This window comes from Egicoccus sp. AB-alg2 (genome assembly GCF_041821065.1).
GTDB lineage: Bacteria > Actinomycetota > Nitriliruptoria > Nitriliruptorales > Nitriliruptoraceae > Egicoccus.
The window spans coordinates 283120-340790 of the sequence record NZ_JBGUAX010000002.1; the positions used below are offsets into that span (position 1 = coordinate 283120).

The 57671-nt window shown below is 72.5% G+C and carries 50 protein-coding genes (2 of these 50 only partly in view); 28 read left to right on the forward strand and 22 right to left on the reverse strand.

The features are described 5' to 3' along the window. Positions 1-78: the end of a zf-HC2 domain-containing protein gene (locus tag ACERM0_RS03995; protein ID WP_373677219.1), read on the forward strand. Its footprint begins 183 nt before the window's first position; only the last 78 of its 261 coding nucleotides appear in the window; its start codon lies beyond the left edge, outside the window; it ends in the stop codon at positions 76-78. Continuing rightward, positions 75-878, forward strand: coding sequence for a methyltransferase domain-containing protein (locus ACERM0_RS04000; RefSeq protein ID WP_373677220.1), 804 nt, complete (start codon positions 75-77; stop codon positions 876-878). Before ACERM0_RS03995 ends, ACERM0_RS04000 begins: the two co-directional genes overlap by 4 nt. Positions 879-898: 20 nt before the next feature. On the opposite strand, the gene ACERM0_RS04005 is transcribed toward ACERM0_RS04000, so the two are convergent. The 4 genes from ACERM0_RS04005 to ACERM0_RS04020 form a co-directional block, all read right to left on the reverse strand. Beyond that, on the reverse strand, positions 899-3931 hold the full coding sequence (locus tag ACERM0_RS04005; RefSeq protein WP_373677221.1) for a bifunctional [glutamine synthetase] adenylyltransferase/[glutamine synthetase]-adenylyl-L-tyrosine phosphorylase: 3033 nt from the start codon (positions 3929-3931) through the stop codon (positions 899-901). 2 nt (positions 3932-3933) lie between these two features. Then, complete coding sequence (glnA, locus tag ACERM0_RS04010) at positions 3934-5280, reverse strand: type I glutamate--ammonia ligase (RefSeq protein WP_373677222.1); 1347 nt, start codon at positions 5278-5280, stop codon at positions 3934-3936. A gap of 105 nt (positions 5281-5385) precedes the next feature. Further along, complete coding sequence (locus ACERM0_RS04015) at positions 5386-6333, reverse strand: ribose-phosphate diphosphokinase (RefSeq protein WP_373677223.1); 948 nt, start codon at positions 6331-6333, stop codon at positions 5386-5388. A 131-nt stretch (positions 6334-6464) separates the two neighbouring features. Further along, the gene (locus tag ACERM0_RS04020) at positions 6465-7865 is read right to left on the reverse strand and encodes an ammonium transporter (RefSeq protein WP_373677224.1); all 1401 of its coding nucleotides are present in this window, start codon (positions 7863-7865) and stop codon (positions 6465-6467) included. 286 nt (positions 7866-8151) lie between these two features. Between ACERM0_RS04020 and ACERM0_RS04025 the strand changes: the two genes are divergently transcribed. Beyond that, positions 8152-9927 (forward strand): NAD+ synthase, encoded by a 1776-nt coding sequence (locus ACERM0_RS04025; RefSeq protein WP_373677225.1) that lies wholly within the window; start codon positions 8152-8154, stop codon positions 9925-9927. Between the two features lie 38 nt (positions 9928-9965). Here the strand turns inward: ACERM0_RS04025 and ACERM0_RS04030 are convergent, their stop codons facing one another. Continuing rightward, positions 9966-10523, reverse strand: a complete 558-nt coding sequence (locus ACERM0_RS04030) for a hypothetical protein (protein WP_373677226.1) — start codon at positions 10521-10523, stop codon at positions 9966-9968. Positions 10524-10682: 159 nt separating this feature from the next. On the opposite strand from ACERM0_RS04030, the gene panB reads away from it, so the two are divergent. After that, positions 10683-11528, forward strand: coding sequence for a 3-methyl-2-oxobutanoate hydroxymethyltransferase (gene panB, locus ACERM0_RS04035; protein ID WP_373677227.1), 846 nt, complete (start codon positions 10683-10685; stop codon positions 11526-11528). Positions 11529-11696: 168 nt separating this feature from the next. Here panB and ACERM0_RS04040 read toward each other — a convergent pair whose 3' ends face one another. Next, positions 11697-12545: a helical backbone metal receptor gene (locus tag ACERM0_RS04040; RefSeq protein WP_373677228.1), complete on the reverse strand. Its 849-nt coding sequence runs from the start codon at positions 12543-12545 to the stop codon at positions 11697-11699. Then, positions 12542-13087: a cob(I)yrinic acid a,c-diamide adenosyltransferase gene (locus tag ACERM0_RS04045; protein ID WP_373677229.1), complete on the reverse strand. Its 546-nt coding sequence runs from the start codon at positions 13085-13087 to the stop codon at positions 12542-12544. Before ACERM0_RS04045 ends, ACERM0_RS04040 begins: the two co-directional genes overlap by 4 nt. A gap of 141 nt (positions 13088-13228) precedes the next feature. Here ACERM0_RS04045 and ACERM0_RS04050 point away from each other — a divergent pair, with 141 nt between their 5' ends. The 4 genes from ACERM0_RS04050 to ACERM0_RS04065 all read left to right on the forward strand — a co-directional run bounded on the left by ACERM0_RS04050 (position 13229) and on the right by ACERM0_RS04065 (position 17863). Beyond that, entirely contained in the window at positions 13229-13471 is a 243-nt protein-coding gene (locus ACERM0_RS04050; protein WP_373677230.1) for a hypothetical protein, read from the forward strand. Then, positions 13468-14988, forward strand: coding sequence for an aminodeoxychorismate synthase component I (gene pabB, locus ACERM0_RS04055; RefSeq protein WP_373677231.1), 1521 nt, complete (start codon positions 13468-13470; stop codon positions 14986-14988). Before ACERM0_RS04050 ends, pabB begins: the two co-directional genes overlap by 4 nt. Beyond that, complete coding sequence (locus ACERM0_RS04060) at positions 14985-15863, forward strand: aminotransferase class IV (protein WP_373677232.1); 879 nt, start codon at positions 14985-14987, stop codon at positions 15861-15863. Before pabB ends, ACERM0_RS04060 begins: the two co-directional genes overlap by 4 nt. A 185-nt stretch (positions 15864-16048) precedes the next feature. Beyond that, a complete protein-coding gene (locus tag ACERM0_RS04065; RefSeq protein WP_373677233.1) occupies positions 16049-17863 on the forward strand; it encodes a bifunctional UDP-sugar hydrolase/5'-nucleotidase in 1815 nt (604 codons plus the stop codon). Positions 17864-18247: 384 nt separating this feature from the next. Here the strand turns inward: ACERM0_RS04065 and ACERM0_RS04070 are convergent, their stop codons facing one another. Then, complete coding sequence (locus ACERM0_RS04070; protein WP_373677234.1) at positions 18248-19732, reverse strand: LVIVD repeat-containing protein; 1485 nt, start codon at positions 19730-19732, stop codon at positions 18248-18250. A 163-nt stretch (positions 19733-19895) separates the two neighbouring features. Continuing rightward, positions 19896-20555, reverse strand: coding sequence for an NADPH-dependent F420 reductase (gene npdG / locus ACERM0_RS04075; RefSeq protein WP_373677235.1), 660 nt, complete (start codon positions 20553-20555; stop codon positions 19896-19898). A 224-nt stretch (positions 20556-20779) separates the two neighbouring features. Here npdG and ACERM0_RS04080 point away from each other — a divergent pair, with 224 nt between their 5' ends. Together ACERM0_RS04080 and ACERM0_RS04085 are read left to right on the forward strand one after the other, a co-directional pair. Beyond that, on the forward strand, positions 20780-21625 hold the full coding sequence (locus ACERM0_RS04080) for an alpha/beta fold hydrolase (RefSeq protein ID WP_373677236.1): 846 nt from the start codon (positions 20780-20782) through the stop codon (positions 21623-21625). Next, entirely contained in the window at positions 21622-23205 is a 1584-nt protein-coding gene (locus ACERM0_RS04085; protein WP_373677238.1) for an L-aspartate oxidase, read from the forward strand. The genes ACERM0_RS04080 and ACERM0_RS04085 overlap by 4 nt, the downstream gene beginning before the upstream one ends. Positions 23206-23213: 8 nt before the next feature. Here the strand turns inward: ACERM0_RS04085 and ACERM0_RS04090 are convergent, their stop codons facing one another. The 4 genes from ACERM0_RS04090 to ACERM0_RS04105 all read right to left on the reverse strand — a co-directional run bounded on the left by ACERM0_RS04090 (position 23214) and on the right by ACERM0_RS04105 (position 27358). Then, on the reverse strand, positions 23214-24344 hold the full coding sequence (locus ACERM0_RS04090; protein WP_373677239.1) for a MalY/PatB family protein: 1131 nt from the start codon (positions 24342-24344) through the stop codon (positions 23214-23216). 92 nt (positions 24345-24436) lie between these two features. Further along, on the reverse strand, positions 24437-25114 hold the full coding sequence (locus ACERM0_RS04095) for a ferritin-like fold-containing protein (protein ID WP_373677240.1): 678 nt from the start codon (positions 25112-25114) through the stop codon (positions 24437-24439). Positions 25115-25223: 109 nt separating this feature from the next. Continuing rightward, positions 25224-26435 (reverse strand): homogentisate 1,2-dioxygenase, encoded by a 1212-nt coding sequence (locus ACERM0_RS04100; RefSeq protein WP_373677241.1) that lies wholly within the window; start codon positions 26433-26435, stop codon positions 25224-25226. Positions 26436-26620: 185 nt separating this feature from the next. Further along, positions 26621-27358: an IclR family transcriptional regulator gene (locus ACERM0_RS04105; protein ID WP_373677242.1), complete on the reverse strand. Its 738-nt coding sequence runs from the start codon at positions 27356-27358 to the stop codon at positions 26621-26623. 226 nt (positions 27359-27584) lie between these two features. On the opposite strand from ACERM0_RS04105, the gene ACERM0_RS04110 reads away from it, so the two are divergent. The 15 genes from ACERM0_RS04110 (at position 27585) to ACERM0_RS04180 (ending at position 42902) form a co-directional block, all read left to right on the forward strand. Continuing rightward, complete coding sequence (locus ACERM0_RS04110) at positions 27585-28349, forward strand: MlaE family ABC transporter permease (RefSeq protein WP_373677243.1); 765 nt, start codon at positions 27585-27587, stop codon at positions 28347-28349. Between the two features lie 3 nt (positions 28350-28352). Next, the gene (locus ACERM0_RS04115) at positions 28353-29246 is read left to right on the forward strand and encodes an ABC transporter permease (RefSeq protein ID WP_373677244.1); all 894 of its coding nucleotides are present in this window, start codon (positions 28353-28355) and stop codon (positions 29244-29246) included. Then, positions 29243-30334, forward strand: coding sequence for an MlaD family protein (locus tag ACERM0_RS04120; protein WP_373677245.1), 1092 nt, complete (start codon positions 29243-29245; stop codon positions 30332-30334). Before ACERM0_RS04115 ends, ACERM0_RS04120 begins: the two co-directional genes overlap by 4 nt. After that, positions 30331-31383 carry an MCE family protein gene (locus tag ACERM0_RS04125; RefSeq protein WP_373677246.1) on the forward strand — a complete coding sequence of 351 codons (1053 nt, stop codon included), beginning with the start codon at positions 30331-30333 and terminating at the stop codon, positions 31381-31383. The genes ACERM0_RS04120 and ACERM0_RS04125 overlap by 4 nt, the downstream gene beginning before the upstream one ends. Continuing rightward, on the forward strand, positions 31383-32624 hold the full coding sequence (locus ACERM0_RS04130) for an MCE family protein (protein ID WP_373677247.1): 1242 nt from the start codon (positions 31383-31385) through the stop codon (positions 32622-32624). Before ACERM0_RS04125 ends, ACERM0_RS04130 begins: the two co-directional genes overlap by 1 nt. Then, entirely contained in the window at positions 32621-33964 is a 1344-nt protein-coding gene (locus ACERM0_RS04135) for an MCE family protein (RefSeq protein WP_373677248.1), read from the forward strand. Before ACERM0_RS04130 ends, ACERM0_RS04135 begins: the two co-directional genes overlap by 4 nt. Beyond that, positions 33961-35046: an MCE family protein gene (locus ACERM0_RS04140; protein ID WP_373677249.1), complete on the forward strand. Its 1086-nt coding sequence runs from the start codon at positions 33961-33963 to the stop codon at positions 35044-35046. The genes ACERM0_RS04135 and ACERM0_RS04140 overlap by 4 nt, the downstream gene beginning before the upstream one ends. Beyond that, on the forward strand, positions 35043-36518 hold the full coding sequence (locus ACERM0_RS04145; protein WP_373677250.1) for an MlaD family protein: 1476 nt from the start codon (positions 35043-35045) through the stop codon (positions 36516-36518). The genes ACERM0_RS04140 and ACERM0_RS04145 overlap by 4 nt, the downstream gene beginning before the upstream one ends. Beyond that, the gene (locus ACERM0_RS04150; RefSeq protein ID WP_373677251.1) at positions 36508-37125 is read left to right on the forward strand and encodes a hypothetical protein; all 618 of its coding nucleotides are present in this window, start codon (positions 36508-36510) and stop codon (positions 37123-37125) included. Before ACERM0_RS04145 ends, ACERM0_RS04150 begins: the two co-directional genes overlap by 11 nt. After that, positions 37122-37958: a universal stress protein gene (locus tag ACERM0_RS04155; protein WP_373677252.1), complete on the forward strand. Its 837-nt coding sequence runs from the start codon at positions 37122-37124 to the stop codon at positions 37956-37958. Before ACERM0_RS04150 ends, ACERM0_RS04155 begins: the two co-directional genes overlap by 4 nt. Positions 37959-38000: 42 nt before the next feature. Continuing rightward, a complete protein-coding gene (locus tag ACERM0_RS04160; protein WP_373677253.1) occupies positions 38001-38921 on the forward strand; it encodes an ABC transporter ATP-binding protein in 921 nt (306 codons plus the stop codon). 120 nt (positions 38922-39041) lie between these two features. Next, entirely contained in the window at positions 39042-40403 is a 1362-nt protein-coding gene (locus ACERM0_RS04165) for a cytochrome P450 (RefSeq protein WP_373677254.1), read from the forward strand. A gap of 136 nt (positions 40404-40539) precedes the next feature. Next, the gene (locus tag ACERM0_RS04170; protein WP_373677256.1) at positions 40540-41121 is read left to right on the forward strand and encodes a ClpP family protease; all 582 of its coding nucleotides are present in this window, start codon (positions 40540-40542) and stop codon (positions 41119-41121) included. An 81-nt stretch (positions 41122-41202) separates the two neighbouring features. Next, positions 41203-41916 (forward strand): gamma-glutamyl-gamma-aminobutyrate hydrolase family protein, encoded by a 714-nt coding sequence (locus ACERM0_RS04175; RefSeq protein ID WP_373677257.1) that lies wholly within the window; start codon positions 41203-41205, stop codon positions 41914-41916. A 155-nt stretch (positions 41917-42071) separates the two neighbouring features. Next, entirely contained in the window at positions 42072-42902 is an 831-nt protein-coding gene (locus tag ACERM0_RS04180; protein WP_373677258.1) for a hypothetical protein, read from the forward strand. 12 nt (positions 42903-42914) lie between these two features. Here the strand turns inward: ACERM0_RS04180 and ACERM0_RS04185 are convergent, their stop codons facing one another. Further along, positions 42915-44204 (reverse strand): polysaccharide deacetylase family protein, encoded by a 1290-nt coding sequence (locus ACERM0_RS04185; protein WP_373677259.1) that lies wholly within the window; start codon positions 44202-44204, stop codon positions 42915-42917. A 288-nt stretch (positions 44205-44492) separates the two neighbouring features. Between ACERM0_RS04185 and ACERM0_RS04190 the strand changes: the two genes are divergently transcribed. Beyond that, entirely contained in the window at positions 44493-44786 is a 294-nt protein-coding gene (locus ACERM0_RS04190) for a hypothetical protein (protein WP_373677260.1), read from the forward strand. Between the two features lie 128 nt (positions 44787-44914). Here the strand turns inward: ACERM0_RS04190 and ACERM0_RS04195 are convergent, their stop codons facing one another. From ACERM0_RS04195 to ACERM0_RS04205, 3 genes are all read right to left on the reverse strand, one after another. After that, positions 44915-46084, reverse strand: coding sequence for an NYN domain-containing protein (locus ACERM0_RS04195; protein WP_373677261.1), 1170 nt, complete (start codon positions 46082-46084; stop codon positions 44915-44917). Between the two features lie 204 nt (positions 46085-46288). Next, entirely contained in the window at positions 46289-46930 is a 642-nt protein-coding gene (locus ACERM0_RS04200) for an HAD-IA family hydrolase (protein WP_373677262.1), read from the reverse strand. Next, entirely contained in the window at positions 46927-47961 is a 1035-nt protein-coding gene (locus tag ACERM0_RS04205) for a phosphotransferase family protein (RefSeq protein ID WP_373677263.1), read from the reverse strand. Before ACERM0_RS04205 ends, ACERM0_RS04200 begins: the two co-directional genes overlap by 4 nt. 127 nt (positions 47962-48088) lie before the next feature. Between ACERM0_RS04205 and ACERM0_RS04210 the strand changes: the two genes are divergently transcribed. Further along, positions 48089-48892, forward strand: a complete 804-nt coding sequence (locus ACERM0_RS04210) for a class I SAM-dependent methyltransferase (protein WP_373677264.1) — start codon at positions 48089-48091, stop codon at positions 48890-48892. 4 nt (positions 48893-48896) lie between these two features. On the opposite strand, the gene ACERM0_RS04215 is transcribed toward ACERM0_RS04210, so the two are convergent. From ACERM0_RS04215 to ACERM0_RS04230, 4 genes are all read right to left on the reverse strand, one after another. Continuing rightward, complete coding sequence (locus tag ACERM0_RS04215; RefSeq protein WP_373677265.1) at positions 48897-51422, reverse strand: RND family transporter; 2526 nt, start codon at positions 51420-51422, stop codon at positions 48897-48899. A gap of 182 nt (positions 51423-51604) precedes the next feature. Continuing rightward, a complete protein-coding gene (locus tag ACERM0_RS04220) occupies positions 51605-52627 on the reverse strand; it encodes a 2-oxoacid:ferredoxin oxidoreductase subunit beta (protein WP_373677266.1) in 1023 nt (340 codons plus the stop codon). Beyond that, on the reverse strand, positions 52624-54543 hold the full coding sequence (locus ACERM0_RS04225) for a 2-oxoacid:acceptor oxidoreductase subunit alpha (RefSeq protein ID WP_373677267.1): 1920 nt from the start codon (positions 54541-54543) through the stop codon (positions 52624-52626). Before ACERM0_RS04225 ends, ACERM0_RS04220 begins: the two co-directional genes overlap by 4 nt. Before the next feature lie 170 nt (positions 54544-54713). After that, the gene (locus ACERM0_RS04230) at positions 54714-55925 is read right to left on the reverse strand and encodes a murein hydrolase activator EnvC (RefSeq protein ID WP_373677268.1); all 1212 of its coding nucleotides are present in this window, start codon (positions 55923-55925) and stop codon (positions 54714-54716) included. A gap of 569 nt (positions 55926-56494) precedes the next feature. On the opposite strand from ACERM0_RS04230, the gene ACERM0_RS04235 reads away from it, so the two are divergent. Beyond that, positions 56495-56689: a hypothetical protein gene (locus tag ACERM0_RS04235; RefSeq protein ID WP_373677269.1), complete on the forward strand. Its 195-nt coding sequence runs from the start codon at positions 56495-56497 to the stop codon at positions 56687-56689. A gap of 105 nt (positions 56690-56794) precedes the next feature. On the opposite strand, the gene ACERM0_RS04240 is transcribed toward ACERM0_RS04235, so the two are convergent. Further along, on the reverse strand, positions 56795-57671 hold the end of the coding sequence (locus tag ACERM0_RS04240; RefSeq protein ID WP_373677270.1) for a glutamate synthase-related protein. 3824 nt of this gene lie beyond the right edge of the window; 877 of the gene's 4701 nt are visible here — the last part of the coding sequence; the start codon falls outside the window, past its right edge; its stop codon occupies positions 56795-56797.

Sequence of the window (57671 nt, forward strand, 5' to 3'; positions counted from 1 at the left end):
GTGCCGGTCGACGTCCTCGACCGGCTGGAGACGTTCGTGGCGGGACTGCACGACGACGACGGGAAGGTGCACGGATGACCGACCAGGCCGCTCGGGACCTGCTGTTCCAGGACGACGTCCGCGCCGCGGTGCGCAGCGCCTACGGCGGCATCCCGACGGGTGCCGGACGGGCCATGGCGGCGCGGCTCTACGCGCCCGAGGAGCTCGCGCTCGTTCCCGACGCGGCCATCGACTGGGCATTGGGTGTCGGCAACCCGACCAGGTACGCCGCCATCGCCCGCGGTGAGGTGGTCCTGGACGTCGGCTGCGGCGGGGGCATCGACAGCGTGCTCGCGGCGCGACGGGTCGGCGACGAAGGGCGGGTCGTCGGTCTCGACCTGCTGCCCGAGATGCGCGATCGCGCTCGACGCGCCGCCGGGGATGCCGGCGTGGCGGACCGGTGCGAGTTCCGGGTCGGCGAGATGGAGGCCATCCCCCTGGCCGACGACTCGGTGGACGTCGTCGTGTCCAACGGCGTGCTCAACCTCTCGCCACGAAAGAGTCGCGCCCTCGCCGAGGCCGCCCGGGTGCTGCGCCCGGGCGGTCGGCTGTGCATCGTCGACCTCGCCGTCGACGACGACCTGCCAGACGAGGTGCTGTCGAGCCCCGCCGCGTGGGCCGGCTGCATCGCCGGCGCCGTCTCGCAAGGCGTCCTGGCCAAGAAGCTCGCGAACGCCGGCTTCGACGCGATCCGGATCGAGCGCCTGGAGGCCTTCGGCATCGACGACGTGGCGCTCTACCCGCTGTTCACCGACGACGTGCTGACGATGATGCGCCGACTGCTGGCGGCAGACGCCCAGGTCGCGCTCAGCGTGCTCGTGCAGGCCCGCATGCCCTGATCCGCCCGCGGGAGGCGGCCCTACCAGCCGTTGGTGTGCTGGCCCGGGTCCAGCCCGTAGAAGAGCCGGTCGAAGACCTGCCGCACGTGACGCTGGTGGCGTCGGCGGTCCTCCTCGAGGTCCTGCCAGCGACCGCGCGGGTAGCCCATCGAGCGGGCCAGCAGCTCCAGCGTCTGCGGGTTGGCCGGCACCACGTCCACGTCACGCTGACGCAGCAGGTACAGCCGGTTGCGCACGAGCGACAGGAACCGGTAGCCCTCCCGCAGGCACTTGGCGTCGGCGTGGTCGAGCAGGCTCGCGTCCTGGGCGCCGTCCAACGCCGCCATCGTCGCGGTGCTGCGCACGGCGGTCTCCGTGGACCCGTGCTGCAGTTGCAGCATCTGCACGATCCATTCGACGTCCGAGAGCCCGCCGGGTCCGAGCTTGAGGTGCCGTTCCGGATCGACCCGACGCGGGATCCGCTCCTTCTCGATGCGCGCCTTCATGCGACGGATCCGCTGCGCGTCACGCTCGCCGAACTCGGCCGGGTACGCCAGGTCGCGGGCGGCGTCGACCATCCGCTGGCCGAGGTCGCGGTCGCCGGCCACGACCCGCGCTTTCAGCAGCGCCTGCGCCTCCCACGGTTCGGACCAGCGGCTCCAGTACGTCAGGTACGACCCGAGGGACCGTGACAACGGCCCGTTGCGGCCTTCCGGTCGCAGGTCCGCATCGACCTCGAAGGCGGTGCCCTCGGCGGTGATGTCCGACAGCGACCGCATGACGTTGCCGGCGACCGTCAGCGCGAGCTTGTTGGCGTCCGACTCGTCGGCGCCCTCGGCCACGTCGTGCACGAACAGCACGTCGAGGTCCGAGACGTAGTTGAGCTCGCGGCCCCCGAGCTTGCCCATCCCGACGATCGCGACGGAGACCGGCAGGTCGTCGGGCGATTCCAGCCCCCGTTCGCGGGCCTGACGCCGCAACTCGGCACGCAGCGCCCCCGTCAGGCAGGCCTCGCCGAGGGCCGTCAGCTCCTCCCCGACCCCCGAGACGGTCGTCGCGTCGGCCAGGTCGCGCAGCACGATGCGCAGCAGTTCCAGCCGCTTGAAGCGCCGCAGCGCCGCGGTCGTGTCCTGCCAGTGCAGGCGTCCCATCGCCATGCGCACGAGGTCGTCGCGGGTGCGTGGCCGGTCCCGGAGGTGGTCGTCACGCAGCCAGTCGATGCCCTGCGGCTGGCTGACCAGCAACTCGCCGGCGACCCGGCTGGTGCCGAGGACGCGGGCCAGCAGCTCGGACGCGGGCGGATGGTCGCGCAGGTGCTCGAGCAGCTTGGCGGTGTCGCCTTGCGCGTCGACCAGCTCGCGGAAGCTCTTGAGTCCCGTGTCGGGGTCGGGGGTGTCCTGCAGCAGGCTCAGGATCGCGGGCAACACGGCCCGCATCGTGCGCGCACGCCGGCTGACGCCGGCCGTCATGGCCCGCACGTGACGCAGCGCGGCGCGCCCGTCGCGGAAGCCCAGGGCCACCAGGCGTTCCTCGGCGGCGGTGTCGCCCATCCGCTTGGCCTCGACCGGCACCGACAACCCGGCGGCCTCGGCCGGGATGGTGGCGTAGGTTTCCAGCAGCGGGCGGTAGAACAGCTTGGCGTGCAGCTCCCGGACGCGGGTCTGCACCCGGTTGAGCTCGCGCAGGAATGGCGTGCGGGCCGGTTCCTCGCCGTCGCTGCGGTAGCCCAGCGACCGGGCCAGCCACTCCTGGCGGTCGGCGTCGTCGGGGATGGTGTGGGTGCGCCGCTCGTGGGCGAGCTGCAGACGGTGCTCGACGGTGCGCAGCATCCGGTAGGCGTCGGCGAACGCCTCCGCGTCCTCCTCGGCCACGTACCCGTTGCGCTGCAGGGCCCGCAGGGTCGGCAGCGTGCCGGTCAGCCGCAGCGAGCGGTCGCCGCGCCCGTGGACCAGTTGCAGCAGCTGGACCGCGAACTCGATGTCGCGCAGCCCACCGGGTCCGAGCTTGAGCTGGCGCTCGCCGTGGCGGACCACCTCCGGCTTGGCCTCGATGCGCGACTTCATCTCGCGGACCTCGGCGACCACGTCGGCGTCGAGGCGGTCGGGCCACACGAACGGCTCCGCCTTGGCCAGCAGCTCGGCACCGAGCGCCCGGTCGCCGGCGACCGGGCGCGCCTTCAGCAGTGCCTGGAATTCCCACGTCTTGGCCCACCGCTCCCAGTAGGCCACGAACGAGGCCACCGGCCGCGACAGCGGGCCGGACCGACCCTCGGGCCGAAGGGTCGGGTCGACCTCGTACGCGCGCCCCATCGTGGTGGACGCGTTGAGCAGCTCCAGGCAGCGGGTGAACACCTGCTTGGCCTCACGCGTGGCCTGCTCGGCCGCACCCTCGGCGTCCGGTGACACCGGCTCGTGCACGAACACGACGTCCACGTCGGAGACGTAGTTGAGCTCCTCACCGCCGAGCTTGCCCATGCCGATGACGCTCAGCCGGGCGCAGGGCGACCCCTGCGCGACCTCCTCGTGCACCGCACGGACCGTGCCCTCGAGCACGGCCTCGGCCAGGCGCGCGAGCTCCGCCCCCACCTCTTCGACGTCGGCGATGCCGGTCAGGTCCCGGGCCGCGATGTCGGCGGTCGCGCCGCGCCGGATGCTGGCGACCGCCGCCGCCTGCCGGGGCGGGTCGTCCTCCGCGCGGATCGCGTCGGCGACCTGGTCGGCGACCCGGTCGACGTCGACCGGCTCCAGGGTCCGCAGCGCGTGGACGGCGTCGGGGTGCAGCGAGAGCAGGTCGCCGAGCGGCCGCGACACGCCGCCGACCGCGATCACGCGGGCGAGCCAGTCCTCCTCGTCGCGGACCTCGCCGTACAGCGAGGGATGGCGGGAGGCCAGCTCGGTGAGGCAGTTGAGCGCGTCCGACGGGTCGGCCGCCCGCGAGAGTGCGGAGAGCAGCTCGTCGTCGAGCTGCTCGTTGCGCAGCAGGCCGGCCTCGTCCAGGCGCTGCCGTGCGCGGTCGGGGTCGAGCCCGGCCGCCGCGAGGCGGGCCCGCACGGAACGTCGGCGCGGGGTGGCCATCGCTATAGCAGCGGCAGGTAGCGATCGAGCTCGAACGTGGTCACGTGGGCCTGGTACTCGTCCCACTCACGCCGCTTGTTGGCCAGGAAGAACGCGAACAGGTGCTCGCCGAGCGTCTCCGCGACCAGCTCGGAGTTCTCCATGACCGCCAGCGCCTCGCCCAGGCTGGCCGGCAGACGCTCGATGCCCGAGGCGGCACGCTCCGCCGGGGTCAGCTCGAAGGCGTTCTCCTCCGACTCCTCGGGCAGCTCGTAGCCCTCCTCGATGCCCTTCAGCCCGGCCGACAGGATCAGCGCGAACGCCAGGTAGGGGTTGGTGGCCGGGTCCGGCGCGCGGTACTCGATGCGGGTCGAGGCACCCTTGCGCGGCTTGTACATCGGCACCCGCACGAGCGCGCTGCGGTTGGAGTGGCCCCAGGTGACGAAGATCGGCGCCTCGCCGGACGGCTGGGGTCCGTGCAGCCGCGCGGTCAGCCGCTTGTAGGAGTTCACCCACTGGTTGGTGACGGCAGTGATCTCGCGGGCGTGCCGCAACAGTCCGGCCGTGAAGGCACGGGCGGTCGGCGAGAGGTGGTACGAGTCACCGGCGTCGTGGAACGCGTTGTTGTCGCCCTCGAACAGCGACAGGTGCAGGTGCATCGCACTGCCCCACTCCCCCTCCATGGGCTTGGGCATGAAGGTCGCGTAGATGCCCCGCTGCAGCGCCGTCTCCTTCACGACGAGGCGGAACGTCATGATGTTGTCCGCCATCGTCAGGGCGTCGGCGTAGCGCAGGTCGATCTCGTGCTGCGACGGCGCCACCTCGTGGTGCGAGAACTCGACGGAGATCCCCATGCGCTCCAGCGTGTTGATCGTCTGCCGCCGGAAGTCCTGCTGCACGTCGAGGGGCGTCATGTCGAAGTACGAGCCGTTGTCCAGCGGCTTGGTCGACTCCGCACTCTCGAACAGGAAGAACTCCATCTCCGGGTGCACGTAGAACGTGAACCCCATGTCCGCGGCCCGCTCGAGCGTGCGCTTGAGCACGTAGCGCGGATCCGCGCCGAACGGCTGGCCGTCCGGGGTCAGGATGTCGCAGAACATCCGCGCGACGCCCTGCGACTCCGGCCGCCACGGCAGGATCTGGAACGTCGAGGCATCCGGGACGACCAGCATGTCGGCTTCCTGGACGCGCGCGAACCCCTCGATGGAGGAGCCGTCGAAGCCGATGCCCTCCGTGAAGGCGTTTTCCAGTTCGGCCGCCGTGATCGCGACGCTCTTCAGGAAGCCCTGCACGTCGGTGAACCACAGCCGGATGAAGCGGACGTCGCGCTCCTCGACGGTGCGGAGCACGTACTCCTGCTGCTTGTCCATGTGGCGAGACCCCGGGTCGGCCCGCGGCCGGCAGGCCGCGATCACACCGGCAGCGTAGTGAGTCGGTCGACGGCCACCGACGTGGCCGGCGGGTCACTCGCCGGCTCACTCGAACAGGACGCTGACGCTCTCGCGCATGGCGATGCGGCGGATGGCCTCGCCGAAGAGGGCGGCGACCGACACGACCGTGATCTTCGGCAGGTCGTCGTCGGCGCCGCGGTCGATCGTGTCGGTCACGAACAACTCACCGATGTGGCTGTCCCCCAGCCGCCGCAGCGCGGCGCCGCGCAGCAGGCTGTGGGTCACGGCGGCCGACACCGACGCCGCCCCACGCTCGTGCAGCAGGCGGGCCGCCTCGATGAGCGTGCCGCCGGAGACGGTGAAGTCGTCCACGATCAGCGCGTGCCGACCGGCCACGTCACCGATGAGGTCGAGCACCTCGGCGGTCTCCGTGTGGTCGATGCGCTGCTTGTCCGCGATGGCCAATGGCGCCCCCAGCCGGGTCGCGTACAGCCGTGCCTTCTTCGCGAAGCCGGCGTCCGGGGAGACGACCACGAGGCCACCGGTCCTCCGGGCCGCCACGCGATCGCAGAGCACGGGCATCGCGTAGAGGTCGTCGACCGGGATGCGGAAGAAGCCCTGCACCTGCGGGGCGTGCAGGTCCATCGTCACGACCCGGTCCGCGCCGGCCGCCTCGATCGCATCCGCGCACACCCGGGCCCGGATCGACACGCGCGGCTCGTCCTTCTTGTCGCCCTTCGCGTAGCTGAAGTAGGGCATCACGACGGTGACGGTGCGGGCGCTGGCGCGCTTGAGCGCATCGATCCAGAACAACAACTCCATGAAGTTGTCGTTGGCCGGCGGGCCGGTGCCCTGGACGAGGACCACGTCGCGTTCGCGGACGCTCACGGGCACCCGCACGAAGGTGTTGCCCTCGGAGAAGCGCAGCGCCTCGCCCTCCTCGAGCGGGTGGTCGAGGTAGTCCGCGATGGCGCCGGCCAGCCGACGGTTCGCCGAACCGGCCAGCAACACGATGTCGAGCGGCTCCGCCATGCCGTCGACCCTAGCCGAGCCGGTCCGGCGGCCCCGGACCACCGTTCGTCCGGCTGCCGGACCCAGCCGACGACCGGAAACGGCCGCGCCCTCCCTCGAGGCGCGGCCGCGTCCGACTCCCTCCCGGGTCGTCACTCCTCGACGGGTTCGGCCACCGGCGCACTCGCCGTCCGTGGCGAGAACCCGTACTCGCCGCCCGTGCTGAGCCCCGGGCCGTGGACCAGCTCCGGGTAGCCCGGCACGCCGTGCTCGTGGACGTCGAGGCCCTCGATCTCCTCCTGCTCGGACACGCGCAGGAAGTCGGCAGCCTTCAGCGCGAGGAACAGGGTCCCGACCGTCACGCCGACGAAGCCGACCACGGCCACGACGCCGAGCGCCTGCACCGCCAGCAGCCCCGCGCCGCCGCCGTAGAACAGGCCGTCCTCGACGTGGGCGAGCCCGACCCAGAGGGTGCCGAGGATGCCGCACACGCCGTGCACGGAGCTCGCGCCGACCGGGTCGTCGATGCGTAGCGCGTCGATCGAGGCGACCGCCACGCTGACCAGTCCACCGGCCAGCAGGCCGACGGCCAGGGCCATGAGGTGCGACACGGAATCGGCGCCGGCCGTGATCCCGACCAGGCCAGCCAGGATGCCGTTGGCCGTCATCGCGACGTCGAACTTTCCGCTTCGGAAGCGGGTGAACAGGGCCGCGGACAGGCCGCCGGCGCACCCGGCCATGGCGGTGGTGACGATCACGTGTCCGAGGACCGGACCGTCCAGAGCCAGCACCGAGCCACCGTTGAACCCGAACCAGCCGAAGAACAGCAACAGGGTGCCCAGCGCCGCCAGCGGCATGGAGTGGCCGGGGATCGCGCGTGGACGGCCGGTCCTCGCGTCGAACTTGCCGATCCGGGGACCGATGATCGCGGCGGCCACGAGGGCGGCGGCGCCACCGGTCAGGTGCACGATCGTGGAGCCGGCGAAGTCGGTGAAGCCGAGCTCCGACAGCCAGCCGCCACCCCAGGTCCAGGCGCCGACGATCGGGTAGATCAACCCGGTCAGCACCATCACGACCACGAGGTAGGCGCCGAACTTGATCCGCTCGGCGACCGCGCCCGACACGATCGTCGCCGCCGTCGCTGCGAACATGGCCTGGAACGCGAAGTCGATCTCCGTGGTGATGAGCTGCCCGCCACCGCCGGTGGCGTCCGACAGCAGGAACCCGCTGGTGCCGATGAAGCCGCCGGCGCTGTCGCCGTACATGAACGCCCAGCCGACCACGTAGTACGTGACCGTCCCGAGCGCGATGGTCAACAGGTTCTTGCCGATGATGTTCGCGGCGTTCTTCTGCCGCGTCATGCCGGCCTCGAGCATCGAGAAGCCGGCGTGCATCAGGAAGACCAGGCCGGTCGCGAAGGTCAGGTACAGGGTCATGGCGAAGACGTTGAGCGCTTCAAGGTCCACCGTGTCCTCGACCTGCGCGAAGGCGGGGACCGCCGCCAGCACCAGCAACGTGGCCGTGACCACACCCAACTTCAGCAGTCGTCTCACGTGGTTGTCTCCAAGAGGTCGTCGTCCGGGACCGCACATCTGCTGCGTGGCGGACACTCTCGTGAGCGGCTGTTGCCCCGGGTTGTGGTCCGTGTTTCGAACGTGTGTCGAACCAGCCGCACGGTGTGAAGAGTCCGTTTCGTCGACGCCCACGGTGGACGGCAGCGATGGACGGCGGCGTGGACGGCGGCGTGGACGGCGGCGGTGGACGGCGGTGCACGCCCCGGCCGGGGGCATGGCCGGTGGCGACCGCTAGCGTCGGCGACCCACTGCCTCGGAGGCTTCCGTGCCGCTGCGTCTCGCCCTCGCCCAGATCCGCGCCCAGGTCGGCGACATCGACGGCAACGTCCGGCGCGTCCTCGCGGCCTGGAACGAGGCCGCCGAGCAGGGCGCCGACCTGGTCGTCTTCACGGAGCTGACCACGACCGGCTACCCGCCCGAGGACCTGCTGCTCAAGCCCGAGTTCGTGCAGGCCAACCTCGACGCGGTCCGGCGCCTCGCACACGAGGGCCCGGCGGGGACGGTGGCGGTCGTCGGCTACGTCGGCACGGAGGAGGGCGACCTCGTCCGCGACGACCCGGGCCACCCGGCGGGCTGGGAGGTGGCCTCCGCGGCCGGCGACGCACTGACCAACTCCGCCGCCGTCCTGGCCGAGGGTCGGGTCGTGGCGACCTACGACAAGTTCCGCCTCCCCAACTACGGCGTCTTCGACGAGGCGCGCTACTTCACCCCGCGCGACGAGCCGCTGGTCGTGCGCGTCGCCGGCGTGCCGGTCGGCATCACCGTGTGCGAGGACCTGTGGGTGGAGCAAGGCCCGGTCGGTCACGCCGCCGAGCACGGCGCCCGCGTGGTGGTGAACCTCAACGCCTCCCCCTACCACCGCGGCAAGCGCGAGGAGCGCGAGCACTGGGCCGACACCCACGTCCGGCGCGACGGCACCTGGTTGGCCTACGTCAACGTCGTCGGCGGCCAGGACGACGTGGTGTTCGACGGCGACTCGTTCCTCATGGCACCCGACGGCGAGGTGGTGGCCCGCGGCGCACAGTTCGTCGAGGACCTGGTCGTCGTTGACGTCGAGGTGGAGCCGACCGAGCTCGCGGACGTCCCGGACCTGCCGGGCGGGCCCTCGTCGCGGCCGACGCTCGCGTCCCACCGCACGGCCGAGCGCCTGGACCCCGTCGGCGAGGTCTGGCACGCCCTGGTCACCGCCACCCGCGACTACTGCCATCGCAACGGCTTCACGGAGGCCGTGATCGGGCTGTCGGGCGGGATCGACTCGGCCGTCGTGGCGGCCGTCGCCGCCGATGCCCTGGGCGGGCAGAACGTGCTGGGTGTGGCGATGCCCTCGCCCTACTCCAGCGAACACTCGCTCGCCGACGCCCGGCGACTGGCGGACAATCTCGGCTGCCCCTACCACGAGCTGCGGATCGACACGCCGTTGCGGTCGGTGGGCGAGGTGCTCGGTGACCTGGTCGTGACCGGCTTCGGCGAGCAGCGCGACGACGGCCGCGAGCCCGGCGTCGCCTACGAGAACCTCCAGGCGCGCCTGCGCGGGCTGTTGGTGATGGCGCTGTCGAACGAACGCGGCTCCATCGTGCTGACGACGGGCAACAAGTCCGAGTACGCGGTCGGCTACGCCACCCTGTACGGGGACATGGCCGGCGGGTTCGCGCCGCTGAAGGACGTCCCGAAGCTGCTCGTGTACGAGTTGGCCCGCTGGCGCAACTCCAAGCTCGCGGCCGACGGCGACCCGGGCGAGGTGATCCCCACCTCCACGATCGAGAAGGCCCCGTCGGCGGAGCTGCGCCCCGACCAGCGCGACGAGGACAGCCTGCCGCCCTACGCGGTCCTCGACGACATCATCGAGGGCTACGTCGAGCAGGACCTCGGCATCGCCGGGCTGGTCGAACGCGGCCACGACGAGGACACGGTGCGCCGGGTGCTGCAGCTGGTGGACCGCGCCGAGTTCAAGCGCCGCCAGGCCGCACCGGGTCCGAAGATCACGCGCCGGGCATTCGGCCGGGACCGGCGCGTGCCGATGACGAACGGCTGGCGCGGCTGACACGCCCGCCCCCGTCGAGCGGCTGCCGGGGTGCCGCGTCAGTCGTCGAAGGCCAGCGGGCCGTCCTCGAGGTCGTCGAGGTCGTCGACCTCGTGGACGCGCAGCACCTCGCCCCGTTCCAGGATGCGGCGCACCCGACGCTGCTGGCGTTCCGAGCCGATGCGGACGCCGACACCGACGCCGCCCGGGACCATCGGCGCGAACGTCCGCTCCCACGAACTCGCCATCGTCGGCGTGGACAGCAGGCCCGTCAGCACGCCGATGCTGGCGCCGAAGGCGGCCCCGCCGCCGGCGCCGGCGGTGATCGCGAACAGCGTCGGTTCGGTGGTCAGGGCCAGCAGCACCGCGCCGAACACCGCACCGGGCGGCGCGCCGTACAGCAGCCCCCGGGCCGCCCGGCCGCCCAGCGCCAGCGAGCTGCCGAGGTCGGTCTGACGGTCCCCGTAGCGGCCGGCGGTCGTCACCTCGACCCGCCCCAGCAGCCGGATCGAGCCGCCGTCCACGCCGGCGCGGGACAACCGCTCGATGGTCTGGCGGGCGTCGGAGCCGTTGCGGTGCACGGCCACGACGTCGGGCACGCCGGCGCTGCGGGTCATGGGCTCGACGACCTCCTCCGGCGGCAGCCTACGACGACCACGGCGCGACCCCGGACGGTGTGCCGGCCGCGCGATGGTGGCGGACCGGCGTCGACAGGGCACACTGGCGGGCGTCCACCGACAGACGACCGCTGGACCCGCCTCGGCGGGCCGGCAGGGATGGAGTCCCCGGTGTCCGTTCACGTGTCCGAGAACACGGCCGCCCGGCGGCGGCCCGTCAGCATCCACGACCTGCGCGCCGCGAAGGAACGTGGCGAGAAGTTCGCGATGCTGACCTCCTACGACTACAGCTCCGCGGCCCTGCTCGACGAGTTGGGTGTCCCGGTCCTGCTGGTCGGCGACAGCCTGGGCATGGTGGTGCTCGGCTATGACTCGACGGTGCCCGTCACCCTCGACGAGATGCTCCACCACACCCGGGCGGTGGCCCGCGGCGCGCCCAACGCCATCGTGGTCGGTGACCTGCCCTTCGGCACCTACCAGGACGGCCCGTCCCAGGCGCTGGCGTCCGCGACCCGCATGCTGAAGGAGGGCGGGGCGAACGCCGTCAAGCTCGAGGGCGGCGGCGCGATGGTCGAGGTGACCGCCCGCCTGGTCGCCGCCGGCATCCCGGTCATGGGCCACCTGGGACTCACGCCCCAGTCCGTCAACCAGTTCGGCGGCTTCAAGGTGCAGGGCCGCGACGACGACGCCGCGCGGCAACTGCTGGAGGACGCCGGGGCGCTGGCCGAGGCGGGGGCGTTCGCCATCGTGCTCGAGTGCGTCCCCAGCGAACTCGGGGCACGGGTCACCGCGGCGATCGACGTGCCGACCATCGGCATCGGCGCCGGTCCGGACACGGACGGCCAGGTGCTGGTCTGGCACGACCTGCTCGGGCTGACGACCGGGCGTCTACCCCGCTTCGTCAAGCAGTACGCCGACCTGCGCTCGGAGATCTCCGGGGCGATCAAGGCGTTCGTGAGCGAGGTGGCCGACGGCGAGTACCCCGCGCCCGAGCACACGTACTGATTGGCGGCCGGTTCCTTCGAACCGGGTGACGCTGCCGCGCCGGTGGCGGGCCCCAACCGTCACCGGCCGCACGCTGCAATGGCTCAGATCGTTGCCGTCCGGCTCGTTCGAACCGGGTGACGCTGCCGCGCCGGTGGCGGCCCCAACCGTCACCGGCCGCACGCTTCGTCACCGGTTGCGGCGGGAGGTGAGCTGACGGGCGAGCCGGGCCAGGTCGCCGAGCGCGTGTGGCGTGCGCGGCCCCCACCACGACAGGGCGGTGCCGTCGACCAGCCGCGTGCGCGCGGACCAGTCGTCGAACACGGCACGGTCGTCCTGTCCGAAGGCGTAGGGCTCGTCCGGCAGCAGCACCACCTCGGGGTCCAGCGCGGCGACCTCCGACAGCCGGTGGCGGGGGTAGCGGCCGTCCGGTGCAGAGGGCACCACGTCGAAGCCGCACCGGGTCAGGAGGTCGCCACCGAACGTGTCGCGCCCGAGCGCCCACCACCGCTCGTCCCCGGCCCGGCCGTCCGCCGGGACGCCGTCGCGCCAGACCGGGCAGAAAGCCGTCAGCCGGCATCGCGGGGCGGGCAGCTGGTCCAGCGCGCGCCGGATCGTCTGGGCGCTGCCGGCGCCGGCGCGCCCGACCCCCAGTACGGCGCCAAGCCGGGCCAGGGCGTCGGCGGCGTCGTCCACGGTGCGCACCCGGGTCACGTAGACCGCGATACCGGCCTCACGCAGGCGCCGCACGTCGAGCTCGCGGTTCTCCTCCTCGTTGGCGACCACGAGGTCGGGTGCGGCCGCGACGATGGCGCGAACGTCGGGGTTCTTCGTGCCGCGGACCCGCTGCGCCGTGGGAAAGGCCGATGGTGGTGCCACGCACCAGTCGGTGACGGCCACGAGCCGGTCGGCGAGCTGCCACCACCACAGCACCTCCGACAGGCTCGGCACCAGGCTGACCAGCCGCTCGGGGGCGTCCGGGACGCCGACGGTGGCGCCCAGGTCGTCGACGACCTCGCGCAGGATCGTCGTGCTCATCGGTCGGCCCGTGACGAGGTGTGCGTGCCCTCGACCTCCCTGGCCAGCACGTACAGGTAGTCGGCGCACCGGTTGAGGTAGCGCAGCGGTGCGTCGTCGGGCAGCTGCCCGGCACGCCGCATGGCCACCACGTGCCGTTCGGCCCGGCGGCACACCGTCCGGGCGAGGTCGAGTGCCGCGGCGGCACGCGATCCGCCCGGCACCACGAACTCCTGTGGCAGCGGATGCCGTTCCACACACGCGTCGATCCGGCCGTCCAGGGCGTCGACCATCGCGTCGTCCACGCGGCTCAGGCCGGGCTGCAGGCGCTCCCAGTGCTCCACCAGCGTCGCCAGCTGCGCCCCGACGACGAACAGTTCGCGCTGGACCTCCAGCACGAGGTCGTGGAGGTGGCCCGTCAGCTCGGCCCGGGCCAGCCCCAGCGCACTGCAGGTCTCGTCGACGGTGCCGTAGGCGGTCGTGCGCAGGTCGTCCTTGTCGACCCGACCGCCGTAGAGCAGCCCGGTCGTGCCGTCGTCGCCGCGCTTGGTGTAGACCTTCAAGCTTCGTCTCGTTCGCTCGTCGCCCGGCCGCCGAGCGTAGCCACGCGGGACCGGCGGCCCCTGCCGACGGCCGGCCGCTCGGCGCGTTGTGGGCCGCCTGACCAAGCCGGTAGGTTCCGCTCCCCCATCGCTGGAGACGCCGTGGCCACGGATCGTTCGCCCCGCCGGGACTTCCGTGTCCTGACCCGGCGGCGCGGTGGCTACGACGGCGCGGAGATGTACGACGTGCAGCTCCAGGTCGCCGGCACCGGCGCGCTCGTGTGGGCCCAGACGTTCTCCGACCACGCGCAGGCGGACGCGTTCGAGCGCCAGCTCGAGGAGGACCTCGACACGCTCGACGACGCGTCGTTCCGGCGCAAGTACGGCGTGCCGTCCACGACGTGAGCGACACGGCCGTGGGCAGGGAGGACGAGCTGCGGTACGCCGAGGTGCCGCGTCCGCCGCGACTCGCCGACGGCACCGTGGACCTCGACACGCTGGTCGAGCGGTGTCAGGCCGCCGCCCTGCTGGAGTCGGGCGACGGTGACGGCTGGTCCTACGTGGTGCCGCCGTCCACCGCCCGGCTGGTCGACGACGGCAGCCGTACGTGGTTCGTCGACGGCGAAGGTGGCGTGCACGACGCGGGAGCGGATCCCTTCACGGCGGTGGACGCGTGGTGCGAGCGCCTGGGGATTCGACCCACCGACCCACGTCCGACGACGCCGGGCCTGCCCGCCTTCACCGGCGGTTTCGTCGGTGCGCTGTCCTACGACCTGGGCCACCGGATCGAGGACCTGCCCCGGCGACTGGCGGACGACCGCGGCAGCCCGGCCCTGTGGCTGCAGTTGACCGAAGTCGTGGTCGCCGTCCCGCCCGCCCGTGACCGCGTGGTGGTGGTCGGCCGCGACCTGCTCCGCCGCGGCCGCGCCGAGGCCGAGGTCCGCGAGGTGTGCCGCCGGCTGGACACCCGCTCCCGCCCCACGACCACGCCGCCCGGGACCTCGCCGCCCTCCCCCGCGACCGCGGTGTCCCCCACGACCGACGTCGCGTTGACCACCAGCCTCCACCGCGACGCCCATCTCGCCGCCGTGCGTGCCGTGTTGGAACACATCGCCGCTGGCGACGTGTTCCAGGTCAACCTGACCCAGCGCCTCACCAGCCGCTGGCCGCACGACCTGTGGCGCCTGTACCGCGCGCTGCGGCATGAGTCGCCCGCGCCGTTCGCGGCCGCCATTCCTGCGATCGGCGTGGCCTCCATCTCCCCGGAGACGTTCCTCGCCGTCGACGGTTCCCGGGTCATGACCAGGCCGATCAAGGGCACGCGGCCGCGCGCGCCCGACCCCGACCTCGACGCCGCGCTCGCCGACGACCTGGCCACCTCCGACAAGGACCGGGCGGAGAACGTCATGGTCGTCGACCTCGAGCGCAACGACCTCGGGCGCGTGTGCCGTGACGGCAGCGTGCAGGTGCCCGAGCTGGCCGTCGTCGAGGCACATCCCACCGTCTGGCACCTGGTTTCCACGGTGGTCGGCGACCTACGCGCCGACGTCGGTTACGGCGACCTGCTCCGTGCCACGTTCCCGTGCGGCTCGATCACCGGCGCGCCGAAGATCGCGGCGATGCGCATCATCGAACGGCTGGAGCAGGCCCGCCGCGGCTGGTACTGCGGCGCGGTCGGCTTCCTCTCACCGGGGGCGGCGCGCCTGTCCGTCGCGATCCGGACCGCCACCCTGCACCCGGGCGGGCAGGTCGACTACGGCGCGGGCGGCGGGATCGTGGCGGACTCCGACCCGGACGACGAGCGTCGGGAGAGCTTCGACAAGGCCGCCGCGTTCCTGCGGGCCGTCGGGGCCCGGCGGCCGGACGGCGGCGGGCCCGGCTCGCCGGCCGTCGCCGGCCACGGACGCACGGAGCCGCGATGAGCGCTTCCCTGCAGGTGTGGATCGGCGGTCGTCTGATGCCGGCCGAGCAGGCGACCGTGTCCGTCTTCGACCGCGGCTTCCGGAACGGCGAGGGGGTCTTCGAGACCTTCCGGGCCTACGGCGACCACGTCTTCCGCCTCGCCGGTCACGTGGACCGGGCCATCGCCGGTGCCGCCGAGCTCGGCTTCTCGCCCGGCCCTCGCGACGTGCTGTGTGCGGCGGTCGCCGACACGGCGCGCGCCAACCTCGACGCCCTCGACGGTCAGGACAGCGCGCTCCGTCTGACGGTCTCGGCCGGCAGCATCGAACCGGACTCGCCGTTCCCCGGCCGAGCCGTCGGCGAGCCGACGATCGTGGTCACCTCGCACCGGCTGCAGCTGGACCCGCGACGCACCGAGGTGGGCCTGCGGGCGATCACGGTCCCGATGGCGCGGGAGCTGCCGCACGTGAAGGCGGTCTCCTACCTGGTGGCCGTGACGGCCAAGCGCCGCGCCCGCGAGGAAGGCGCCGACGAGGCCCTTTTGACCAGCCCGTCCGGCGAGGTCCTCGAAGGGGCCAGCTCGAACCTGTTCGCCGTGGTCGACGGGGTCCTCGTCACCCCGCCGACGGACGCGGGCCTGCTCGCCGGCGTGACCCGGCAGGTCGTCCTGGAGGTCGCCGAACGGTTCGGCATCCCGGTGGAGGCCCGGACGCTGACGGCCGACGGGCTGGCTGCTGCCGACGAGGCGTTCCTGACGGCGACGACCCGCGAGGTGGTGCCCCTGGTCGCGGTGGACGGGCGGCCGCTGGGCGACGGACGCCCGGGGCCGCTGACCGCCCGGCTGGTCGCCGGCTACCGGCAGGCCGTGGCCGACGAGCGCGCCGCCGCCCGCTGAGTTCCCGCGGGTCGACCCGCGCGCGGTCCGGCGTTCGTCGGCCGTGGACGCGCGACGAGTGGACGCCTGTCTACACTCCGCGCGCTTCCGGTCCGGAAGCACGGGGGCGAGCAGTGCCCGGCGACGCCGGTCGGAGAGGCGGCGCCGTCCGCCCCCGTCACGAATCTCGACGAAGAGGGCATCCCTTGTCGACGCACACCTCCACCGGGCTGTGCCCGGAGCCGGGGGCGGGCGGCATCCGGCGCGGTTCCCGTGCCACCCTGCTGCTCGTCCTGCTGTTGTCATTGACCCTGGCCACCAGCGGGCTCGCCCAGGCCAAGCCCGCTGGCACCCCCGGTCACGACGCCAAGACCTTCGAACTGACCATCATGGGCACGACCGACATCCACGGTCATGTCTGGGACTGGGACTACTTCGCGGACGCGCCGTTCTCCAGCGCCCGCGGTCTCGCGCACCTCTCGACGCTCGTCAACGAGGTCCGTGCCGAGCGCGGCGCCGAGCGCACCCTGCTGCTGGACAACGGTGACTTCCTGCAGGGCAACCAGCTCGCGTACTACTACGCCGAGGTCGAGCGCGACACCGGCATGACCGACAACCCGATCGCGGCCGCCATGAACCACATGGGCTTCGACGCGACGTCGGTCGGCAACCACGAGTTCAACTACGGGCTGGACTTCCTCGACGGCTTCATCGAGCAGGCCGACTTCCCGCTGCTGTCGGCCAACACCTACCACCACGGCACGCAGGACCCGGCCTACGAGCCCTACACCATCCGCCGCGTCAACGTGCCGGGCCACAAGCCCGTCGACGTCGGCATCATCGGGTTCACCCCGCCGGGCGTCGCCATCTGGGACCAGCGCCACGTCGAGGGTGTGCTCGAGTTCGGTGACATCGTCGAGTCGGCCAAGCGCTTCGTACCCGAACTGGCGCGCAAGACCGACCTGGTCGTCGCCGTTGCCCACTCCGGGCTGACCAGCCGTTCCAGCTACGGCCCGGAGCTGCCGCTGGAGAACGCCGCCACCGAGCTGGCCCAGGAGGTCGCCGGCCTCGACGCGATCCTGGTCGGGCACACGCACGTGTCGATCCCCGAGCGCTTCATTGCGAACGACGTCACCGGCGAGCAGGTGCTGGTCACCCAGCCCCAGCAGCACGGCCGCCAGCTGTCCGTGATGGACTTCACGCTGCGCCTCGAGCGCGGTCAGTGGACCGTCGCGCACAAGGGCTCGCACGTGCGCAACGCGACCAGCGTCGCCCCGGACCCGGCGATCCTCGACCTCACCCGCGAGGCGCACGAGACGACGGTCGCCTACGTCAACACGCCGATCGGGACCTCGACCGGCGAGTGGTCGAGTCGCGAGTCGGTCTACCGCGACACCCCGATCATGGACCTCATCCACACCGCGCAGATCGGTGAGGTCGAGGCCCGGCTCGAGGCGCTCGGCGGCCCGGACCTGCCGGTGCTGTCGATCGCGGCGCCGTTCACCCGCGACGCCTTCATCCCGGCCGGCCAGGTGACGATCCGCAACGTCGCCAGCGCCTACATCTACGACAACACGCTGCTGGCGGTCGAACTCACCGGCGCCCAGATCGCCGACTTCCTGGAGTACTCCGCGAAGTACTTCCAGACGCCGTCGAGCTGGCCGGTCGACCCGGAGACCATCCTCCAGGCCAACAACGAGCCGCACTACAACTACGACATCATCGGTGGGCTGACCTACGACGTCGACGTCGCCAAGCCGGTCGGCGAGCGCATCCAGAACCTGCAGTTCGAGGGTGCGCCGCTCGACCCGGAGCAGCGCTTCGCGGTCGCCATCAACAACTACCGCCAGTCGGGCGGCGGCGGGTTCCCGCACGTCACGACCGCGCCGGTGCTCCTCGACGAGCAGCGCGAGGTCCGGCAGCTGATCATCGACTACGTGTCCGACGTCGGTGTCATCGACCCCGAGGAGATCTTCGAGGACTCCTGGCGTCTGGTCCACGACGGCACGCCGCTCGACTGAGCCGAAGCACGTGACGGTCGGCGGGGTGGCCTTCGGTGGCCACCCCGCCACCGTTTCTCGACGGTTTCACGTCCCCCGCCGGTGTCCGCGTCTGGCGTCGCGCGTCGCTACCGAACCGGGGAAGCCGAGTGGGCCGTTTCGTTCTCCACGTCTCCACGGTGCTGCACCTCGTCGCCCAGGAGAGCGAGATAGCACCCACCCATCACCTGCTCGCGCCGACCCTGCTGCATTCCGCAGACACTGTCGATGCTGCACGCGGCGGTGCACCGCGTCCAAGGGCGAGTTGCCCGCCGAACGCGCCCTTGAACGCGCTGCAGGCCGATTCGGGAGACGACCTCGGATGACGGGAGGGGCGACGGGCGCCGTCGCCCCTCCCGCGGCGGTCTAGCGTTGCAGGCGCAACACGTAGAGCCCGGAGTTCCGGTCCGAGGCGAGGACCAGGTCACCGTCGAGCGCCACGCCCCAGACGCTGGTGTCGTTGCCCGGTCGCTCGCCTGGCCCGATCGGGTTCGGGTTCGGCGTCGGCGTCTTCCACTGGGCGACGAAGGTCGGCTCCCCGCCGTTGCGGATCCCGGCGATGTCCACGGCGACGATGCCCTCGGCGTACCACGAGAAGAACACCGTGTTGCCGCGCACCTTCGGGTCGTGGACCGTGTAGTCGTTCGGCCCGGGCGGCGGGAGCTGGCGCGTCGTCGGCAGCTCGAAGTCGGCCAGATGCACCGGCTCGGTCGGGTTCGAGATGTCGTAGAAGCGCGGATAGCCCCACGCCTGCTCGCGGACGAGTTCGCCATCGGCGTCGTACTGGGGCGCGACGGAGAAGTCCTCCTCGGTCTGGATGAGGACGTTGCCGCCCTGCGCCAACCAGGCGGAATGGGCGTTGCCCTCGTCCTCGGGGCGGTACAGGTCGCCGGTGTTGCCCTCGTACACGGGGTTGGCGGGGTCACGGAGATCGAGGATCACGGTCCCCATGTCCCAGTACGACAGGTAGGCGCGACGCCCGTCGCCGATGACGGAGTGCACGAAGTTCAGGCCCTTGCCGTCGAAGATGTCGATGCCGAGTTCCTCGGTGATCCCCCACTCGGAGATCCGCACCGGCTCGCCCGGCTCGGAGACGTCGAAGACCATGAAGTCCTTCTCGGCTCCCCGTGTGGCGTACTCCGCGTAGATGGCGGCGGTGTAGACGTAGGCGGCGTTCGGGCGCGCCTCCAGCCAGAGCTCGTGAACGCCGTACGGGCTGTCCGTCGGCACGAGCGCCAGCTCCACCGGGTCGGTGGGGTCGGAGACGTCATAGACGCCGAACCCACGGAAGGCGTCCGAGCTGAGCGAACAGGGCTGGAACGAGACGGCCGCGAGGTCACCGCGGAAATGGCGGGTGTTGACGCGCTGGACGATCACCTTCTCGGTCCAGGTGCCGGCCAGCTCCGGGTTGCTCTCGGCGTCGGCGAATCGGGACAGCGGCGTCGGGTTCGCCGGGTCGCGCAGACTGACGGCTTCGACGCCGCTGGACCGGCAGCCCGCGCGCCAGCTCGCGAGGTACGCGACCCGCTTGTGCGCCCACACGTCGGCGATCGAGTTCTGGGGGTCGTAGTTACCGAGCGTCACGAACTCCCCGGCGTCGGCTGCCATCGCGGGCATGGGCCCTGGTTCACCGGGCTCTGCGTCGGGGTCGAAGTCGGCGGCGGCGTCACCCTTGTCCATGGTGTCGCCGGGGCCGAGGTGGGCGGCGGCCGGGTTGCAGGCGAAGAAACTGGTGTCGTGTGCACACGCCAGCTCGTGGGCGTGCAGCAGCGGCGTGACCGTGAGGGTGAAGGCCACCGCTGCCACCAACAGCAGGTAGCGGTGGACGCGGCCAATGGATCTGGACGGCATGGGTGCCTCGTTCGCCGATGACAGTGACCGGCCGAGTCAAGCCGCCCGAGCGACAGGATCAGTCCGAAAGGCGCATACCGCACGTGGCCATTCCGGGCCCGCTCTTTCGTGCCACGCCCGCAGGGCCATGGTGACGGAGACCCGAGGCGCGCGGTGAGCCGGTTCAGCGGGGGGTGAGGCGGCTGAGGCGCAGGCCGACGTGAGCCTTGTGGCGCTTGTTCACGGCGATGATCACCGCTGTCAGCCCCTCGAGCGGCGCGGCGAGCCGCAGCGCGCCGGCCGGATACGACCGCACCCCGTCGATCCGGTTCGCCAACGTCGCCACGGCGTCGACGGCCTCGGTGTCGTCGCCGAACACCGGGACATCGTCCTCGAGCGGCGTGTCGAGGCGCTTGAGTGCGGTCGACGAGACGCTGTGGAACGCGGCGGTCATCCGGGCGCCCGGCAGCCTGGCGGCGCAGGCCTGCGCGACACTGCCTTCGGCGACGGGTTCGTTGTAGGGACCGTGTGCGTCGAAGGCCAGGGGGTTGACGGCGCTCACGACGATCCGGCCCTCGACGGCCGGGGCCAGCGGCTCCAGCACCGCATCCAGCCCCTCGTACGGGACGGCCAGCACGACCACCGGCGCTTCGCAGGCGCCCAGGTTGTCGACGCCGACGACCTGTCCGGCGGCGTCCGGCAGCTCTGCGCGCAGCTCGTCGGCCGCCGCCTGCCCGCGCGACGCGTCCCGCGATCCGAGCCGCACGTCGACGCCCGCCACCAGCCAGCGGCGCGCCAGACCGCGGCCGAGGGCCCCGGTGCCACCGACGATCCCGACCTCCACGCTGACCTCCTCGAGTTCCGACGCGCCGGCGCAGGCTGCCACACCAGCCGCCCGCATGCCGCACCCGGGCCCCACGTGCCGCAGCCCGGCCCCGCAAACCCGCACCCGGGCCTCGCATGCGGCGCCGCTAGACTCCGTCGCGGTCCGCGGTGGTTCCTCGCCGGGACCGTCACGGGGCGGCCGGTGACCGCCCCGTCGTCTCGTCCAGCGGCAACGGAGGGCAGGTGACGAGCTCCCCCGACGCTCAGTTGCGCTGGCACCGAACGACGTTGGAGGGCCGCGTCGCCGTCTACGGCGAGGCCGGTGACGGCCCGCCGCTGGTCTTCCTGCACGGCTGGGGCCTGTCGGCCCGTTCCTACGCCCGCGCCCTGCCAGGCATCGCCGCCAGCGGCTGGCGGGTGCTCGCGCCGGCCCTGCCCGGCTTCGGCCGCAGCGACGCCCTGCCGGGCGAGTACACCTTCGAGAAGCTGGCCAACTGGGTCGACGACCTGCTCGACCACGCGGGCGTCGAGGAACCGGCCGCGCTGGTCGGGCACTCGTTCGGCGGTGGCGTGGCGACCGCGACGGCCTGGTACCACCCCGAGCGCGCCCGGTCGCTGACGCTCGTGAACTCCATCGGCGGCTCGGTGTGGAAGACCGGCGGACGCGCCGACCGGCTGCTGGCCGAGCGACCGCTGTGGGACTGGGGGCTCCGCCTGCCCCGCGAGTTCGGGCGGCGCGACTACCGGCGGGTGCTGCCGGTGGTGCTGCGCGATCTCGTCGGCAACGCCGTCACCAACCCCGCGGCGGTGTGGCGGGCCGGCGAACTGGCCCGCAACGCCGACCTGCGCGAGGAACTCGCCACCCTGGCCGCGCGCGGCCTGCCGGTGACGATCCTGTGGGGCTCGGCCGACAAGGTGGTCCCGGAGGCGACCTTCCTGGCGATGTGCGACGCGGCGGGCGCACCGGGCGACATCGTGACCGACGCCGGCCACTCCTGGCTGCTCGCCGACCCGGACGGGTTCGGGGAGTTGCTGACGAACTCCCTCACGGTCCGGCGCACCCTCTCCGAACGCACGCGAGCCTCATGACGATCTCCGCACCCCCTCCCCCGCCCAACATCGTGGACGACCGGGTCCGCGCCGACGTCGTGATCGTCGGTGCGGGCGTCGCCGGTCTCTACGCCGCCAGCCGGCTGCCCGACCACCTCGACGTGGTCGTGGTGGACAAGGGCGTGCCGGGCGGCGACTCCGGCTCGTCGCCCTGGGCGCAGGGTGGCCTGGCGGTCGCGATCGGCGCCGACGACAGCCCCGAGCTGCACGCACAGGACACGCTGCTCGCCGGCGACGGCCTGTGCGATCCGGTCGCCGTCGCCGTGCTGGCCCGTGAGGCGCCCGGTCACGTGCGCGAACTGCTGCACCTCGGCGCGGCCTTCGACCGGGTCCCGGGCGAGGTCACCTCCGACGACCCGGCGCACCTCGACCTCGCGCGCGAGGGCGGACAGCGGGTGCCCCGCTCGGTGCACCGCGCCGACGCGACCGGCGCCGAGCTGGTGCGGGTCCTGCGGGCCGCGGCCGCCCCGAAGGTCTCGCGCCTTCCGGGCATCGTCGTGGCGCTGGCCCAGGACGAGGCCCGGCGCGTCACCGGGTTGTGGGTCCTCGCCGACGGCCGGCTGCTGGCCGTCGAGGCGCGGGCGGTGCTGCTGGCCACCGGCGGCTGTGGCGGCCTGTTCGCCGCCACCACCAACCCCGCCCATGCGACCGCGGACGGCGTCTCGCTGGCGATGGCGGCCGGCGCCGCCGTGCGTGACCTGGAGTTCGTGCAGTTCCACCCCACCGGGCTGGCCGTCGCCGGGACGTGGCGGTTCCTGCTGACCGAGGCCCTCCGCGGCGCGGGTGCCACCCTGCACGGCTCCGACGGCGAACGGTTCCTCGTCGACCGCCATCCCGACGCGGAGCTCGCACCGCGCCACGTCGTCGCCAAGGCGATCCTCGACCAGCCCGACGGCACCGCCTGGCTCGATGCCACGCACCTGTCGGAGCAGGCGTTCGCGCACGAGTTCCCGACCGTGCTCGCCGGCGCCCGCCGGTACGGCTTCGACCTGGTGACCGAACGGGTGCCGGTCACGCCGGCCGCCCACTACCAGGTCGGCGGCGTCCGCACGGACCTCGACGGACGCACCTCGCTGCACGGCCTCTATGCCGCCGGCGAGGTGGCCTCGACCGGCGTCCACGGTGCCAACCGGATGGCGGGCAACTCCCTGACCGAGGCGCTGGTGTTCGGCGCGCGTGCGGCCACGGCCCTCGCGGCCGAACTGCCCGGCCGCCACGGGGAACTGGGCGAACCTCCCCGACTCGCGGACCATGCGCCCGTCCCCGCGCAGGCGCTGCGCGAGCGGCTGCGGACCGCCATGCTCGAGGGCGCGGGGCCCGTGCGCACCGAGGCGGGGCTGGCCACCGTCGCGACCGAACTCGAGGCCCTGTCGGCCGACCTGCACCGTCCCGGCGCGGCCGACGACGAAGTCGAGTTGTGGCACGCCCTGCGGGTGTCGCGGGTGCTGGTGCGCGCCGCACGGCTGCGCACGGAGTCACGCGGCGGCCACTGGCGCGACGACTTCCCGGCGCCCGACCCGGCCTGGGCCGACGTCCACCTCGAGCACGTGACCGGCTGACCCGGCCGTCAGAGGCTGGCCGCCATCCGGTGCACGGCTTCCTCGAGGATCGACGTCGAGGTGGCGAAGTTGAGCCGGACGTGGCCCTCGCCGCCCGTGCCGAAGTCCCGGCCGTCGACGACCGCCACCCCGGCCGCCAGGAAGTGGTCGGCCGGGTCACGGTCGAGCCCGAGTCCACGGCAGTCGAGCCAGGCGAGGTAGGTCGCCTCGCCGGGGCGCCACCGCACGTCCGGCAGATGCCGTGCCAGCAGGTCGCCGAGCCGTGCCCGCCGCTCGGTCACTGAGGCCACCACGGCGTCGAGCCAGTCCTCGCCGTCACGCAGCGCCGCGGTGTGGGACAGCACCCCGAAGTGCGTCGCGCCGTGCGCCACCTCGACCGGCAGGCTGGCGAGCTGTGCCGCCGCGGCCGGCCCGGCGACCGCGACGGCCGCCTTGAGCCCGGGCAGGTTCCAGCCCTTGGAGGCCGACAGCAGCGAGAAGGCGTCCTCGCTGCCGGGCACGGTCAGGTAGGGCACGAAGTCGGCCCCGGACAGCACCAGCGGCGCGTGGATCTCGTCGACGACGACCCGCACCCCGTGGCGCGACGCGGAAGCCGCGACGGCGGCCAGCTCCTCACGCCGGTGGACGGTGCCCGTCGGGTTCTGCGGGTTGCACAGCAGGTAGGCCGCCGACCGCCCGGCGAGTTCCGCCATCGCGTCGTCGACGGCGCGGAGGTCGAGACGACCGTCGACGTCCAGCGGCACCTCGACGACCGTGCGTTCGGCGTGGCGCAGGTAGGCGTAGAACGGCGGGTACACGGGCGGGTTCACGATCACCGGCGCGCCGGGCGCGGTCACGAGCCGCACGAGCTCCATGGCGCCGCGCATGACGTCCGGCATCAGCGCCATCCGTGTGACGGGCACGTCCCAGCCCCAGCGCCGTCGCGCGAAGTCGGCCATCGCGTGCTGGTAGCCGTCGCCCGCCGGATAGCCGGTGTCGCTGCGCGCGACGGCGTCGGACAGCACACGGGCGACGGGCTCGGCCAGGGCCGCGTCCATCTCCGCGACCCACAGGGGCAGCACGTCGGGCGGGTACGTCCGCCACTTCACGCTGCGGCGCTGGCGCAACTCCTCGAGGGTGAACGACTCGAGCGGGTCCACGCGGGCTCCTCGACGGGCGGGCGGCGGCAGGCGACGGGCGGTTTCGGGGGGGCCGGGCCGGGCGCGGACGCCGCGGTCCACGCCAATGGCCGTCAGGTGATCTCCTCGAGGTCCTCGAGGCCCAGCTCGATCATGCGACGGTGGTGGCCCTGCATGACGCCGATCGCCAGCCGCTTGACCCGCGTCTCGCCGGTCTCGCCGTCGTCGGCACCGCTGGCGAGGATCACCTTCAGCGCGTCCGTGTCCGACACGATGCCCTGGAAGCCCTGCAGCGCGCGTCCGAGGACGTTGGCGACCAGCTGGCGGGCGCGTTCGCAGGCCGTGTCGTCGACCAGTTGTTCGCGGAGGTGAGCGGTCGCGAAACGCTCGAACGGGCCGCGGTCGGCCAGGGAGGCGACCAGCACCATCCCCGTCTCGCGGTCGAGCGACGGTGCCAGTTCACGGCTGAAGTCCGCCGCGATCGGCAGGCCCAGGGCGAAGAAGGCGCAGGCGCTGAACCAGTCGTCCATCGGCACACGGTCGAAGTAGGCGTCGAAGTGGGGCTTCTGCCGGTCCATCACCGCGCCGGGCAGGTCCGTGTGGCTGGCCAGCGTGTCACGCAGCAGCACGTAACCGGCGTGCTCGCGGACGGCGAGCTCCGCCAACTCGTCGGCGGTGCGGGCGTCGGGCGCGTGACCGACCGCGCGGGCCGTGACCTGGAACGAGCGCAGCTGCCCGTACGCGAGCGCGCCCAACACCTCGACCGTCGCGAGCTCCACTTCCTCCGACACCGTCGCCACTCCTGCCGTGTCCGCGGCCCCAGGACCGGCCAGCGTAGACACCTGGCGGGGCGCCGACCCGGCGTGGCCCCGGTGACGAAGCCAGTCCGTCCCCGGCCGGTCAGGCCAGCGGACCGGGCGTGGGCACGGCCGGGTCGGCCGCCTGGTCCAGGTGCACCGTCGGCGTCCACGACCAGGCGTAGTCGGGGCGGTCGAGCTCCCGCGCCAGCGCGGTCAGACGCAACGGCCGGAACGCGTCGATCATGACCGCGACCTCGTCGGTGTGTGTCGAGCCGAGGCTGGCCTCGGCGACGCCCGGCTGTGGGCCGTGGGTCAGGCCCGACGGGTGCAGCGTCAGCGAGGCGACGTCGATGCCCTTGCGGGACCCGAACGAGCCGGCCACGTAGTAGATGAGCTCCTCGGAGTTGAGGTTGGCGTGGCTGTACGGGATCGGGACGGCCTCGGGATGCCAGTCGACCGGCCGCGGCACGAACGAGCACACCATGAACCCGCGACCCTCGAACGTCTGGTGCACGGGCGGCGGCGGGTGGATCTGCTTGGCCAGCGGTTCGAGGTCGTGGATGTTGAGCGTCCACGGATACAGGTAGCCGTCCCAGCCGACCACGTCGCAGGGGTGGAACGGGACCACGTAGTCCTGCAGCCCCCCGCGGATGCGCAGCGTGACCGTGTAGTCGCCCTCCTCGTCGACCGTGCGCAGGTTCGCCGGGACGTGCAGGTCGCGCTGGCAGTACGGCGCGTGCTCCAGCAGCTGTCCGTAGCCGTTGCGGTAGCGGGCCGGGACCTCGACGAGACCGCTGGAGACGAGGACGAGGTGGCGCTGCGGCCCCGGTCCGGACGGCACCACGCGGTAGGTCACCCCGCGCGGGACCACCACGTAATCGCCGTCGCGGTACGGGAGGTCGCCGAGCACGGTCTCGAAGGTGCCGGCGCCCTCGTGGACGAAGACCAGTTCGTCGGCCTCGCCGTTGCGGTACCAGCCGACCATGGCCCGGTCCGGGCGCGACAACCAGACCTCGAGGTCGTCGTTGAAGGCCAGGAGCCGACGCGCGGTCAGCGCGTCGCCCCCGGGCGCGAGCTCGCGGCTGTCGAAGTGGTGGTGGAGGTGGTGGTCGGGCTGCCACTCGTCGCGGGCCAGCGGCCGGAAGGTGCCGACCTGGCGCAGCTGCATCGGCTGGTGCAGGTGGTAGAGCGTCGAGGAGGGACCGTCGAAGCCCTCGAGGCCGATCACTTCCTCGACCAGCAGCCGCCCCTCGTGCCACAGCTGGGTGTGCCGCTTCGGTGGCACCGTCCCGAACCGGTGGTAGCTCGTCATCTCGTTCGCCCTCCCACCGGGGAGAACCCGGCCGAAAGAGCATGCTGGTCGCCGCGCGGACGTCGAGCCACGGCCCGTGCGCGTAGCGACCAGCCGGACGGACCAGCCACCGGGCCGGCGCGGCCGGGGCGGGACGCCGCGGTGGGCTGGACGCCGCCCGCCCCGCCGGGAGGATGACGTGTCGGTCAGGTGGCCCGCCGCGGGCGCCAGCCCAGTCGCTCGGAGATCTCGCGGGCGCTGCGCAGCACCCGCAGGGCGATCGACTCGGGTTCCGGCAGCCGCGCCGTCGGCGCGACGATCCCGACCGCCGCGACCGCCCGACCGGTGTGGTCGAAGACGGGCGCCGCGACCCCCGACGCGCCCGGCTCCAACTCGTCGCGGGTGTAGGCGACACCGCGCTGGCGCACCGGCTGGAGTTCCGGGTTGCGGGCCCCCTCCGGCAGGAACGCCAGCAGCGCCTTGCCGTGGGCCGCGACCCCCAGCGGGTGGCGGAACCCGATCCGGTAGTTGACCTGCACGAACCGGTCGCCGGGTTCGATCACCTCGACGACGACGAGGTCGTCGCGGTCGCGCACGGCAAGGCAGGCCGTCTCGTTGGTGTCCTCGGACAACGCCCGGAGCGGCGGCCCGGCCAGGCGCCGGACCTCCAGTCCCTGCGCGGCCCGGACCCCCAACTCCAGCATCGAGAGCCCGAGGCGGTACTTGCGCGTCTCCGGGTCACGTGTGACGAAGCCCTCGCCGGTCAGCGTGTCCAGCAACCGGTACAGCACTGCCCGGTCCAGGCCGGTGGACTCCGCCAGACCCGAGACGGTCGCGCCGTCGCTGTGCTCACCGAGCGCGTTCAGCAGCGCCAGCCCGCGGGCGAGGGTGCGTGACCCGCTGGAACGGCGGCCGCGCTTGTCGTCGTCGTCGTCCGGTGCCACGTGTCGGATCCTTGTTCGTCGGGGGCCAAAGAACCCTGGGGGGACGCGTTCCGCACACCCGAGTGCGTTGTCGCGGTTGGCGAGTGTGCTGCGCGACCCGCGCACGGTCAAGCGCTGTGGCGACCGAATGGGCGGGGAGCCGTCCGTGCCCCGTCCGCGCGGTCCGTCACGACGCCGTCACCGACCCGCCACCGGCTCGTTGCGATGCACGACTCGGGAGGACCGGATGCCCAGCGTGAAGGCGGGTGTGCAACAGCTCGGCGGCGTCGCGTCGATGGGCGTCGACGGCATGTTCGCGGTGCGCAGGGGCTTCCCGTTCGGCGAATTCGTCCAGCAGTGCTGGTTCATCGCCAAGGTCACGATGGTCCCGGTCGTGCTGATCTCCATCCCGTTCGGGGTCATCCTCGCCCTGCACGTCGGCTCGTTCGCCCGGCAGCTCGGCGCGGAGAGCTCGGTCGGCGCGGCGATGGTGCTCGGCATCGTGCGCGAGGCCGCGCCGGTCGCCACGGCGCTGCTGATCGCCGGGGCCGGCGGCTCGGCCATGACGGCCGACCTCGGCTCACGACGCATCCGCAACGAGCTCGACGCCATGGAGGTCATGGGCGTCGACCCGGTGCACCGCCTGGTGCTGCCACGGCTGTTCGCCGCCGCCCTCGTCGCCGTGCTGCTCAACGGGCTCGTGTCGGCCGCCGGCATCCTCGGCGGCTGGGTGATGGCCGTCCCGGTCCAGGGCGGGACCAGCGGGGCCTACTTCTCCTCGTTCACCGAGCTCGCCCACCTGCCCGACCTGTGGTCGGCGATGATCAAGGCGACCCTGTTCGGCTACCTCGCCGCGGCCATCTCCTGCTGGTACGGCTACAGCGCCCACGGCGGGCCCAAGGCGGTCGGCGACGCGGTCAACCGTGCGGTCGTGCTGACCTTCATCGTGCTGTTCTTCGTGAACTTCGTGCTGACGGCGCTGTACTTCCAGCTCGTCCCGCCGAAGGTCTGAGCCGTGGCCGCCACCGACCCCGGTTTCACCCCCGGTGCCCACCAACCCGGTCTCACCCCCCGCGCAGACGTCCGCGCCCTGCGTGCGGTGTCCCGGCCGCTGCGGCCCTTCGAGGAGTTCACCGACCAGCTGCGGTTCTGGGGCGAAGCACTGTCCGCGCTGCCGTTCAGCCTCAAGTGGTGGCGCAAGGTCATCCTGCCGCAGATCTCGGACGTCGTCGTCGGTGCCGGCGGGTTCATCGTCGGTGGCGGGATGCTGTTCGTCATCGCCTCGCTGGCGTTCTTCACCGGCACGCAGGTCGGCCTGCAGGGCGTCGCCGGCCTCGAGCAGATCGGCGCGCAGGCCTACGTCGGCCTGGTCAGCTCGTTCGCGAACGTGCGTGAGATCACACCGCTGATCGCCGGCGTGGCGCTGGCCGCCAAGGTCGGGGCCGGCTACACCGCCGAGCTGGGCGCCATGCGGATCAGCGAGGAGATCGACGCCGCCGAGGTCATCGGCGTACGCCCGATCCCCTACCTGGTCTCCACGCGCATCTGGGCGGCGCTGATCCCCACCATCCCGCTCTACCTCCTGGCGCTGTTCAGCGCCTTCTTCGCGACGCGCCTCATCGTCACCGGCTTCTACACGATCTCGCCCGGCGCCTACGACACGCGGCTGGCGCTGTTCCTGCCCGTGATCGACATCGTCTACAGCGTGGCCAAGGCGATCGTCTTCGTGATCGTGGTGGTGCTGATCCACACCTACTACGGCTTCTACGCCAAGGGTGGCCCGGCCGGCGTCGGGGTCGCGGTCGGCCGTGCGATCCGGGCCAGCATCACGGCCGTCGTCATCCTGAACATGGTGCTGTCGCTGGCCTTCTGGGCCGCGGGCGGCGAGACGATCCGGATCGCCGGATGACGGGCCGGTTCGCGCGCCTGCGGCCGACACGGCCGCTCGACCCGGTCCTGCAGCGCCGCGTCGTCGGCACCGCCACCGTGGTGCTGGTCCTCGCGCTGGCCACCCTGGTGCTCGACTGGCGCTACGCCCCGCCGCGCGACTCCTACCAGGTCACCGCGCTGCTCGGCACGGCCGGCAGCGGCGTGGGCGAGGGCACCGACGTGAAGGTCCGCGGCGTCAACGTCGGTCGGGTCGACCGGGTCCGCTACGAGGACGGCCGCGCCTACGCCGACCTCACGCTCGACCCCCACCCGCGCCTGCCTGGCCCCGACCAACTGGAGCTGGTGGTCACGGCCAAGACGCTGCTGGGCGAGAAGCAGTTGGAGCTGTCGTTCCCGGACGAGGCCTACGACCGCCCGCCGTACCTGGCCGCGGGTGACGTGCTGGAGGCCGCACGCGAGCCGACGGAGCTGTCCGAGGTGCTGGACGTGATGGAGCCGTTCCTGGCCGCCATCGACGAACGCGAGCTCGCCACCATCGTGGACGTGCTGGGCGATCAGCGCGGCGAGGGCGAGGCCTTCGCCCGCAACCTCGAGCTCGGCCAGCGGCTGGCGGCCTTCGGTGACCGGACCGCCCCCGACGCGCTCGACCGGATGCGGGACCTGACCCTCGTCGCCGACGCCTTCGCGGACGCGGCACCGGACCTCACCCGCCTGAACCGCGCCCTGCCCGAGGCGACGGGCGTGCTGACCGAACGCCAGGCCGACCTGCGCGCCAACCTCGACGCGGTCTCCCGGTTCGCGCGGACCCTCGACCGCACCCTCGACGCCGAGGAGGCGGCGATCAGCGACTTCCTCGTCACGCAGCAGCCGGTGGGTGACGTGCTCGAGCGCAACCAGGACCAGCTCGGCTCGCTGGTGGAGGGCATGTCGCTGTACGCGCGGGCGCTCGGCAGCGGCGGCACGTTGCTGGACGACGGCACCGAATGGGCCGGCTTCCGGATCTTCGTCGACCCGGAGCGCTCGTTCGACCCGGTCAAGCTGCTGTGCCTGGAGCTCGAGGAGGTCTTCGGCGAGGACGCGCCCGCGCAGTGCGAGGACCGGCGATGAACGCGCGCCACCCGCTGCCGAAGTTCGTCGTGTTCGCGCTCGTGTGCCTCGGCTTCACCGCCTGGCTGGTCGTCATGATCGGCAACATCTCCTTCGAGTCGCGCCTGACCTACGCGGCCGACTTCGGCGACGTGCAGGGCCTGCTGGTCAACGACGACGTCAAGGTCGCGGGCGTGACCGTCGGCAAGGTCACCGGCATCGAGCACCTGCCCGGCGGTCGCGCCCGGGTGTCGTTCAGCGTGCGTGACCAGGTGTCGCTGCCCAGCGACAGCACCGTCACCGTCCGGTGGCGCAACGTGCTCGGGTTGCGGTTCCTGTACGTCGAGCCCGGCAGCGGTGGCGAGGTGGTGGCGGCCGGGCACGTGTTCCCGCTCGAGCAGACCCGCGCTCCGGCCGACCTCGGCTCGCTGCTGCAGCGCCTGGCGCCGTTCATGCAGGCCCTCGACCCACGCCTGCAGAACGAGTTGCTGCAAGGCCTGTCCGAGGGGCTGGTCGGCAACGAGCAGGAGGTCCGCTCGCTGATCGCGCAGGGCGCCGAGCTCACGACCGCGATCGCCGGCCGTGATGCGGAGATCGACTCCCTGCTGCGCAACTCGGCCACGGTGCTCGACGCCTACGCCGCTCGCGAACAGGAGCTGCGCGGGCTCCTGGACAGCTTCGCCGAGGTGTCCTCCACCCTCGCCGAACGCAACGACGAACTCGAGCGCGCCATCATGGCCCTGGCCGACGGACAGGAGGAGCTGCAGCGGCTGGTCGACACCAACCGTGGCGAGATCGAGGGCGGCATCGACGCGCTGGAGGACCTGACCACCGTCCTGGCGGCGGATCGTGAGGGCCTGGAACGTGCGCTGGAGACCTCGCCGCGCGGCCTGGTCAGCTACCACCTGATGTCGCGCACCGGGCAGTGGTTCAACATCCGCGCCGTGGGCGCGTCGGTGGCCGACACCGTCGTGTCCACCGAGCGCGGGGCCGCCTACCCGCGTGCGGGCGGGCGCTCGTCACGGTCCTCCGGCGCGGCCCTGTCCGAGCTGTTCGGCGGGGGTCGCTGATGCTGCTCGAGCGCAACCACACCGTCGTCGGGCTGGCCGTCGTCGGCGTGATCGGCGCGGGCACGCTGTTCGCCCTGGGCGCCACCGCCGGACTGTTCGTCCGCGGCGACGTCTACGAGGCCGAGCTCGCCGACGCGGCGGGGCTGAAGGCGGGCGACTTCGTCTACGTCGCCGGGCACCGGGCCGGCGAGGTCCTGTCCGTCGACGTCGACGGCGCGCTGGTCCGGGTCCGGTTCTCCTCCACCGCCCCGGAGCTGCCGGCCGACTCGATGGTCTCGGTCATCCTCTCCAACACACTCGGCAAGCGCGGCCTGTCGCTGACCCCGGGAACGGCCACCGCGACGCTGGCGGACGGCGACGTCATCCCGCTGGCCCGGACCAGCACCCCGATCGACCTGCCGGAGGTCGGCGATCGGGCCACCGAGCTGCTGGGTGGCCTGGACGTGGAGGCGATGCAGGAGCTCACCACGGCGTTGGCCGACGTGACGGAGGGCAACCGCGAGGACGTCGAACGGCTCCTGCGCGGGGTCGAAGACGTCTCGCGGATCGTCAGCGATCGTCGCGACGAGTTGCAGACCGTGCTGGACCGCGCCACCACGCTCGTCGACGCCGCGGCCGAGAAGGACCAGGAGCTGGTCGCGATCATCGACGACTTCGGCAGCGTCCTGGACCGGTTGGTGCAGCGCCGCGAGGACCTCTCCCGGCTGCTCGAGGTGACCGCGTCCCAGTCCGAGGCGACTGCGGCGCTGGTTGGCGACAACCGCGAGCAGCTCGACCGGGTGCTGGCCTCCTTCCACGAGGACCTCGAGGTGATCGACCGGCACCAGGTCGACCTCGCCCACACCCTCGCCTACCTCGGCGTCAGCGTGTACGGGTTCTCCTCGATCGGCGTGTCCGGCGGCGAGGCACGGGTCGACAACCCAGGTTGGGGCAACGTGTTCGTGACCGGGCTCGGCAGCGTCGGCATCGGCGCGCTGCTGGAGTGCAGCGGAGCGCTCGACGCCGTCTTCACCGACCTGCTCGGCCCCGACCCGCGCTGCGAGCCGGTCGACAACCCGGGCCAGGGGCCGCAGCCGGGCCCACCGGCCGAGGACGCCGACGAGCGCCCGGCCGGTCCGCTGGACCCGCCCACCGTGCCGGACCCGGACGTGCTCACCGACGCGGTGACGCGGCCGCTGTCCAACCCGCAGTCGTTGTCACGTTTCCTCGGCGGCATGACCGGCGGAGGTGAGGACGGATGACGACGCGACGAACCCGCCGGCTGCCGATCGTGATGCTGGTGCTGGCCGTCATGGCCAGCGGGTGTGGCCTGCTCGGTGGCGGCACGCCCTCCGAGGTGACCGCCCAGCTGTCCCGCTCGTACAACCTGTTCCCGGGCTCGCCCGTCCGCGTGCTGGGCGTCGACGTCGGCCGGATCGTGGACATCCGTGTGGCGCCGGGGCGCCCCACCGTCGACGTGGTCATGCGGCTGGACGCCGGCGTGGAGCTCCCCGCCGACGCGACCGCGATCGTGGTACCGGAGTCGCTGCTCGGCGAGCGCTACGTCCAGCTGCCGGCGTACACGGACGGACCGACGCTGGAGTCCGGCGCCGTCATCCCCGTCGAGCGCACCAGCGTCCCCCACGAGTTCGACGAGGTGCTCGAAGGGCTCGGCGAGTTCGTCGGCGGGCTCGACGGGACCGAGGTCGGCCGCCTGGTGTCCAACCTGTCGGAGGTGGTCGACGGGCAGGGCGAACAGCTCGGGCGCACCATCGACCGCACCCACGAGGCCATCGGGGTGCTGAAGGACAACGACGACGAGTTGATCGCGCTCGCCAGCCGCCTGTCCGACCTGAACGAGACGCTGGCGACCCGCGACCAGCAGCTCGCCGCGATCATCCAGGACTTCGACACGGTCGCGCGCACGGTCGTCGACGATGCCGACAACCTCGACGCCGCCCTGCGGGGGCTGGTGGACCTGACCAGCGAGGTCGACGGGTTGCTGGCCACGAACGCCGACCGGCTGGAGCAGGACGTCGCGACCCTCACGCGCGTCGGCCGGACCGCGCAGCGCAACCTCGACAACGTCTCGCTGGCCGTCCTGGGCAGCGCCGAGCTGTTCCGGCACGCGGAGCGGATCATCGACCGCGAACACAACATGCTGCCGCTGCAGGACCAGCTGTTCGCGCTCGCGCCGGCACTGACCGACAGCATCCTGTTCCGTCTGCAGGGCATCTGTCTGGCGGCGGGGTTGCCCGAGGACCAGTGCGCGTTCGAGCTGCTGGAAGGGCTGCTGGGCGGTCTCGTGTGCGCGCCGCCGTTCGTGCCGTGTCCGCCCGACGACACGGCGACCCCGTTGGAGGAGGCGCTGCTCGGCTTCGTGGCCAGCGACACGCCCGCCGGCGACGCGGTGCTCGAGGCACTGCGGGACCGGGTCGACGAACCAGAACCGGACGAGCAGGGCCCGGCCCCCGCACCGGCGCCGGACGAGCCGGCACACGTCGTCCCCGACGACGCCCCCGAGCCCGAGGCCGACGCGCCGGCCCGGCGCGGGCTGCTCGACGGCCTCCTGGGACGCCGCGGCGGGGAGGACGGCCGATGAGGCGCCTGCCCCGATCGGTGCTGGCCGTGCTGGTCACCGCGGCCCTGGGGGCCGCGGGCTGCAACCCGGGTGGCCCGGACACGATCGAGCTGACCGCCGCGTTCGACGACGTCGGCGACCTGGTGACCAACGCCCACGTCCGGGCCGGTGACGTCCCGATCGGGCTGGTGACCGGGATCGAGCTCGGCGCCGACCACCGCGCGATCGTGACCATGCAGGTCAAGCGCGACACCGGGCTGCCGGCACGGACCGAGGCGGCACTGGACCGCACCTCGCTGCTCGGCGAGCGCTACATCGACCTGCGGCCGCTCGAGGAGGGCGGCGTCCTGGCGCACGGGGACCACCTCGAGGACGCCCGGGTGGTCACCGACTTCGAGGACCTGGTGTCGTCCGGCGACCGGGTGCTCTCCCTGGTGGCGACCGATCAGTTGCAGGCCGCCATCGAGACCGGCGCGGTGGCGTTCGGTGGCCGCGGCGGCCTGCTCGGTCAGTTCATCACCGACGTCGAAGGCTTCGTCGGCACCTACAACGAGGATCGCGACGACCTGCTGGTGATGATCGACGCGCTGGACCGGCTCGCCACGACCATGGCGCCCGACGCCGAGCTGAACGCCGAGGCGCTGGCGGTGCTCGAGGATGCGTCCCGGGTGCTGGAGGAGGAGGACGAGCGGCTCCTGGACGCGCTGGTCGACCTGACCGAGCTGTCCGTCACCGGCGGACGCATCATGTCCCAGCACCGTGAGGAGACCGAGGACGCCATCCGCCGCCTGCGGATCCTGCTCGAGCAGTTCACCGCGGTCGACGGTGCGCTGGCCGACCTGCTGACGTGGCTGCCGCGCCACAACCTGCACGTCCCCAACGGCGTCGTGCTCGAACAGGGCTCGCAGCGCCACATGGCCCAGGTCTGGCTCGACTTCGTCGTCTGCGGCGTCAACGACACGCCCGGTGACCCGGCCCGCGCCTGCGACCCGCCCAACCCCGGCCAGCCGAGTCCCTACCCGTCCGAGCGTCCCCGCAGCGAAGCCTGCTACGACGACCTCGAGGTGTGCCGCGAGGAGACCGACGCGGAGAACCGGCGATGAATCGTCGGGTCGCCGCGAACCTGGTCTGGGTGGTGCTGTTCGCCGCCGTCGTCACCGTCGGCGCGTTCCTCACGTTCGTCACGGGCGTCCTGTTCGACGACAGCTACCAGGTCCGCGTGCCCATGCCCGAGGCCGGCGGCGTCCTGCCCGACCAGGAGGTGACCGTCCTCGGCCGCGCCGTGGGGCAGGTCGCCGACGTCGAGGTCACGCGCGAGGGGGTGGTGCTCACCCTGGAGATCGACGGCGGCCAGCAGGTCCCCGACCCGGCCGTCGCACAGGTGTTGCGCCGCTCCCCCATCGGCGAACAGGCCGTCGACCTGCGGCCCACGACCGACGACTGGGCCGCGGCCGAGCCGGGCGCCACGATCGAGCCGGTCGAGGCGATCGTGCCCGCGCCGGTGCCCTTCCTGCTCGAGCAGACCGTCGACCTGTTCGCCCACCTCGAACCCGACGAGGTGGGCGTGATCGTGCACGAACTGTCGGTCGCGCTGGACGGGCGCAGCGAGCGGTTGCGGATGCTCAACCGGGACAGCCTCGAGCTGCAGTCCACGCTGGTCGACGGGTTGCCGGAGTTCGAGCGGCTGATCGACTCGTCCGAGACGGTGCTGGGCGTCCTCCGCGAGCAGCGCGACGCACTGCGCTCCGCCCTGCACAGCGGCGCCGACCTGACCGAGCTCTTCGCGGCCCAGCGCCCCAACGTCGAGGCCCTCCTCGACGCCGGCACGCCGGCGCTGGACCGCACCAGCGACTTCGTGCTGGCCAACCGCGCCAACCTCGGCTGCCTGATGCGCGACGTCACCGACCTCAACGAGATGCTGCTCGGGCCGTCCACCTACGAGGGTGCCGGAGCCAGCCCGTACGCCTCCAAACTCGACGAACTCGAACGGGCGCTGGTCACCCACCGGTTCTTCTTCCAGGAGGGCTTCGACATCATCGGTCAGTTCGCCCCCGACACCGGGCTGGGCTGGGTCCGTGTGCTGCTGGTGGCCGACGAGCTCCAGAAGGCCGAGTTCTACGGCGACTTCCGCCCCACACCGACGACGCGGCCGGGCGCCGCCTGCTTGTCGGACCACTTCGGTCCGGGCGTGAACGCGGTGCGCCAGGACGGCGTCCAGGCACCGCACGAGACGGCGCCGGACATCGACTGGGCACCCGAGGTGGCGCCGGCCGACGCCACCGGCGACGAACGGAACCGGCCCGAGGGCGACGGCGGCGCCACCGCCGAGGGACGCGACCGATCGGCGACCTCGGAAGACCAGGACGCCGACGCCGCCACGGCATCGCGAGCCCCCGGCGAGGGGCCCGACGGCGACCCCGACGACGGGCCGGTCGCGCTGGACACGACGGCCCCGACGACCGAACCGGGCGACCGCCTCGCGGCCACGCTCGCCGGCGTGGTGGGGCTGCTGGCCCTGCCGGCGCTGGCGGGGGTCGCGTGGTGGCTGAGGAGGAGGGACGAGGGTGCGGACTGACACGGACACACCTGGCGAGTCGACGTCCGTGGCCGGGTACACAGCTGACGTCGACGCACCGGCGGACGCGGGCGAGGCGCGTGGCCGCCGGTCGAGCTGGCTGCCCTGGCTGCCCTGGCTGCTGGTCGCGCTGGCCGTCGCGGTCGCGGTCGTCGCGACGTGGCGCTGGCAGGAACTCGCCGGCCACGAGCGACAGCGGGCGGCCGTCACGGCCGCGGCCGGCGACTTCGCGGTCGCCCTGACCAACTGGGACGCCGGCGACGGCATGGCCGACACCCGCGAGTCGCTGCGTGCCGGTGGGACCGAGACGTTCGCGCAGGACGTCGACGACCTGTTCGGTGGCACTGAAGACCTGGCCGCGTTGACGGAGCTCGGCGCCCGCAGCGACGGGGACGTCCGCGACGTGTTCGTCCAGTCGCTCGACGGCGACCGTGCCGAGGCACTGGCCGTGGTGGTGCAACGGCTGACGACCGACGAAGGCCAGGAGACCAACGTCCGCTACGCCCGGATGACGCTCAGCGCGGCCGACACCGGCTGGCTGGTGGACGACGTCGAACTGCTCGTGGACGCGGCGCAGCAGGCCGCCCCCGGCGAGGCACGCGGATGAGCTACCGACACGTCGTCGTCGGTACCGACGGTTCGGCCACGGCGCAGCGGGCGGTCACCGCGGCCGGCCGGGTCGCGGCCGCCCTCGACGTGCCGCTGGTCGTCGTGACGGCCTGGCGCCGGGAGCTGGCCGACCCGCCGCCACGCTCCGAGGAGGCCCGGTACCCGGGCGGCAACGCGGCGTCCCAAGAGTCGCACTGGGCGGTGGAGGTGACCTCGGACGCCGCCGGGGCCGCCCGCCGGCTGGGCGTACGCGAGGTGCGTCAGGCTCAGCCGATCGGCGAGCCGTTGGCGGCGCTGCTGGAGGTCGTCGACCGCCACCCCGACGCACTGCTGGTGGTCGGGACCCGCGGGCTGGAGGACGCCGGTGAGCGACTGGTCGGCAACCTGCCGCACCAACTGACCCATCACAGCCCGGTCGACCTGCTGCTGGCCGCCCGCCCCCACACCGATGCCGGCTGGACGACCGTCGGACTGGCCACCGACGGTTCGCGCACGGCCGCGCGGGCGGTGCGCCGCGGGCTGGACCTCGCCCAGGGACTGACGGCCACGCCGGTGCTGCTGACCGTCGCGCGCGACGATGCACGCGGGCAACGCGTCCTCGCCGAGGTGGCCGCCGACCTCGGCGTGGACGGGTCCGTTCGAGCGGACGTCGTGGTCGGCGGCGAGGTGGCACGGGCCCTGGCCACCGCAGCGGCCGAGGTGGACCTGCTGGTGCTGGGCAACAAGGGCATGACCGGCCCGTCACGGCTGCTCGGGTCGGTCGCCAACCGCATCACCCACGAGGTCCCCACCGACCTCCTGCTCGTCAACACGACCCGCCGCCGCGCCTAGGCAGCGCCGCTCGCCACCTGCGACCGGATCGAAGGGATGGCCATGTCCGACGTCGTGAACTACGTGGAGAACTTCGCGCCCGTCGGGGCCGGGATCGGCTTCGGCGGCTCGCGCCTGCACGAACCGCCCGCCGACTACGACAAGTCGGTCGACCCGGTCTTCCCCGGCAACACCGTGATCGACGACCCCGTCATCAGCGTGCGCGGCCTGACGAAGTCGTTCGGGCGCAAGACCGTGCTCGAGGACATCTCGATCGACTTCCCGCGCGGGAAGATCACGACGGTGCTCGGCCCGTCGGGAACCGGCAAGTCCGTGTTCCTGCGCAACCTGATCGGGCTGCTCACGCCCGACCGGGGCGAGATCTGGGTCGGCGAGGACGACATCCCGACGCTGCGGCGCCGACGGCTGCTGGAGGTCCGCAAGAAGTTCGGGGTGCTGTTCCAGGACGGCGCGCTGTTCGGGTCGATGACGATCTACGACAACGTGGCCTTCCCGCTGCGCGAGCACACCGCCAAGTCCGAACGCGAGATCAAGCAGATCGTCTTCGAGAAGCTCGAACTGGTCGGACTCGAGGGCGCCGCCGACCTGATGCCCGACGAGATCTCGGGCGGCATGCGCAAGCGGGCCGGCCTGGCACGTGCCCTGGTCATGGAGCCGGAGATCCTGCTGTTCGACGAGCCCGACTCGGGCCTGGACCCGGTGCGCACCGCCTACCTCAACGACCTGGCCCGCGACATCGTCCGTGAACTCGGCTCGACCATCGTCATCGTCACGCACCACATCCCCTCGGCGCAGCAGGTCGCGGACTACGTCGGGATGCTGTTCCGACGCAACCTCGTCGCCTTCGGCAAGGTCGACGACATGTTCAACAGCTGGTACGCGCCCTGCCAGCAGTTCCTGCATGGCATCACCGAAGGACCGATCGGGATGTCGGAGGAGCGCGACCGACCAGAACTGCTCTGACCGGCCCGGCAAACATCGGTCCGGTCCGAAACGGTGTCCGGTGGTCGGCGTTCGGACGTCGCGCCGCGCGCGTGAACGTGGTCACCCTGCAGCACCGTGCCCCCTGCCGCAGGACTCGACGTGACCTCGACCGAATCCGTGCCGGAGACCATCGACCTCGGCCTCGTCCCCCAGGCCTCGGCGGCAGACACCGCCCGCGCCGTCAACCTCGTGCTGCTGCCCCTGCTCGCGCGGGGCCTGATCGTGCGCCGCCCGCCGATCGTCGCCGGGGCGGAGAAGCTGGACCTCGACCGGCGCGCCGTCCGGGAGCTGCAGCGGCTGCGCCACCGCTACGGCCCGGGGCCGCTGCGCCTGCCACTGCCCCGCGACCTCGCGCTCGTCCTCGATCCCGAGCACGCCAAGCGGGTCCTGGCGGAGTCCCCGGAGCCGTTCCGCCCGGGCAACCTGGAGAAGCGCCACGCGCTGGGCCACTTCCAGCCCTACGGCGTGCTGGCCAGCCACGGGACGATGCGCGACGACCGACGGGCCTACAACGAGAAGGTGCTCGACACGCCGTCGCCGATCCACTGCCTCGCGGGGGACCTGCTCACGAAGGTGCGCGAGGAGGCCGATGCCGTGCTCGCCATCGGCGAGGCGACCGGGCGCATCACGTGGGACGACTTCATCCAGCGCTGGTACCGGATGGTGCGTCGCGTGGTGTTCGGTGACCACGCCGCGGACGAACCCGAGACGACGGAGCTGCTCGGATCGTTGCGGGCGGATGCGAACTGGGGCTATCTGAAGCCCAAGAACCGGCGCAAGTTCGAGCGCTTCGAGGTCCGCCTGCTGCAGCACCTCGCTCGCGCCGAGCCGGGCAGTCTCGCCCATCTGATGCACGAGACTCCCTCCTCGGCGATCACCGTGCCGCACATGCAGATCCCGCAGTGGCTGTTCGCCTTCGACCCGGCCGGGATCGCGACCTGGCGCGCCCTGGCACTCCTCGAGGGGCACCCCGAGGCGGCCGCCCGCGCCCGCGACGAAGTAGCCGGCGTCGATCTCGCGCAGCCGCACGAGCTCGAGTACCTGCGTGCCTGCGTGCTGGAGTCATTGCGGCTGTGGCCGACGACCCCGGGCATCCTGCGCGACACGACGCAGGACACGGTGTGGGAGTCGGGCGTGCTGCCGGTCGGCACGGGCATCGTGATCTTCGCCCCGTTCTTCCACCGCGACGACGAGCGGCTGGAATTCGCCGACCGCTTCGAGCCGTCCCTGTGGACCGGCGACCACGACCCCGACGCCTGGCCGTTCGTGCCGTTCAGCGCCGGGCCCGTGGTCTGTCCCGGCCGCAACCTGGTGTTGCTGCTGACCAGCGCGATGCTCGGGTCGCTCGTCCAGCGTCACGAGTACCGCCTGCCGGCCTCGCGCCACCTCGACCCGACGGCGTCCATGCCGTCGATCTACGACCCGTTCCATGTCACCTTCGCGGTGCGGCCGCTGACCTGACGCAAGACCGCGGGCACCGGCCGACGGCCCGGCGCCGCTCCCCTGCGGGCGGACGACTCAACCTGCGAGGCCCCGCCACGGCCGTCGCTACCATCGGCCGCCCGCCTACCGGCAATCCCCGACCGGGAGACCCATCGTGGCCGAAGACGAAGGTTTCGAGCTCGAGCAGCTGCTCGGCGCCCCCCGGCGCGTCTACGACAAGCTCTTCGAGCAGCGCATGCTCTTCCTCAAGGGCCCGCTGGAGGACAAGAACGGCGACCAGCTCGTCGCCCAGCTGCTGGCGCTGGACGCCGACAGCAACAAGGACATCACGCTCTACATCAACTCCCCTGGCGGCATCATCACCGGGATGTTCGCGCTCTACGACACGATCCAGCTGCTGCAGAGCAAGGTGAACACCCGCTGTGTCGGTCTGGCCGCCTCGGCTGCCGCGTTCCTGCTGTGCACCGGCACCGGGACGCGCTCGGCCACCGAGAACGCCCGGATCATGATCCACCAGCCCCTGGGCGGCGCCCGCGGTACCGCCAAGGACATCGAGATCCAGGCGAAGAACATCGTCTGGATGCGCGAGCGCATCAACGACATCATGGCCGGCAAGACCGGACAGTCGGTCGACAAGATCCGCCAGGACACCGACCGCGACTTCTGGATGACGGGCGCCGAGGCCGTCGACTACGGCCTCATCGACGAGGTGCTCCAGCCCGGTCGCGGCAGCTGACCAGATCCGGCGCCACGCCCCGCCGCCCCTGGCGGCGGGGCGTCGCCGTCCGGTGCCCTCCCCGCCGCCGAACCCTGGAACATGATGCGCATCGGCCTGCTCGAATCCGACCACGTCGCCGGCCACCTGCACAACGTCGCCGGTGACTACGCCGACATGCTGGTCCGGCTGCTCGCCGAGCACGCTCCGGATCTCGAAGTCGTCCGTCACGACGTGGTCGCCGGCGAACCGGTCCCCGACCCGAGCACCGCGGACGGTTGGATCCTGCCGGGCAGCCGCTACGGCGTGCACGACCAGGGCATCCCGTGGATCGACGAGCTCGTCGACTTCGTCCGTGACGCCGACGCCCAGGACGCCCCGATGGTCGGGATCTGTTTCGGGCACCAGCTCCTCGCCCACGCGTTGGGTGGCGAGGTCCGGCGCGCCGATCACGGCTGGGGCGTCGGGGTGCACGAGGCCACGGTCGTGTCCGCGACCGACTGGATGGACCCGTCGCTGCCGAGCTACCGGCTCCTGGTCAGCCACCAGGACCAGGTCGTCCGGCTGCCCGAGGGTGCCTCGCTGCTCGCGACCAGCCGGCACGCGCCCGTCGCCGCCTACCAGCGCGGCCGGGTCGTCGGCTTCCAGGGCCACCCGGAGTTCGTCGCCGACTACGCCGACGCGCTGATGGCCGAACGGGTCGAACGCATCGGCGCCCCGGTCGTCGAGGCGGCCCGGGCGACGCTCGACACCCCCACCGACCACGGCGCGGTCGCCCGCTGGGTCGGCCGCTTCTTCCACGCCTCGGGCGACTGAGTCGCGGCGCCGGGGAAGCGTGACGGTGGGGTGTCGCCCCAGCCCTCCCAGACCGCCACGAAGACGTCGTCGGGACTGGTGGTCGCGCCCTGGCTCCGGCAGGGACGGCCCTGGGGACCGCTACCGTGTCGTTCAGGAGCGAGCGGGGACATACCGTGGAACGACGACGGATCGCGTCGGTGGCGGCCCTCTTCTCGGCGGCACTGCTGCTGGCGCAGGCGACGCTCGGCTGGTCCACGGCGGTCGCGCTGGGCCATCCGTTCGGTCGCGTTCCGCTGGTCACCCTGGCGCCGCTGGCCTCGGTGCTCGTCGTCGTGGTTGGGGCATCCCTGCTGTGGCGGGGCCACGTGCGTTCCGGCGCGGCGGTGCTGGTCGCCTCGACCGTTCTGTCGCTGCCGCTGCTGGCGTCGACGCTGCTGTTGTTGCGCGGGCCACGGGCCTCGCCGCTTGTCGGCAGTGTGCTGCTGTTCGTCAGCGCGTTCGCGCTGCTCGCGGTGGCGGCGGCGCTCGCCGCCTCCGAGATGAAGGCCTGGCCGTCACGCCGCCCGTCCCATCCCGGTGCCCTGTTCGTCATCGGGATGGCGCTGAGCGGCGTCGTCTGGCCGGTGGTGTCCACGCAGGTCCCGCTGGAGACCTACGACCCGACCGCGTGGAGCCAGCCACTCGTGTTCACGACCGCCGACGTCTGGTCGCGTTGGGTGTTCGTCCTGGCGGCCGTCGCCACCGCGACCGTGCTGCTGTACGCCGCTTCGGCGACCCGACGTGTCGGTGCCGTCGTCGTCGTCACGGCGGTGGTGCCGTGGCTCCTCGGCGACCTCGGTGCGGCGATCGACGCCGCGCGGCGGCCGGATGCCTTCTTCACGCCGGCCGGTTGGGTCTCGATCGCGGGGCAGGTCCTGCTGCTCGCACTGGCCGCGACCTGGTGGGTGAGGGGCCGTGACGATCGCGCGCCCGCCGCGGCCCAGTCGGTCGGGTCCCCGTCCTGACGGCCGACGTCGTCAACCGGTGGCACCCGCACGATCCAGGAACGCGGCCATGTGCCCACGGATGACCGGCGCGTGGGGGCGGTAGTCGCCGTTCGGGTACCCCTCGGCGATGCCGGCTTCGGCCACGGCGGCGATCGCCTCGGCGTGGGCGTGGTCGGCGGGGACGTCACCGAACGGCGCGCCGCCCGACGCCTCCAACCCGTAGGCCCGCGCCAGGAAGGCGGCCATCTGCGCCCGGGTGATCGAGGCGGCCGGACGGTACGTGCCGTCCTCGTAGCCCTCGGCGATGCCGTCGGACGCGACGGCAGCGACGCCGTCGGCGTGCTCGTCACCGGCGTCGAGGTCCGGGAACGGCGGTGACCCGGCCGCGTCCAGCCCCAGTGCGCGTGCCAGGAACGACGCCATCTGGTCACGGCGGACGTCGTCGGCGGCACAGAACCGGTCGCCGACAGGGTTGCACCCGTCGGTGATGCCGGCGGCGCGCAGGTTGGCGATGGCGTGGAGGTGCTCGCGGCCCTCGACGTCCTGGAACCCCCCGGGCCGTGTCAGCCCGTCGCGGTCGGTGAGTCCGAAGCAGAACCCTTGCGCGCGGGCCTCCTCGATGATGCCCGGCAGGGCGGCGATCGTCTCCGGGGTGTTGCTGGAGCCGTCGTGGAACAGCACCACGTCCCCGCCTTGCAGGTCGGACAGCACCCGTCGTTCGATCTCGGTGGCGGTGGACTCCCAGTCCCGTGAGTCCAGGTCCCACAGGATCGTCCGGTAGCCGACGGATTCGACGGCGGCCTGCACCCGCGCGTCGCTGTCCCCGAACGTCGGCCGCAACAGCGGCAGCGGCACCACCCCGGCGTCGCGTATGGCGTCGTCGGTGGCCGTGACCGTCCAGCGGATCTCGTCGTCGTTCAGGCTCGTCAGGCGTTCGTGGTGAAAGGTGTGGTTGGCCACCTGGTGGCCCGCGTCGGCGGCACGGCGCACGAGCTGCGGCCGCTCCTGCACCTTGGCGCCCTCGACGAAGAACACGGCCGGCACCGCGTGTGCCGCCAGGACGTCGAGTATCTCGTCGGTGTGGACGTCGGGGCCGTCGTCGAAGGTGAGGCTCACGTAGCCGGCCGGGCACGGGCTTTGACGCGTCGTCCCCGACGCGGCCTCGGCATCGATCGACCCTGCCTCACTCTCGATCATCGCCGCCTCGGCCCGCGAGGCAACGGCCGGCACAGCCGTCGTCGCGTCCGTGGCTGCCGCCGCCGGTGCCGCGAGTCCGAGCACGACCATGGACAGGACGGTCGTGGTGCGGCGTGCCAGCACGTGAGTCCGAGGTCGGGCGTGTTCACCACCGTACGGGCGAGGCTTTTGCCCGCCCCGTCCTGACCAGCACGGTCGCCGCCCGGCCGCTCGGCCGGGCGACGGGTGGCCGTCGACTAGTCGCCTCGGGTACGCGAGCGGCCGACGTGGTACGCGAGCCGGGACATCTGTCCCGCGAGGTCACCGACGCCCGCAAGTTCGTCGCCGCCGCGACACTTTCGTGCCACGTCGCTGCTTAGAGTCGCGCGCCGGGCGATCGGCGCCTGGAACCGAATCACGTTCGGAGCGTGAGTGGGCAGGAAGAGGAAGCTGGGCCTCGTGCTGTGCGCGGGGGCGATGGTGGGCATGACCGCCAGCGCGGCGTCCGCCGGTGAGATCACCGGCAACGGCAAGGTCCTGGAGGTCAAGGCACGCTCCATCTGTGCCTACTCCGGCCTCGACGACGACGATGACGACGGTTTCGACCGCACGCAGAACTGGGGCCAGATCCCCAAGGCTGACCGGGAGTTCCTCGCCGGCATCGGCGCTCACCCGGGGCAGGCCTGCAACGCCCGGCTGAACCCCTACACGGGCGGAGGTCACTGAGGGAGGCGGCCGGCTCCGGTCACGGAACCGGCTAGGTCGTGAACGAACCGCCCCCGGCTCCCCAGCCGGGGGCGGTTCGTGTTCGCAGGCGTCGCGTCGCGGGCGCGACCGCCTACCAAGCACGCAGGTCAGGACCCCTTCGCGTCGTCCTCGACGTAGAGGTAGTACTCCTGGTCGGCCTCTTCCCAGTCCATCTCGACGACGTCCTTGTTGACCGCCGCCTTGCAGAACTGCAGGAAACCGGAGTAGCCGAGGTCCTTCTCCGAGAAGTCGGGTTGACGCTTGCGCAGTTGGTCCTTGAGACCGGACAGCGGCGGATCCCCGCCGAGCTCGTCCATCAGCTCCTTGACCGTGTCGCGCAACAGTTGGAACGCGGCGTCCTCGTCGCGGGGTGCCGACGGGAAGTCGACCTCGGGGTCGCCCTTGGCGCTGCCCTCGCTGAGCACGATCACCTTCTGCTCCTCGAGGTGGCGCAGCAGCTCCCGGAAGCCGCGGAAGCCGTAGTCCTGTTCGTTGAAGGTCGGGTCCTTGCGAAGCAGTGCCCGTTTGAGGTTGGAGGCCTGCACGGCGCCGGCCGACGACGACTGCACGCCCGACAGCGTCCGGGTGATGAGCCGCTCGAGTTTGCGCAGGTCCTGCTTCTGCGTCGAGGTCTCCGCATGCGCGGGTGGCCGTGCCTCCTCGACGGACGGGGGCTCCTCGGCTGGCGTGGCTCCGCGCTTGTCGACGGTGGTGGCCTTGGCAGCAGCCTTCTTCGCGGGGGCGGCACTCTTCTTCTTGGCCCGGCCGGCGGGCTGGTTGTTGCTGGTCCGCCGCGGTGCGCCCTCGAGCCGGTCGTAGAACAGGAACTCGTCGCACGCGGGCGGCAGCATCGCCGAGGTGGAGCCCTTCAGACCGACGCCGATCACGCGCTTGTTGAGCTCGCGCAGCTTGCCGACCAGCGGTGTGAAGTCCGAGTCGCCGGACACGATCACGAACGTGGAGACGAAGTCGCGCGTGAAGGCCAACTCCATCGCGTCGACCGCCATCTGGATGTCGGCGGCGTTCTTGCGCACCGAGTCGGAGCGCTGCGGGATCTCGATCAGCTCGACGTTGCTGTCGACCATCCCGCGGCGATCCTCGCTGAACAGGTTCCAGTCCGCGTATGCCTTGCGGACCAGGAGCTTGCCGCGTTCGGCGAGCGCCTCCATCAGGGGCGCGGGGTCGAAGCGGAAGCCGATGTCGCGGGCACCGATCGCCACGTTCTCGTGGTCGATGAACAGCGCGAGGCGTTCTTCTGGGGGTTCGTTGATCGTCATGGCCCGCACCCTAGCTGGCCCCGGACCGGCCTCCGCGCTCGCACGCGCGTCCAACCGCTCCCCGCCGTCGACGGCCGCGCAGCCGTCCGCGCCCGGTCGCGGCAGCGCGCGCCGGTCGCGGCCGACGGCCACCGGGGGGCAGGCAGGCGCGACCGTTGCCGCCACACGCGACCGGGTGCCGGCCCGTGCGACCCGGCGGTCGTGTCAGTCGCCGCGCAGCGGCATGCCGAGGTGGTCCTCCAGGGCCGCGATGGTCGTGTCGTCGTCGACGTGCAGCACGGTGCGCATCCCGAACCGGTCGGCGACCCGCAGATTGCCGCCGAGATCGTCGACGAACGCGATGCTGGACGCCGCCAGCCCCATGCGCGCCAGCGCGAGCTCGTAGATGGCCGGCTCCGGCTTGCGCAGCCCCACCTCGCCCGAGATGACCTGCACCTCGAAGTGCGCGTCGAGCAGGTCACGGGGATACATCTCGGTGCCCCAGGAGTTCGACAGCAGCCCGACCCGCACGCCCGCCGCGCGGGCCCGACGCGCGACGTCCCACAGCGCGCCGGCCGGCTGCAACCCGGCGAACATCCGCGCCACCAGCGCACCGTCGACCGGGTCGTGGCCGGCGTCGTAGAGCAGCTGGCGCAGGTGTCCGTCGAAGTCGTCGACGGTCAGCTCGCCGCGCTCGATCGCGCCGATGAGACCGCCACCGGGGTCGCGCGACGCCGCCACCAGCAGCTCGAACGTGCGCCCGGGCGGGATGCCGTGCTCGGCCTCGAAGACGGCGAAGGACCGCTCGACCGGCGGCGTGAGCACGCCGCCGTAGTCCAGCAGCAGTCCGAGCTGGCCGTCGCTCACCGGCCGGCCCGTCCGGCCGCTTCGGACGCCCGCTCGCCCAGCGCCAGCACCATGTCACCGAACGCGCGGAAGCTGTCGTCGGTCTGGCCGTAGGCCCCGGCCGCGAACCGGCTGTAGACGCCCTCGAGGATGCACGCGAGCTTCCAGTACCCGAACGCGAGGTAGTAGTCGAGCTGCGAGACGTCGCGCCCGGACGCCTCCGCGTAGCGGGCCGCCACCTGCTCGCGCGTCCAGAAGCCGTCCACGGTCGTCGGCGAGTCCAGCAGCGGCAGCACCTCGTCGCCGGGCTCGGCCCAGTAGACGAGCAGCAGGCCGAGGTCAGCGAGCGGGTCCCCCAGCGTCGTCAGTTCCCAGTCCAGGACGGCCTGCACCGCGCCGGTGCCGGCGTCGAGGATGAGGTTGTCCAGCCGGTAGTCGCCGTGGACGATCGTGGCCGGGCCCTGCGCCGGGATGTCGGCCACGAGCCGGGCGTGGACGTCGTCGAGGACCGGCAGTTCGCGGGTGGCTCCCTGCCGCAACTGGCCGTGCCAGCGCTTCAACTGGCGGGCGAGGTAGTCCTCCTTGCGGGCGAGGTCGCCCAGGCCGACCGCGTCGACGTCGACCTCGTGGAGTCGCACGAGCACGTCCACCAGGTCGGCGGAGGCGGCGGCGCGGGTGTCGGCCTCGAGGTGGTCACGGGCCGCCGCGGCGTCGCGCACCACCACCCCGTCGACGAACCGCATCACGTAGAACGGCGCGCCCGTCACCTCCGTGTCGTGCTCGTGGCCGACGGTGGGTGGCACGGGGACGTCCGCGTCCGCGAGCGCCCGGATGATGCGGTGCTCACGGCCCATGTCGTGGGCGGACTGCAGGACGCCGTGCAGGGGTGGACGACGCAGGATCAGACGCCGGCCGGCGGCGTCGGTGACGGTGTAGGTGAGGTTCGAACGCCCGCCCTGGATCACCTCGAACGTCAACGGCGGCTGGACGTCGGTACGAGCGGCCAGCCAGTCGGTGACCGGTCCGACCTCGATGCCGTCGACCTGCCCCACGTCGCGTTCCTCCATGCCGACAACCGGGCCGGCAGCCTCGCAGATCGCGCGAAGGCCGACCAAGCCGGACCGGTCGACGCAGCCCGGCTAGCGTCGCCGCCGTGCCCTCGCCGACCGGAGTCAGGCCGTGGCCAGCTCGTCCGCCGGAGCGCCGGACGCGAATGCGCGTGGTTGGGACGTCCTCGCCGACGCCTACCAGCGCGAGGTCGGCTGGCCCGACGACGCCCTGACCTGGGGCCTGCGTTGCCCCCCGGAGGAGGACCTGCGGCTGGTGACGGACCTGGTGACGGGCGCGACCACCGTCGTCGTGGGCTGCGGCGGCGGACAGGACCTGCTCGCGCTCGCCCGCATGGGCGCGGGCCGACTGGTCGGCGTGGACCCGTCGGCCCGGCAGTTGGCCCATGCCCGGCGTCGACTCGACGAGGCCGGTGTGGAGGCGACGTTGGTCCGCGCCGACGCCGAGGCACTGCACGAGGTGCCCGACGGTGCCGCCGACCTGGTCGTGTCGGTGCAGGCGCTGAACTACCTCGAGGACGTCGACGGCGGGATGGCCGAGGCCTGGCGGGTGCTGCGGCCCGGCGGACACCTGGTCTTCAGCGTCATGCATCCGGCCGACGCCGTCACGGACGACGCCCCGCCCTATGGATTCCGCCGGTCCTGGTTCGAGGTGGCCAGCGACTGGGTCTGGGACGGGCTCGCGGAGGAGGACGTCGCCTTCCGGTCCTGGTTCCGCTCCGCGAGCGACTGGTTCACGGCCTGCCGGCGGGCGGGCTTCGACGTCGAGCGGCTGCTCGAACCGGCGCCCGCCGACGACCGTCGCTGGATCGAACGCGGCTGGCTCGACGAGGACGGCTACGCCAAGCTCGACCGTGTGCCCGCGACCATCGCGGTGCGGGCCCGTCGCCCGGTGGACGGCGCCGGGCCCACCTGACCCGTCAGCCGATCGCCGCTGGGTCACGCCGTGGGGCGGGCGCGGGGCTGGGGCGGCGTCGGCCGCGCAGCCGTGTGTAGAGCGACAGCATCGCCGGCAGGACGGCCACGCTGGCGACCAGTGCCAGACCGATCGTCATCGCGAGCACCAGGCCGAACTGCCGGAACGGGCGGATGTTCGACAGCACCAGGCACCCGAAGCCGGCGATCGTCGTCAATGCCGAGCCGACCAGGGCACCACCGGTGTGCTGCAACGTCGAGCGCAGTGCGTCGGCCAGGTCGTCGAAGCGGTCGCGGTCCTCGAGGAACCGGTTCACCACGTGGATGCCGAACGGCACGCCGATTCCGATGGCCAGCGCGGACACCATCGCCGTCATGACGTTGAACGGGATCCCGACGGCCGCCATCAGGCCGAACACCCACGCGACGACGAGCCCGACCGACGCGATCGCCAGCACCCCGAGGACCGGCTCGCGGGTGCGGAACCAGAACGCGAGCGACAGGATGATCGCGGACGCCAGCAACGTCAGGGCCAGCCCGGTCACCTGGGTCGCACGCAGTTCGTCCATCACGACATCGATCAGGATCGGGTCGGACGCCGCGACCGCGGTCAGGTCCAGCTCGCGCAGCGGTGCCACGACCGCATCCAGCTCCTCACGCATCCGGTCGACGTCGTCACCGGCCGCGGAGGAGAACTCGACCACCAGCGCGTCGTCCGACACCAGGGCGGCGGCGGACGGGTCGAGGGCCACCAGCGCGTCCGCGAGCGGCCGCAGCAACGCGTCCGCCGGCGGCCCGTCGGCCGTGCCGACACCTGCCTCGCTCGCCGCGGCGACGAACGTCGCGACGGCCGCAGGGTCCGGTGTCGCGACGCCCCTGGCGTCGGCCGCGTTCGCGGTGGCCGGGTCGGGCGCCGCCTGCACCCGCTCGAGGACCATCTCGGCCCGCCGCAGGATCGAATCCCCGTCCGCCCGGTCCTCGGTGGTGCGTACACCGACGACGTCAGCGGCCGCCACCTCGACCCGGTGCACCGCAGCCAGCACCCCGGGCTGCTCGACGTCACCCTCGACCAGGACCTGGGTCGTCTCCGTCAGGTCACCGCCGAAGGCGTCGTCGACCAGGTCGAGCAGAGCCAGCGGCGCCGAGTCCTCCGGGAAGAACTCGGTCTGGCTGAACTCGGTCGACAGGTTCGTGGCGGCCACCGCCCCGATCACGGTCAGCAGTCCGGCGGCCGTGAGCACGATGCCGGGGTGGTGCGTCGCCGCCGGCGCCAGCGAGGACGAGATCCGCCCGAGCAGCGACGGCTTGGCGTCCAGCGGTGCGGGTGCGACCCGCGCGACCCGCCCGCGACGGACGCGCCAGCGGTCCGCGAGCAGCCGCAGCGCCGGCACGAACGTGGTCATGATCAGGAACGCCGAGGTCACGCCGACGGCGGCGAACACGCCGAAGTCGCGCAGCGGCGGCAGCGGGTTGGTGACGTTGGTCATGAAGCCGACGACGGTCGTCAGCGTCGCCAGCGCCAACGCGGTGCCCACGGCACCGATGGCCCCGGCGGCGGCCCCGTCGGGGTCGGCACCCTCGGCGCGTTCCTCGCGGTAGCGCATGGTGAGGTGGATGCCGTAGTCGACGCCCAGACCGACCAGCAGGATCGGGATCGCGGTGGTCATCTCGTTCATGCCGCCGGTCCAGCCGAGCAGCCCGGGCCCGAGCACGGTGGAGATGCCCTGCATCCACACGATCGTGAAGACCAGGCCGAGCAGCGAGGCGATCACGTCCAGCGGGCGGCGGAAGATCACCACCAGGATCAGCACGATGAGGGCGAAGGCCAGTCCGAGCAGCCGACCGAGATCGGCCTGGATCTCAGCGCCGATCTCATCGCCCAGCAGCTGGAAGTCCAACGTGGAGACGGTGACCCCGGGCAGGTCGCCGGTCCGGTCCGCCAGCGCCCGAACGACGCTCTCGCGCTCGTCGAGGTCGAGCTCCCCGTCCAGCAGCACCACGACGGCGCCGACCTCGCCGTCGACCGAGCCGTCGGCCAGCAGCCGCGTGACCTGCGCCGCCTGCTGCGGCGCCAACTGCGCCACCGCGCCGTCGTGCAGCTGCTGGATCGCCGCGTCGGACAGCCCCGCCGGGTCCACCTGCTGCGCGGCGGCCGACTGCAGGACGAGGTCGGCATAGGTGACCACGGCCCCCTCGGGGATCGGCGCCAGGGCCGGCGACACGACCGCGTCGTCCTCGAGACGTTCCCGCAGCGCGGCGGCGGCCGCGACACCCTGGCCGTCGAGCACCGGACCGCGCTCCGACTCGACGATCAGTTGCACCGGGTCGAAGCTGGAGCCGAACTCCTCGCGGATCGTGGTCAGCGCCGTGGTGACCTCGTTCTCCGGCGCGAAGTTCTCGAAGCCCTGGTCCTGCACGCCGTAGGTGGCCGTCAGCCCGCCGAGAACGGCGGTGAGCACCACGACCGCGGCGACCAGGAGCCCCGGGGCACGGCGTACGGCACCGGACAACGCTGCGATCAGGCGGGTCACGCGAGGCCCCTCGGAGAGGCGGACGACGCCGACGCCGTCCGGAGAAGGAGGACGCGCCCGCGAGGCGGCCGGCGCGCCGCGGGGAAGCCTACGTCCCGCGGTGCGCCGGCCGAGCCGCCCAGCGGTTCACACCTCGCCGCTGTGGCGCCGAGCGCGCGCCCGGCGACACACGGTCGCCCTGCTCAGCCCACGACGTCCCAGACGTTGCCGCCCTCCAGGAGGGCCATCAGGTCGCCTTCGCCCTGCCGTTCCCGGGCACCCTCCAACTGCTCGCGCAGCAGGTCGTCGTAGACGGGTGCCTCGACGTCGCGGAAGATCCCGATCGGGGTGGGTCCGGTCGGGTTGAGCGCCAGCCGGGCCAGCGCGAACGCCGTGGTCGGCTCCTGCTTGTGCGGGTCGTGGATGACGACCCGGTCCCCCGCCTCGGCGGTCGGCACGATCTTCATCGAGCCATCGCCGCGGGCCACCACTGCGTGCTCGGCGTCGGGACCGAACGTGATCGGCTCGCCGGCACGCAGCCGGATCTGGTTGTGGACCTTGGCGTCCTTGTCCTTGAGCGCCGCGAAGGCCCCGTCGTTGAAGACGTTGCAGTTCTGATAGATCTCCACGAACGAGGCGCCGCGATGCCGGTAGGCCGCCTCCAGGACCTCGGTGAGGTGCTGGCGGTCGGTGTCGATGCTGCGCGCGACGAACGTCGCCTCGGCCCCCAGCGCCAGCGCGACGGGGTTGACCGGCCGGTCGATCGAGCCCATCGGCGTCGACTTGCGGATCACGCCCAGCGGCGAGGTCGGCGAGTACTGGCCCTTGGTGAGCCCGTAGATCTCGTTGTTGAACAGCAGGATCGTGATGTTGACGTTGCGGCGCAGGGCGTGGATGAGGTGGTTGCCGCCGATCGACAGCCCGTCGCCGTCACCCGTGACGACCCACACGTCCAGGTCCGGGCGGCTGATCGCGAGGCCGGTCGCGATCGCCGGCGCGCGCCCGTGGATCGAGTGGATCCCGTAGGTGTCCACGTAGTACGGGAAGCGCGACGAGCACCCGATCCCGGACACGAACACGGTCGACTCCGGCCGGGCGCCGAGCTCCGGCAGCAGGTTCTGCACCGCGGCGAGGATCGCGTAGTCGCCGCAGCCCGGGCACCAGCGGACCTCGCGGTCCGAGGTGAAGTCCTTGCGGGTCAGGCCGGTCTGCTGGTTGCCGGTCATCGCGCCACCTTCCCGTTGCCGTGCCCGGCCGTCGCGGCGAGACCGACGCCGAAGCCGAGCGTGTTGATCGCCTCCACCAGCTCCGCCGACGAGAAGGGCTGGCCGGTGACCCGGTTGTGGCTCTGTACGTCCACGAGCGTGCGAGCCCGCAGCAGCATCGCCAGCTGCCCGGTGTTGTTCTCCGCGCAGACGACCCGCCCGTAGCGCCGCAGGATGTCGGGCAGGTCGTGCGGGAGCGGCGCGAGGTGGCGCAGATGGACCCGCGCGACCTGCTGCCCGCGCTTGCGCAGCTCGTGGCACGCCGCCAGCAGCGGCCCCTCCGTCGAGCCCCAACCGACGACCAGGACGTCGGCCTCGCCGCTGGGATCCTCCACCACCGTCGGCGGCAGTGCCTCGGCGACCTTCTCCACCTTGGCGGCGCGCAGGTCGGTCATGCGCTGGTGGTTGCTGGCCTCGTAGTTGATGTGGCCGGTGACGTCCTCCTTCTCCAACCCCCCGATGCGGTGCTGGAGGCCCGGCGTGCCCGGTACCGCCCACGGTCGGGCGAGGGTCTCCGGGTCGCGCAGGTAGGGCAGGAACTGCCCGTCCTCGCCGTTCGGGGCCGTCGTGAACGACACGCGCAGGTCGGGCAGGTCGTCGATCTCCGGCAGACGCCACGGTTCCGCGGAGTTGGCGAGGTAGCCGTCGGACAGCAGCACGACCGGCGTGCGGTAGATCAGCGCGATCCGGCAGGCCTCGAGGGCGGCGTCGAAGCAGTCGGCGGGCGAACTGGCGGCCACGACCGGCATGGGCGCCTCGCCGTTGCGGCCGTGGAGCACCTGCAACAGGTCGGACTGTTCGGTCTTGGTCGGCAGGCCGGTGGAGGGACCGCCGCGCTGCACGTCGACGACGACCAGCGGCAACTCGGCCGCCAGCGCCAGACCCATCGCCTCGGACTTCAACGCGATGCCCGGGCCGCTGGAGGCCGTGACCGCCAGCGCACCACCGAACGCGGCCCCGATGACCGAGCCGATCGCCGCGATCTCGTCCTCGGCCTGGAAGGTCGACACGCCGAAGTGCTTCTGGCGCGAGAGCTCGTGCAGGATGTCCGACGCGGGGGTGATCGGGTACGAGCCGTAGAAGAGCGGCAGCCCGGAGCGCACGCTGGCGGCGACCAGGCCGTAGGCCAGGGCCTGGTTGCCGGTGATGTTGCGGTAGCGCCCGGGCGCGAGCTTGGCGGCCTTGACCTCGTAGGTGTAGGTGAAGGCCTCGGTCGTCTCGCCGTAGTTGCGCCCGGCGTGCAGGGCCGCCACGTTCGCGCGTGCCAACGCGGGCCGCTTGGCGAACTTGGTCTGCAGCCACTGCTCGGTGTCGTCGAGCGGGCGGTGGAACATCCACGACACGAGGCCGAGCGCGAACATGTTCTTGCAGCGCTCGGCCTCCTTCTTGTTGAGCTCGCCCGCCTCGACCTGCTGCTCCAGCGCCCGCAGCGTCAGGTCGGTGAGCGCGACCTCGTGGACCTGGTAGTCCGTCAGCGAGCCGTCCTCGAGCGGGTTGGTCTCGTACCCGGCCTTCTGCAGGTTGCGCTTCTCGAACGCGTCCTTGTTGACGATCAGCGTCCCGCCGGGCTTGAGCGCCTCGAGGTGCTTGAGCAGGGCCGCCGGGTTCATCGCCACCAGGACGTCGGGCCGGTCGCCCGGGGTGTGGATGTCCTGGTCGGAGAAGTGCAGCTGGAACGAACTGACGCCGGCCAGCGTGCCCGCGGGGGCGCGGATCTCCGCCGGGAAGTCCGGCAGGGTGGCGAGGTCGTTGCCGGCCAGGGCCGACTGGGTCGTGAAGCGGTCTCCCGTCAGCTGCATGCCGTCACCGGAGTCGCCGGCGAAGCGGACGACGGCGTTGGACAGCTGGACACGCTGACGGTTCGCGGTCTGGGTCATGTGCGGTTGTCCTCCCGAGCCGCGACCCCTGGCGGCTCCCGACGCGGCCGCGGCCCCGACAGCCTGCCACCTCGGACGCCGTGCTGCCCAACAGGCCCGCCCGGAAGACCTAGAACGCACGACGCGGCCGCGACCACCACAACGGGCGGCGGTGGTCGGCCGCGTCGGCGTCAGCCGCAGACGCTCTTGAGCAGCGGGTAGGGATTGATGGCCGACCCGCCGCCGGGATGCAGCTCGAAGTGGATGTGCGGGGTGCCGCGGGCGTTGCCGGTGTCGCCGTTGGTCGCCACCTGCTGACCGGCCGACACCCGGGCCCCGTTGCCGACGGTGTGGCTCTGCAGGTGCATGTACCAGTACTGGTTGCCGTCGTCGCCACGCAGGATCGCCCACAGCCCGGCGCTGGGACCGGGGCTCTGGATCGACCACGTGCCGCTGGTGATCGCGCGCACCGGGATCCCGTAGGGCCCCAGGATGTCCGTGCCGCGGTGCGAGCGCCCGCCCGAGCGCGGCGCACCCCAGGTGTCGGTGAAGTGACGCGGGTGGTCCAGCGGACAGGCCTTGCCGCCGGAGCCGACGCCGCCACCGCCGCCACCGCTGCTGCCGCCACCGCCGCTGCCGCCGCCGCTGCCGCCGCTGCCCGACGACGTACGGGTGGTGGCCGCGGACCGGCGTTCCCGCTCCTCGCGTTCCCGCCGTTCGCGCTCCTCGCGTTCGCGGCGCTCGCGCTCGAGACGTTCGCGGCGTTCGCGCTCGAGACGTTCGCGTTCGGCGCGCTCCTGGGCGGTCAGTCGGGCCTCGAGTTCCTTGGCCTCCTCGAGGTCCCGGGTCAGCGACGCCGCCACCTCGGCCTGGCGTTCCTGCGCGGCCTCGAGGTCACGGGTGCGCTCGTCCAGGCGCCCCTGCGCGGCCTCCAGCCGGGTCCGCGTCGCCGTGAGCATCTCGCCGTGGGACCGGTCGCCGGCCACCAGCCGGTGCACCGTCTGGGCGCGCGACAGCGCGGCGGACGGCTCGTCGCTGGCCAGGAACACCGCGAGCGGGTCGAGGTTCGCGCCGTGCATGTACGAGCCGCGCACGCGCACGGCGATCAGGTCCGTGACGGCTCGCAGCTCGGCCGCCAGCTCCTGCACCTCGGCGGTCAGCTCGTCACGCTCGGCCTCGAGCTCGGCCATGCGGACCTGCAGTTCGTCGAGCTCCGCGGCGGCCTCGGCCAACCTCGACTCGATCGCCGCCCGCTGCGCGGCCGCCTCGGTGCGTCGCTCACGGAGCTCCTCGAGCGACTGGGCCCCCGCCTGCGTCGCGACCAGCGGCGTCAGCAGGAAGGCGGCCAATACCGCCGTTCCTCCCCGCAGGCGCACCCGGGACGCGGTCGACCGGCGACTCACGTGCTTCCTCTCTGCATGACGACGCACACGACCGCCGCGAGAGCCTAGTCGCGCCCGATCGCACCACGACAGCCCCTGCGAGCGACCGCACGCGCGACGGCCACCACCGCTCGGCCGGCGCGGCGCGATCAGCGCACGTTCTCCGGCGAAGTCGCATCAGACCCTTGTCGGCCCCTGTCGGCACGCTTAGTGTCCTGCCACGTCGTTCGCGCCTTTCGGGCGCCCACGACGGCCCGCGGAGAAGTCGGATTCACCGCGGACAGACCGCGACGAGTCACCCACGACACCGGCGAAGGAGGGACCGATGATGACCAAGCGAATCGACGCTGGTACCGGCGCCCTCGCCGGCCGTCCTGCCGTGCTCGCTCGCACCGGAGTGTAGGCACCACTCCCCTCGGAACCTCGAGCGAGCCGGCGGATCTCCCGCCGGCTTTTTCGTGTCCCGAATACCGGTTCCTCACCCGGTCCGGTGCGGTCCTCGACCTTCTCTAGCGTCGAGATCGACCCGCCGCCAAACGCGTCCTTCGCCCGAAGGCGCGACCGTCACACCGACCCCACGAGGTCCTCCCATGCACCCCGAACTGACCCATCTCGAAGCCCAGCTGCGCGTCCGTGACGACCTGAACGACTTCGCGGTCCGCAGACAGCATCCTCGACGCCCACGCCCACCCTCTCGGGTGCGCGTCGCCGTGGCGTCCCAGCTGGTGCGCCTGGCGGCGCGCGTCGCCGACGAGCCCGCCCACGTCCTGGCGCGCCGCGTCTGACGACGAGGTACCGCCGCGGCCGAGTTCCCGGTCGACTTCCCCGCCACCCGCGAGCACGTCAGCTCGCGGGTGGCGGCCGGGACCCGGCCGCGGCGGCGTCGTCGGTCAGTCGACGTTGGAACCCGCGTCGACCGACGCGACCCGTTCGAGCTCGGTCTTCGGGGCGATGCGCCACAGCCTGGCGGCCGCCGTGTCCCAGTCCTCGAGGACGCGCGACGCGCGGGCCGAACCGGTCAGCGTCGCGTGGTGCTCGACCAGCTCGCGCACCTGTGCCAGCTGTCCGCCGTTGGGCCGGTGCGCCTCGACGAGCTGCCGGTTGACGTGCGCCAACAGGTCGCCGTCGACGTCCAGCACGTAGCACTCGCCGCCGCTCATGCCCGCACCGACGTTCTGCCCCGTCGGTCCGAGGACCACGACGGTGCCGCCGGTCATGTACTCGCACGCGTGGTCGCCGGTCCCCTCGACGACGGCGGTGGCGCCGGAGTTGCGGACCGCGAACCGTTCGCCCGCACGCCCGGCGACGAACAGTTCGCCGCTGGTGGCCCCGTACAGGACGGTGTTGCCGACCAGCACCGGGTCGCCGACGTCGTCGTGCGGCGCCCGGATGACGATGCGGCCGCCGCCGAGCCCCTTGCCGACGTAGTCGTTGGCCTCCCCGTCGAGGACCAGCTCGACCCCGCGGCTGGTGAACGCGCCGAACGACTGGCCGGCCGTGCCGGTGAAGCGCAACCGCGCCAGGCCCTGCGGGGCGTGGTCGCCGAACTCCAACCCGACCGCACCGCCGATGCGGGCGCCGACGGTGCGGTCCGCGTTGGCGATCTCGTAGGTGTACTCCGTGATGCCGCCGAGGAAGACCGTCTCCAGCGCGTCGTCGAACACGCGGTCGCCCAGCTCGCTGCGCGGGTCCTGGATGGGCTCACGGGCCACGAAGCGCCGCTCGCCGATGCCCGGATCCACCAGCAGCGGGCGCACGTCCAGCCGT

What these genes read in the sequence shown, in the direction of transcription:
- ACERM0_RS04000 (WP_373677220.1), top strand. Translation starts at nt 75, where the DNA reads ATGACCGACCAGGCCGCTCGGGACCTGCTGTTCCAGGACGACGTCCGC.
- ACERM0_RS04005 (WP_373677221.1), bottom strand. Translation starts at nt 3,931, where the DNA reads ATGGCCACCCCGCGCCGACGTTCCGTGCGGGCCCGCCTCGCGGCGGCC.
- glnA (WP_373677222.1), bottom strand. Translation starts at nt 5,280, where the DNA reads ATGGACAAGCAGCAGGAGTACGTGCTCCGCACCGTCGAGGAGCGCGAC.
- ACERM0_RS04015 (WP_373677223.1), bottom strand. Translation starts at nt 6,333, where the DNA reads ATGGCGGAGCCGCTCGACATCGTGTTGCTGGCCGGTTCGGCGAACCGT.
- ACERM0_RS04030 (WP_373677226.1), bottom strand. Translation starts at nt 10,523, where the DNA reads ATGACCCGCAGCGCCGGCGTGCCCGACGTCGTGGCCGTGCACCGCAAC.
- panB (WP_373677227.1), top strand. Translation starts at nt 10,683, where the DNA reads ATGGAGTCCCCGGTGTCCGTTCACGTGTCCGAGAACACGGCCGCCCGG.
- ACERM0_RS04040 (WP_373677228.1), bottom strand. Translation starts at nt 12,545, where the DNA reads ATGAGCACGACGATCCTGCGCGAGGTCGTCGACGACCTGGGCGCCACC.
- ACERM0_RS04060 (WP_373677232.1), top strand. Translation starts at nt 14,985, where the DNA reads ATGAGCGCTTCCCTGCAGGTGTGGATCGGCGGTCGTCTGATGCCGGCC.
- ACERM0_RS04070 (WP_373677234.1), bottom strand. Translation starts at nt 19,732, where the DNA reads ATGCCGTCCAGATCCATTGGCCGCGTCCACCGCTACCTGCTGTTGGTG.
- ACERM0_RS04085 (WP_373677238.1), top strand. Translation starts at nt 21,622, where the DNA reads ATGACGATCTCCGCACCCCCTCCCCCGCCCAACATCGTGGACGACCGG.
- ACERM0_RS04100 (WP_373677241.1), bottom strand. Translation starts at nt 26,435, where the DNA reads ATGACGAGCTACCACCGGTTCGGGACGGTGCCACCGAAGCGGCACACC.
- ACERM0_RS04110 (WP_373677243.1), top strand. Translation starts at nt 27,585, where the DNA reads ATGCCCAGCGTGAAGGCGGGTGTGCAACAGCTCGGCGGCGTCGCGTCG.
- ACERM0_RS04120 (WP_373677245.1), top strand. Translation starts at nt 29,243, where the DNA reads ATGACGGGCCGGTTCGCGCGCCTGCGGCCGACACGGCCGCTCGACCCG.
- ACERM0_RS04125 (WP_373677246.1), top strand. Translation starts at nt 30,331, where the DNA reads ATGAACGCGCGCCACCCGCTGCCGAAGTTCGTCGTGTTCGCGCTCGTG.
- ACERM0_RS04130 (WP_373677247.1), top strand. Translation starts at nt 31,383, where the DNA reads ATGCTGCTCGAGCGCAACCACACCGTCGTCGGGCTGGCCGTCGTCGGC.
- ACERM0_RS04135 (WP_373677248.1), top strand. Translation starts at nt 32,621, where the DNA reads ATGACGACGCGACGAACCCGCCGGCTGCCGATCGTGATGCTGGTGCTG.
- ACERM0_RS04140 (WP_373677249.1), top strand. Translation starts at nt 33,961, where the DNA reads ATGAGGCGCCTGCCCCGATCGGTGCTGGCCGTGCTGGTCACCGCGGCC.
- ACERM0_RS04145 (WP_373677250.1), top strand. Translation starts at nt 35,043, where the DNA reads ATGAATCGTCGGGTCGCCGCGAACCTGGTCTGGGTGGTGCTGTTCGCC.
- ACERM0_RS04155 (WP_373677252.1), top strand. Translation starts at nt 37,122, where the DNA reads ATGAGCTACCGACACGTCGTCGTCGGTACCGACGGTTCGGCCACGGCG.
- ACERM0_RS04160 (WP_373677253.1), top strand. Translation starts at nt 38,001, where the DNA reads ATGTCCGACGTCGTGAACTACGTGGAGAACTTCGCGCCCGTCGGGGCC.
- ACERM0_RS04175 (WP_373677257.1), top strand. Translation starts at nt 41,203, where the DNA reads ATGATGCGCATCGGCCTGCTCGAATCCGACCACGTCGCCGGCCACCTG.
- ACERM0_RS04195 (WP_373677261.1), bottom strand. Translation starts at nt 46,084, where the DNA reads ATGACGATCAACGAACCCCCAGAAGAACGCCTCGCGCTGTTCATCGAC.
- ACERM0_RS04220 (WP_373677266.1), bottom strand. Translation starts at nt 52,627, where the DNA reads ATGACCGGCAACCAGCAGACCGGCCTGACCCGCAAGGACTTCACCTCG.
- ACERM0_RS04225 (WP_373677267.1), bottom strand. Translation starts at nt 54,543, where the DNA reads ATGACCCAGACCGCGAACCGTCAGCGTGTCCAGCTGTCCAACGCCGTC.
- ACERM0_RS04235 (WP_373677269.1), top strand. Translation starts at nt 56,495, where the DNA reads ATGCACCCCGAACTGACCCATCTCGAAGCCCAGCTGCGCGTCCGTGAC.